The following is a 56,402-nucleotide window of genomic DNA, read 5'->3' on the forward strand; positions in this document are numbered from 1 at the left end:
GACATCGACGTCATCGAACTGAACGAAGCCTTCGCCGCCCAGGCGCTGGCGGTCACCCGCGCGCTGGGCCTGCCCGACGATTGCGAACGGGTGAACCCCAAGGGCGGCGCCATCGCGCTGGGCCACCCGCTGGGCATGAGCGGCAGCCGGCTGGTTTTGACCGCCGCCGCGCAGTTGCAGGCCAGCGGCAAGCGCTACGCGCTGTGCACCATGTGCGTGGGCGTCGGACAAGGCGCGGCGCTGATTCTGGAGCGGGTCTAGGCCGGACGAGGCGGCCATTATGGCCGCCGCCAAACCAAACGAGGGGGGAAACATGCATCAGCACGCCAATATCAAAAAAGCCATTCAGTTGAGCAACAGCTTCTGGGACATCACCACCCAGGCCGGCATGGCCAATATCGTCACCCGCAACCTGGGCGACGGCCGTCACGAGGCGGTGGCCAACGGCAAGCGCTTCGTCAATATGTCGTCCTATTCCTATCTGGGCCTGGACTCACACCCGGACATCCTGCAAGCGGCGGCGGACGCGGTGCAGAACACCGGCTCGCTGAACACCTCGATTTCGCGCATCCGCGTGCAGTTCGACATTCTGCAGCAGGCGGAGGACGCACTGGCGGAGCTGGTGGACGCGGAAACGCTGACCGTGCCGTCCTGCGCCGCCGCCGCCGCGGCCGCCCTGCCCCTGCTGGCCTCCGGCGCGCTGACCGAAGACGTGCCGCCCTTGATGGTGTTCGACAAGAACGCTCACTTCTGCCTGAACATGATGAAGCCGATCTGCGCCGACGAGGCCGAGATCCAGACCATACGCCACAACGATCTGAACGCACTGGAAGACCTGTGCAAAACCCATGCGCGCGTGGCCTACGTCGCCGACGGGGTCTATAGCACCGGCGGCATGGCCCCAGTGCCGGAGCTGCTGGCGTTGCAGGACAAATACGGTTTGTTCCTGTTCTTCGACGAAGCTCACGGCCTGTCCACGCTGGGCCGCCACGGCCGCGGCCTGGTGCTGGAAACCATGGGCGGCATCAATGAGCGCACCTTGATCGTCACCTCGCTGAACAAGGGCTTCGGCGCCTCCGGCGGCGCCATCTTCCTGGGCCCGCGCCACGATGCGGAACGCCGCAAGCTGGCCACCCGCTTCGGCGGGCCGGTGACCTGGTCGCAACGCATCAACACCGCCGGCCTGGGCGCCATCATCCAGTCCGCGGCCATTCATCGCTCCGAGGAGCTGCCGCGCCTGCAACAGCGCTTGCAGGACAATATCCGCTTGTTCGACCAACACGTGGCCTCGGACAATAGCGGCGAGCCGCTGCCCATCCGCTTCGTCTCCATCGGCTCGGAAGAAAACACCATCTTCTACGCCAAAAGCTTGCTGGAAGACGGTTTCTACACCTCGCCCATCTTCTTCCCGGTGATCGCCAAGGGCCGCGCCGGCCTGCGCATCATGATCCGCGCCAATATGAGCGCGCAGGAGATCGAACGCTTCGCCGCCTGCCTCAATCAGCTGCGAGCCGCCCATGAATGAGAAAACCCTGACCGCGCCGCCCGCGGCGCTGGCGCAGCCGGCCGGCCGGCTGATGGCGCTGGCCTGCCTGATCGTGTTCATGGCGCAGATGGCCACCACCGTGTATCTGCCCTCGCTGCCGGCGGTGATGCGGGAGTTGGCGATGAGCCAGAGCCTGGTGGAGATGTCGATTTCCGGCTATGTGGTGGGCGCGGCCTTGCCGGTGCTGTTCTGGGGCTCGGCGGCCGACCGCTGGGGCCGGCGCGGGCCGCTGCTGATTTCGCTGGCGCTGTTCGTGGTCTGCAGCCTGCTGCTCGCCTTCGTGTCCAACGCCGCGGAGCTGCTGACGCTGCGCGTGGCGCAGGGCATCGCCGGCGGCGGCGCGGCCATCATCGCCCGCATCATCGTGCGCGATCACTGGCGCGGCGACGATCTGGCGCGCAAATTGTCCGTGCTCTCCATCGCCTTCATCACCGCGCTGGGCGGCGGCCAGTTCATCGGCGGCCTGATCGGCAAATACAGTCATTGGGAAGCCGGCTTCGCCTTGATGGCGGTCACCGGCGCCGTGGCGGCGCTGCTGACCATGGGCCTGCCGCTGCAAGCCGGCCGTCCGGCCGCCGCGGCCTCCGGCCCCAGCCCGTACTGGGGCATTCTGCTCCGCCCCGGCTTTCTGTGGCCTGCCTGCGCCGGCGGCCTGGGCTTCGCCACCACGGTGACCTTGCAAGAGGTCAGCCCCTTCGTGTTTCAGGAGCACTTCGGCCTGGCGGTGGCCGGTTTCGGCAACGTCGGACTGTTAATCGGCCTGTCTTACTTCAGCGGCGCCATGGTGGTGAACCGTCTGGTGGCCCGCGTGGGCGGGTTGCGGCTGATGCGCGCCGGCTCGGCGCTGCTGGCCGCGGCCACGCTGGCCATGCTGCTGGGCTGGCATCTGGGCCTGCTGGAGCGTCAGCCCGGCCTGTGGCTGTTCATCGGCCTCTACTGCCTAACCATCTTCGGCCAGGCGGTACTGTTCCCCAACAGCATGGCCACCGCCGTCAGCGACGCCAAGGAACACGGCGCTCACGCGATGGCGCTGTGCGGCTTCCTGCAGCAAGGGCTGGCCGGCGTCGCCGCCACCGTCTCGGTGCTGCTGCATCACGACGGCGCCTGGACGCTGGCGGTCGCCGCCCTGGGCCTGTTGACCCTGTCCCAAGTGCTGTTCAAGGTGCGCGCGCGCGCGTCCTGAATCGAGAAAGCTTATTCATGTCCCGTATCGAATCCCGCGTTCCCGCCTCGGGCGAGGCGTTTGAACGCAATGCCGAAGCCTACCGCCAACTGCGCGAAGGCATCGCCGCCGCCCGCGACGCCGCCCTGCAAGGCGGCGGCCCGGAGGCGCGCTCCAAACAAGCGGCCAAGGGCAAGCTGTCCCCGCGCGAGCGCTTGTCGCTGCTGCTAGACCCCGGCACGCCCTTTCTGGAGATCGGCCAACTGGCCGCCCACGACGTTTATGACCACGCGGTGCCCTGCGCCGGCATCGTCACCGGCATCGGCATCGTCGCCGGCCACGCGGTGGCGGTGTTCGCCAACGACGCCTCGGTCAAGGGCGGCACTTATTACCCGCTGACGCTGCGCAAACATCTGCGCACCCAGCAGATCGCCCGCGAACAAGGCCTGCCCTGCCTCTATCTGGTGGATTCCGGCGGAGTCTACCTGCCCTTGCAAGAAGACATTTTCCCGGATGAGCAGCACTTCGGCCGCATCTTCCGCAATATCGCCGAAATGTCGGCGCTGGGCCTGCCGCAGATCTCGGCGGTGCTCGGCTCTTGCACCGCCGGCGGCGCCTACATCCCGGCGATGAGCGACGAAACCATCATCGTGCGCGGCAACGGCTCCATCTTTCTGGGCGGCCCGCAACTGGTGCGCGCCGCCACCGGGGTGATCGTGGACGCGGAAACCCTGGGCGGCGCCGATGTCCACACCCGCGACAGCGGGGTGGCGGATCACTACGCGCTCAGCGACGAACACGCGCTGCGACTGATGCGGGACATCGTCGCGCGCCGCGGCCGCGGCCGGCAGTACGCGCCGCCGCAAGCGCCGCAACCGCCGCGTTACGATCCGGCTGAGCTGGCCGGCATCGTCAGCGCCAACCCGCGCGAGCATATTCCGGCGCGGGAAATCCTGGCCCGGCTGCTGGACGACTCCGCCTTCGCCGAATACCGCGCCCGTTTCGGCGCCACCATTCTGTGCGGCACCGGCCACATCGGCGGCTATCCGGTGGGCGTGCTGATCAACGACGGCGTATTGTTCTCGGAAAGCGCGCAAAAAGCGGCCAACTTCATCGAACTCTGCGCCCAACGCGGCATTCCGCTTCTGTTCCTGCACAATATCAACGGCTTCATGGTGGGCGCGGAATACGAGGCCGGCGGCATCGCCAAGCACGGCGCCAAGATGGTCAACGCCGCCTCCTGCGCCCGCGTGCCCAAATTCAGCATCCTGATCGGCGGCAGCTACGGCGCCGGCAATCTGGCCATGTGCGGCCGCGCCATCGGCCCGCAGTTAATGGCGATGTGGCCCAACGCCAAGACCACGGTGGTGGGCGGCGAACAGGCGGCGACGGTGCTGGCGCTGATCCGTGCGGAGCAATTGGAGAAGCAGGGCAAGGCCTGGACGCCGGAAGAAGAGGAAAACTTCAAGCGGCCAATCCGCGATGCCTACGAACGCCAGGGCCAGGCGCTGTACGTGGCGGCCCGCATGTGGGTGGACGCCATCGTCGACCCGGCCCAGACCCGAGAATGGCTGGCGCTCAGCCTGGCGCTGGCCGCCGCCGCCCCGGTCCAAGACACCCGCTTCGGCGTATTCAGGATGTAAACACCATGTTCAAACGAATTTTGATCGCCAACCGCGGCGAGATCGCGCGCCGCATCGCCCGCAGCTGCCGGCGGCTCGGCATCGAGCATGTCGCCGTCTACTCCACGGCCGACGCCGGCGCGGCGCATCTGGAAGGCGCCGCGGAGCGGCGCTGGATAGGCGAGGCCCCGGCCAACGCCAGCTATCTGAACGGCGAGGCCATCATCGCCGCGGCGCTGGCCAGCGGCTGCGAGGCCATTCATCCCGGCTACGGTTTCCTCTCGGAAAACGCCAACTTCGCCCGCGCGGTGACCGCCGCCGGCCTGGTCTTCATCGGCCCCGACGCCGACACCATCGCCCAGATGGGCGACAAGGCGCGCGCGCGCCAATTGATGGCGGCGGCGGGCGTGCCGGTGACGCCGGGCTCGGTGGAGGCCACCGAATCCTACGGACTGATTATGGAGAGCTGCGCCGAGATCGGCTATCCGGTCATTCTCAAGCCGGTGGCCGGCGGCGGCGGCAAGGGCATGCAAGTGGTGTGGGAAGAAGCCGCGCTGCGCGAGGCGGTGGACGCCGCCGTGCGCGTCGGCCGCTCCAGCTTCGGCGACGGCCGGCTGCTGGTGGAGCGCTACATCGCGCGGCCGCGCCATCTGGAAGTCCAGGTGTTCGGCGATAGTCACGGCAATGTGGCGCATCTGTTCGAACGCGAGTGCTCCTTGCAGCGCCGCCACCAGAAAATCATCGAGGAGGCCCCGGCCTGCGCGATGCCCGCCGCCACCCGCGCCTCGCTGCTGGACACCGCGGTACGCGGCGCGGCGGCCATCGGCTACCAAAACGCCGGCACTTTTGAATTCATCCTGGCGCCGGACGGCCAGTTCTATTTCCTGGAGGTGAACACCCGCTTGCAGGTGGAGCACCCGGTCACCGAGGCCGTCACCGGCCTGGACCTGGTGGAATGGCAGCTGCGCGTGGCCGCCGGCGAAGCCTTGCCGCTGCGCCAGGAGGAAATCCGCGCCGACGGCCACGCCATCGAATGCCGGATCTACGCCGAAGACCCGCTGCGCGAATTCGCGCCCATGCCGGGCAAGGCGCTGCTGGCGCGCTGGCCGCAAGGCTGCCGAGTGGACGCGGCCTTCGACGACGGCGGCGGCGAAGTGCCGGCCTTCTACGATCCGATGCTGGCCAAGCTGATCGCCCACGGCGGCAACCGCGGCGCGGCGCTGGACGCGCTGCGGGCCGCCGCGCGCGACACCGCGCTGCCGGGCCTGAGCACCAATCTGGGCTTCATCGACCGGCTGCTGCGCGAACCGCGGGTGCGGGCCGGCCTGCTGGACACCCATCTGGTCGACCAGCTCGCCGCCGCGCCGGAAGCCGCGCCGCTGGCCGAAGCCGTCGCCTGCGCCGCCGCCGTCGAACTGACCCTGGCCTGCGTCGAATCGTCCTCGCCCTGGCAGGGCGGCATCGGCCCCCACGACCGCGCGGCGCTGGACCCGGACGCCCCCTTGGGCCGGCAGAACTATCGCATCGGCGCTTCGCGCTGGCAGGCCCGCCTGCTGGAACGCGCCGGCGCCCATGCCCGCGTGGCGGTGGGAGAGCATAGCCTTCGCGTGGAACTGAGCCGCGACGGCGAGCTGTGGCGCGGCAATGTGGACGGGCTGCGCTGGAGCGCCCTGCCCTGCGGCGACGACATGGAACTGACGGTGGGCGGCCATCGGCTACGCTTGCAGGCGGACCAGCCGGAAGCCGCCGAGGCGGATGCCGACGCCGGCCAACGGGTGGCCTCGCCGATGCCGGGCACGGTGGTGGCGCTGCCGGTGACCGTCGAGCAGCGGGTGGAAGCCAACCAGGTGCTGGCCATCGTCGAAGCGATGAAGATGGAAAACCGGATCTACGCGCCGCGCGCCGGCGTCGTCAGCGCGCTGCACTGCCGGGTGGGCGACATTGTCGCCGCCGACCAGGTGCTGGTCAGCGTCGCGGCCGACGACGTTTGATCGCGCTCTAGCCGCTCAGCCATGAAAAAAGCGCGGGCCACGGCCCGCGCTTTGTCTTGGCTTGCTGACGTTCAGGACTGCGCGGACGCGCTCAGGCCGGCCAGCTGTTGGCGTTCCGGCTGCCGGAAATCCACCGCCATCATCACCGACAGCGCGGTGATGGTGACGATGGAGAAGAAGAACACCTGACGCGCCCAGACGCGGTCGTCGGTGCTGCTCTTGTAGCCGGACAAGGCCATCTTCAGCCACCACAGGCTGGTGGCTCCGGCCACCGCCAGATAGCCGTAGCCGGCGTATCCGCCGAAAGCCAGCATCGCGGTGGCGGCGCCGAAGGCCAGGATGTAAAGCACGATCTGGCGCTTGGCGCTGGAAATGCCCTTGACCACCGGCAACACCGGAATCCCCGCCGCCTGGTAATCCTGCAGGCGGAAGATGGCGATGGCGTAGGAATGCGGCATCTGCCACAGACAGAACATCAGCAGCAGGATAGCCGCGCCGGCGTCGAAACGACCGGTCACCGCGCAGTAGCCGGCCACCGGCGGCACCGCGCCGGACAAGCTGCCCACCAGGGTGCCGTACACCGAATGGCGCTTCATATAGAGGCTGTACACCCCCACATAGATGACGAAGCCGAACAGCACGCAGCCGAAGGCCAGCGGATTGGTCCAGCGCCACAGCGCGTAGAAGCCGGCCAGGCCGAGCACCAGGCCGTGAGCCAGCGCCGCCCGGGTGCTCATCGCGCCGGTGACCAGCACCCGCTTGCGGGTACGGGCCATCTTGGCGTCGATGTCCTGGTCTATGCAGTTGTTGATCGCACAGCCGGACGCCACCACCAGCGAGAGGCCGGCCAGCGTGGCCAGCAGCAAGCTCCAGTCAACCCGGCCCTGGGCCGCCAGCAGAAAGCCGCCGACGGCCGAGATCAGGTTGCCGAAGATGATGCCCGGCTTGGTCACCTGCAAATAGCGCTTGAATTTCAAGGCGGTCTCTCTCAACGCCGTCTCAACGCATCATCAGCGCGTCGGCGGTGTAGATGATCCAGATCGACAGCCCGACCAGCAGCACGATCACCATGCCGGTGAACAGGAAGGAGAAGGTGTTGAGCTTGCCCTCCTTGCTGAAGTCCAGGTGCAGGAAATACTTCAGATGCACCACGATCTGCACCACCGCCAGCGCGAAGATGCCGATGGCCGTCGCCTGCGGCGTGAAGGCGCCGCCCATCACCATCCAGAACGGAATGGCGGTGAGCACCACCGACAGCAGGAAGCCGATCAGATAGCTTTTCACGCTGCCGTGCGCGGCGTGTTCATGTGCCTGGCTCATCCCATGGCTCCTTTCAGGTAGACGACGGTGAACACGCAGATCCACACGATGTCGAGGAAGTGCCAGAACAGCGACAGGCAGTTCAGGCGCGTCATCGCGCGGCCGGTCAGGCCGGTCTTGGCCACCTCCATCATCATCACCGCCATCCAGATCAGGCCGGCGGTCACGTGCAGGCCGTGCAGACCCACCAGGCCGAAGAAGGCCGACAGGAAGGCGCTGACCTGCGGTCCGTGGCCCTCGGAGATCAGGTGATGAAACTCGTTGATTTCCAGGCCGATGAAGGCGGCGCCAAACAGGAAGGTCATGCCCAGCCAGCCCAGCACTGCGGATTTATTGCCCTTCTGACCGGCGATCATCGCAAAGCCGTAGGTGATGGAGGACAGCAGCAGCGCCGCGGTTTCCACCAGCACGTATTGCAGATCGAAGATATCCTTGCCGGACACGCCTTCCGCCACATTGCGGAACAGCACGGCGTAAGCCGCGAACGCGCTGGCGAACAGGATGCAGTCGGTCATCAGGTAGAACCAGAAGCCCAGCACGGTTTGCGAACCGCTGTCGTGGTGCTCGTGGTCGTCGTGCGCTTCGTGCGCGTCTTTTACATAAGTCGTCATGTCGGATTCAACCTGTTACGCGGTGGTGGTCGGACGCGCCGCCTTGTGCGGCTGGGCCGGGTCGCGCTCGGTGTAGTTGTCCACATCGATGCCCAGTTTTTCGAAACGCTCGCGCTCGATGGCCTCCACTTCCTCCGGCTGCACGTAGTAGTCCAGATCGTTGTCGTAGGCGCGCGCCAGCATGCAGCCGACGATGCCCACCAGGCCGACGATGGCCAGCCACCAGATATGCCAGATCAGGGCGAAGCCCAACACCGTGGTGAAGCCGCCGATATAGACGCCCATCGCGGTGTTCTTAGGCATATGGATGGGCTCGTAGGACTTCGGCACCGCGTAGGCCACGCCTTTTTCCTTCATGTCGGTGAAGGCGTCGATGTCATGCACCACCGGCAACTTGGCGAAGTTGTAGAACGGCGCCGGCGACGAGGTGGACCACTCCAGGGTATGGCCGTTCCACGGGTCGCCGCTGACGTCGGCCAGCTTCTTGCGGTCGCGGATGCTGACCACGATCTGCAGCAACTGGCAGGCGATGCCGCAGGCGATCAGCACCGCGCCGAACAGCGCCAGATACAGCCACGGTTCCCATTCCGGATTGGTGGTGTAGTTCAGGCGGCGGGTCATGCCGAGGAAGCCCAGCACGTACAGCGGCATGAAGGCGAACATGAAGCCGATCTGCCAGAACCAGAACGAGGCCTTGCCCAGTTTCGGGTTCAGCTTGAAACCAAACACTTTCGGGAACCAGAAGGTCACGCCGGCCAGATAGCCGAACACAGCGCCGCCGATGATGGTGTTGTGGAAGTGGGCGATCAGGAACAGGCTGTTATGCAGCACGAAGTCCGCGCCCGGCACCGCCATCAACACGCCGGTCATGCCGCCGATGGAGAAGGTGACCATGAAGCCCAGCGTCCACAGGATGGGGGTTTCAAAACGCAGGCGGCCGCGGTAAATGGTGAACAGCCAGTTGAACAGCTTCACCCCGGTCGGGATCGAAATGATCATGGTAGCGATGCCGAAGAAAGCATTGACGCTGGCGCCGGAACCCATGGTGAAGAAGTGATGCAGCCACACCATGAAGCCCAGGATGGAGATCGCGCCGCTGGCGTAGATCATGGACTTGTGGCCGAACAGGCGCTTGCCGGTGAAGGTGGACACCACCTCGGAGAAAATGCCGAAGGCGGGCAGCACCAGGATGTACACCTCCGGATGGCCCCAGGCCCAGAACAGGTTCAGATACATCATCGCGTTGCCGCCGGCTTCCGCGGTGAAGAAATGGAAGTCCAGGTAGCGGTCCAGGCTCAACATGGCCAGCGCGCCGGTCAGGATGGGGAAGGAGCTGGCGATCAGCACATTGGCCCAGGTGCAGGTCCAGGTGAAGATGGGCATGTCCATCAGCTTCATGCCGGGAGCGCGCATCTTGATCACGGTGACCAGGAAGTTGATCGCCGTCAGCGTCGTCCCTATCCCTGATATCTGCAAGGCCCAGGTGTAGTAATCCACCCCCACGTCCGGACTGAAGGCGATGCCGGCCAAGGGCGGATAGGCCACCCAGCCGGTGCGGGCGAAGTTGCCCACGCCCAGCGACAGGTTGACCAGGATCACCGCCGCCACCAGCAGCCAGAAGCTCAGCGAGTTCAGGAAGGGAAAGGCCACGTCGCGCGCGCCGATCTGCAACGGCACCACGATGTTCATCAGGCCCGTCATGAACGGCATCGCCATGAAGATGATCATGATCACGCCGTGGGCGGTGAAGATCTGATCGTAGTGATCCGGGGGCAACACGCCGTGGCTGCCGCCGGTGGCGATGGCCAGTTGCGCGCGCATCATCAGCGCGTCGGCGAAGCCGCGCAGCAGCATGATCATGGCGACAATGATGTACATCACGCCGATCTTCTTGTGGTCGACCGAAGTCAGCCACTCATGCCACAGATAGCCCCATTTGCCCATTTTGGAGATCAGGGCCACCAGCATCAGCCCGATCAGGCCGACGCCGCCCAGCGCGCCCATCACAATGGGCTCGTGGAAGGGGATGGCGTCCAGCGTAAGTTTGCCTAACAGCATGTCTTGATTACTCCTTCACCGTCAGCGGTTCGCACAGGCTCTTGGCCAGCGCGGCCAGCTTCACGTCGGCCTCGGTGGCGGCCAGCGAGGTGCGGCCGGTCATGTATTTGTGCAGCACGCCCTGGAACAGATAGGGGGTGACAGCGCCGTAATAGGCCACCGGGTTCTTTTCGCTGGGCAGCACCAGGCCGCGATAGCCGTTCACGTCCAGCGTCTTGCCGGAGGCCTTGACCTTGGCGACCCAGGCTTCGAACTCCGCCGGCGTCTTGGTGGCGACGGCGTTGAACTTCATGCCGGAGAAACCGGCGCCGCTGTAGTTGGCGGAGAAGCCCTTGTACACGCCCGGCTCATGCGCCAGCAGATGCAACTGGGTCTGCATGCCGGCCATCGCGTAAATCTGGCCGCCCAGTTGCGGGATGAAGAAGGAGTTCATCGCCGCGTCGGAAGTGATCTTGAAGTTCACCGGCACATTGCTGGGGAAGGCCAGCTCGTTGATCGTGGCGATCTGCTGCTCCGGATAGATGAACAACCATTTCCAATTCAACGCCACCACCTGCACCTCGATCGGCTTCTGATCCGAATCCAGCGGGCGGTACGGATCCAGCTTGTGGGTGGTTTCCCAGGTCAGCACGGCGAGGAAGGCGATGATGATGCAGGGAATCAGCCAGACCACCAGCTCGATCTTGGTCGAGTGCGACCATTTCGGCTCGTAGACGGCGTCCTTGTTGCTGGCGCGGTACTTCCAGGCGAAGAACAGGGTCATCAGGATCACCGGGATGACCACCAGCAGCATCAGCGCGGTTGCCGTGATGATCAGGGACTTCTGCTCCGCCGCCACTGGGCCCTTGGGGTCAAGGATTCCGCCTTGACACCCGGCGAGCAGCAACGTCGAAGCAACAGCAAGTCCCCGCCACAGGCGTGAGGGTCTTTGGTTTCTCATCATTTACGACTTTACGGGTTGAACATTCTTGTTATCTCGCCCGGGCGCGAACGGCTGCGCGCCATCGGCCCCGGCGGCGGTAATCCAGGCCCGGCTCATGGCCGGACGGCAACAGCAAGCCCTTGCGCGGCCGACGGCCATGCAAATGCCAAAGTCATAATAAAAAGCAATGCGGAACTCGCAGCGCGAGCTGATCAAAATCGAAAGGTCGGCATGATCAATCGACAGGGGCGACGCGAATCGCTCCGAGTGGATGACGCGACAGGAGAGCGGCGACAGCCGGCCTTCTCCTGCTGGGACATCACAACGCTGACAGCCGGCGAACCCTCGGGCAGAGACGCGTCTTCCAGTAGGCAATCAGCCCTGGACGGCGCAGAAAGCGGCGGGAGCATCCCGGTTGTGAAGCCAGGCGGCGCTATTAAAAACAGTTCGCCCCCAACTTTCAAGGGCAAATTTGATCCAGGTTAACGGCCGCTCGCGGGGTAAATCCAGAGGGCTTGTTACAGATCAATGACGAAAATATCGCCCATGCTCAGACATGGCGTGATCTAGAACGAAAGCATGAAGTAAATACTCGAACATATACACAGTTTCAAACTGTTACAAAAAAGCCGGAACTCCCCCCTTTGCGGTGCACAAAAACAACGTGATTCAACACAAATCGCAACAAAAACATAAACCAAACCATATGGATTGACAGCCGCGGGAAAAGCGCTTCCCGCGTGGCTCAGGACTCAGGCAGGCATAGCAAGGCATTGCGCAGAAACGCTTCGAAGCTGCGGCTTTCCACCAGCCGGGCGCCGGCGCGCTGGCGCATGAAGGAAACGAACAATTCGTAGATCGCCATCGCTTCCTCGTACTCGGTCTTGCTGATCGCCAGCAGGAAAATCACCCTCGCCACGCCGCCCTCCCCCCAGGCGATGCCATGCGGCGCGATGATGGTGCACACCGTGGTCTTGCGCGCCAGCAAGCCCAGCGAGTGCGGCAAGGCGATGCCGTCGCCCAACATGGTGCTGAGAATGTCCTCGCGCTCGCGCACCGAAAGCAGGAAATCGGCGTCGACATAGCCCTCCTCGCGCAACTGCCCGCAAACACGCTCGAACAGCGCCTGCTGGCTCAGCCCCGCTTCCGCCACCCAGAAATGCTGGGCGGAAAAATAGCGCTCCAACATATAAGGCCGGGTGCGGTCCACCGCCACCAACCGCGCCAATTGCTCCAACTGGTAATCCGACGGAAACGGCGACAGCAGCGCCACCGGCTTGCGCTTGTCCTCCAAGCGCACCGTGGAGACCACGAAATCCGCGCTCACATGCTCCAGCGCCTCGTATTCCTGACAGGACAAGGAGGCGCATACCTCCAACTGCGGGAAACGGCGCCGCAGCACCGCTTCCAAGGTGCGCAGCGTGGCGTTGCCGCCGTCGCACACCAGCAGGGCCTGCGGCCGGCGCAGATAGCCGATCTGGTAATGGCGCTCCAAGCCCACGCCGATATGCAGCACCAGATAGCCGATCTCATTCTCCGAGATCCGGTACGGCGAGTGCTTGGCCCAGCTAGACACCGCCGCCAGCGTGAAATCGTAGGCCAGCGCGTAATGCTGCTTGATGTCGGCCAGCACCGGATTGGGCAGATTGATCTGGTAGCGCACCCGGGTGATCATGGTTTTGACGTGGGTGATCAGGTCCTCTCGCAATTGCCGGTCGGCGCGCAGATCGTAACGGTAATGGCGGTTGATGTAGTCGAGGATGTAGCAGACCAAGGCGTCGGCGTCGTCGGCGTTGATCGCGCTGGGCAACATGCCGGTCAGGCTGCGCGCGGCGATGTTGACGCAGAGAAAGGCCCGCTCGGCGACGGCGATTTCCACTCCGCTCATGCGCCTCAGCAAGCCGACGATATGCGTGGCGGCCTGATCCACCGCCGGCAGCGTCTCCTCGCCGCAAAAGTCCTGCAGAGGAAAACCATCAACGATGCGCTTGGCCGCCACCGCGCAATAAAAGGTCAGAAACTGAGCGCCGTCGTCGCTGAGACGGACGCCGGCGCGGCTCAAACAGCCCGGCAGGCCGGCGCGCACCGTAGCCAGCGCGTCGGCCAGAACCGGGTCCGCGCTCAACAGCGGATGCTCCGGCCGCTCCGCCGCCAGTTGCGCCAAGAGATCGCTGAGGCAGACGCGGATGGAGGACTCCGCGCCCAGCAGCTTCATGCCGTAATGCGGCTTGGCTTCTATGCTCAGCCCATAAGCCGCCAGACGCTCTCGCACCTCGGCCATATCCGTTTGCAAGGTGGCGCGGCTGACGCACCAGGCATCGGCCAGATCTTGCAGCTTCAAGGCGTAGGCGGAGCCTAGAAATTGAGCCAGCAGGTAGTGCACCCGCTCGACGGCCTGCCGCGGGATGGCGCGGCCGGAGCCGGCCTGCGGCCGCACCCGCTGGAAGCGTTCCGGGTCGTCGGCCTGCAGCCGGTAGCCCTCGCCGCGCTTGAGCACGAAGCGCGCGCCGTGCTCGGCCAGAATGGCGTTGAGCGCGTCGATGTCGTTGCGCACGGTGCGGGTGGACACCGCCAGCCGACGCGCCAGCTCTTCCTGCGGCAGCGCTTCCGCCTGCAGGGCGGCAAAGGCCTGGGCCAGCCGTTGATAGGGGAATTTGACCATGAGCCTCTTTCTTTAAACCCATCCGCGCCCGGCCTCCCCGGGCACGTCTACAACAAGGCTTTCACCATCGACAACAGCCGCTCCACATCGCCCGGCCGGGTTTCTCCGCTGGCGTCGATGATGGAACTGTACACATGCGGTATCACCTTGGGCACGCCGGCCTCCAGCGCCAGGCGGACGATCTCGCTGAAATTCTCCAGCGTGATGCCGCCGGTGGGCTCCAGCCAGAAATCATGCCGCGCGCAGGCCTCCGCCACCGCCAGGTATTCGTCACGGCAATCCAGCCCGCCCATGGGGAAGTACTTGATCGAACTGCCGCCCATATCCTTGAGCATGGCGATGGCGGTGTCCACCGGCGCGGCGCAGACCGGCGCGCCGGCGCTGAGCGGGCCGGTGGACACCTTGACCAGGCCCGGAATGCCGCTGGGCGAAACCAGGCCGTTGACCACGGTACGCGCCTGGCCCAGCAGCGCGCGGCTGGCGCCCACGCCGGTGAACACCTGATTGACGTGCTGCGGCTGCACTTGGCCGGCAATGGCGCTGACCATGTCGGACTGGCGCGGATCGCCGGCGCCCAGCCCCACCGACAAGGCGTTGTCTATCAAGGCCGCGTACTCGCGCATGTCCGCCACCGCGCTGTCCACGTCGGCGTAGTTCTTCGACAGCACGCCCACCAGCACATGGCCTTCCGCCGCCTGATGAATCTGACGGGCATTGTGCTTGCTTCCAGCCAGTACATTCAAGCAAACGCGGTCTTGATAAAAATGGGGTTCCAGTTTCATGCTTGTTCTCCCGTCAGCAAGCGGCGGATGCGCGCGCCGATCTGTTCCAGCTGGGCGGCGTCCACGCTGCGCGCGTCCACTTCCAGCTTGCCCTCGTTAGCCCGGTATTCCCGGAAATAAATGGCGATGTCGCCCTGTTTCAGCGCGGCGGCGGCGGCCTCCGCGCTGACGCCGGACACGGCGGCGTCAAAAGAGATCTCGGCGCGGGCGATGTCGCGGCCGGCGGCGTCCCAGACCAGGCGCGCGCTGAGGCCGGCCAGTTGGTTCAAACCCGCGATGAAGGGCCGCAGCCGCTCCGCCATCGCCGCCCCGCTTTCCTTGTCCTGTTTGAGATAGCGTTCAATCGCGCAGGCCAGGCCCAGAATGCCCTCCTTGCCCACCTTCATCGCCCGGCCTATGCCCTGGCTTTGCAGTTTGACCCATTCCACATACTGCCGGCGGCCCAAGACCAGGCCGCTGGTCGGCCCCTCTATCGCCTTGGCCCCGCTGTAGATCACCAGGTCCGCGCCCAGCCGGTAATACTCGCGCAAGTCCTCCTCCGCCGCCGCGTCGACGATCAGCGGCACCTTCCGGCGGCGCGCCACCTCGGCGGCCTCGGCCACGCCGAGCACGCTTTTCTGCAAGGCGTGGTGGGACTTGATATACAAAATAGCCGCTGTGCCGGGGCCGACCGCCGCCTCCAATTGCGCGGCCGAGCACTCATTGCCCCAGCCGGCCTCCACCACCTGGCCGCCGCCCAGCGCCACCATGGTGCCGACCGGCGCGCCGAAATTGACGTTGTGCCCCTTGGGCAGCACGATTTCACGCGGTCCGTTGACTGGCTGCGCGTGCAGGTTCACCAGCAGGCGCGGATCGTCGCGGACGATGACCGCGGCCACGGACTGAGCGATGCCGGCGGAGGCGCAGGACACCACGGTGGCGGCCTCCACCTCCAGCAAGCGGGCAATGTAGTCGCCGGTTTTGTCGACCAAATCCTTCATCTCGAAATACTGGCCCAGGCCCTGCGCCACCGCCGCCGTCACTTCCGGCGCCGGCGTGGACACGCCCAGCATGGTCATGCGGCCGGAGGCGTTGATCACCGGCCGCAGCTGGTACCGCTCATAGATCGAAGACATGACAAGCCTTTCCTTGTTCGGTGGGCAACAAGACGCCGCCCGCCACCGCCGCCAGCGGCGCCAGGTTACGCACGCAAGTCAGCGTGTCGCCGTCGCTGTCGCTCAGCGGCCGCGGCGCGGTTTCGATGTCGAAAATGGTGAGATCGGCGTCAGCGCCGACTTCCAGCCGCCCTTTGCCGCTGAGCCGCAGCGCCTCTGCCGGCCGCCGGGTCACGCAGTCCAGCACCCGATCCAGCGGCATGCCCAGGCTCAGGAATTTGGACATCACCACCGCCAGGCCGAACACCGGCCCGCTGACGCGGTTGCGGCAATAGATGTCCGAGCTGATAGTGTCCGGGTACACGCCCAGCGCCATGGCCTCGCGCGCTACGCGGAAACTGAAGCTGGCGCTGCCGTGGCCGACATCCAACAACACGCCGCGCTCGATCGCGGCCCGCACCGAGGCGCGCAGCGCGCCGGCGGCGTCCAGGATGCGGTTGGGCTTGCCGTTGAAGCAGTGGGTGACGATATCGCCCGGCTCCAGCCATTCTGCGATCTCGTCCAGCGACGGCGGAGTATTGCCGATGTGCACCATCAGCGGCAGCGGCCCAAAGCGGCGCTGGATCTCCTTGGCCCGCGCCAGCGGCGCGATCCCGTTGGCGCCGACCACGCTGCCGCTCAGCCGAGCCTTGATGCCGACGATGAAATCGCGATGAGCGCGGATCGCCGCGCCCGCCAACGCCACATCGACATCGTCCAGATTGGCCAACTCATGCTGAGTGGCGAGACCGATGCGCGAAATATTCAACAGCGCGCGCACATCGGTGCGGCAGCCGCCGGCCAACTCGCGGAAAGCGGCGACATCGTCGGCTCCGACGCTCCCCGCGTCCACTACCGTGGTGACGCCGCCGGCCACGCCCACCTGGTCCGGCTCATCGTGATAAATCGGCGAAGCCGGGTTGCAATGCACATGGCCGTCTATCCAGCCGGCGCTGAGCCGCCAACGGCCATCCAGCCGCACCGTGCGCCGGGCCGGTCCTTCCTGGCGCCCTAGCCCGGCGATCTTGCCGTGACGGATCGAGATGTCCAGCACCGAGCCATCGGCCAGCAAGGCATCCTTGATCAGCAAGTCATCCATCAGCGCCTCCTCAGGCAATCGCCACCGGGAACAGCGTGCCCAGCAGCATCGCGCCCAGGATGGCGCCGCCGGTGATGGGCTTGCCCCACAGATAGAAGACCAGCGCGCCCAGCAGCGAGCCGACGCCGATGGGGATCGACGCCGCCATCGCCGACAGGATGATCAGCGGGCCGAGGAAACGGCCGGAGGAGTTGCCCGCGCCCATCATCACGTCGGCGCCGTAAGTGGAATTGCCCTGATTGATGGTGAATTTGCGCGCGAAAATAATAACCGCGCCGATCAGCAAGCCAATCACCATCCCGGTGGCCAGCGCCGCGCCGAAGTTTTCCACCGGAAACAAAATCCCCGCGCCGAGGAACATCGCCGGAATACCCAGGCCGACGCCGGTCATAATGGCCCCGCCTATATCCAGAATGCCCACCAGCGAGCCTTCTATCACCCGGGCAAAGAGGAAGCTGGCGCCGAAGGCCGCCACCGCGCCGTAAACGCCGGTATCCATGCCCGCTCTCAGCATCGAGACGAAAGCCACCTCGTTGAAAGCACCGATGCCGTAGACGTAATACATATGAGTGCCGGCGAACACGCCGGCGGACAGCAGCCCCACCAAGAGCGGGAAAGACCAATCCGCCAGCCAGAAACCCCCGGTTTGTGCTTGTTCAGTCATCATTCTCTCCTTCAGCCTCAAGCGCCGCGCACGGCGGCGTGCAGCAGTTCCAGCCAGGACGGGGCGTTCAAGTGGAAGCTGCTGAGCAACTTCAGATCAAAGCCGCGGAAGAAGGCGCTGAGCGCGAACAAGGCCACGATAGCCGCCATCATCAACTTGGTGATCTTGTTCCAGCCGCCCTCGTCCACTCCCTTGCCGATCAGAATGCCCAACACCAGGCCCGGCACGGCATTGCCCATGATCAACTGGGCCAGACCGCCAAACACCGTGCCCCACAAACCGGAGCGACGGCCGGCCTCAATCGCCGCCAGCCAGAAAATCACCGGCATCACGGTATTGACCAGCAGATTGGCCGCGGGCACCAAGACCTTGACCGCGGTGATTTGCAGCGAAGCCGGCACCGCCGAAGCGGTGGTGTTCAGGAAGGCCACCAGTAGCATGCCTATCACCCCGCACACCAAGGCCATCTTGCGCGGGTTGTGCAGGGTCTCCGCCAGGTTGCGGTTGCGCGCCAACAGCGCCGCCGCCCCCCAATGCGGGATCACCCGGTGATCGATGTCCTGGGTGAAAGCCCCGGCAGCCACCGACGAGGCCCAGGCGTTGAAGAAGAAGCCCAGGCCGAAGGAAAAATGCGAGGCCGGATCGCCCTCGCAGGAATTGAGCTCGCCCAGGGTGCGGAAGGCGCCCATGCCCTGGGAAGTCGGCGCGTGGAACATGCGGGCCGCGCCAGCGCCCACCGCAACGCCGACCAGACCGCCTATCAACAGCGACTTGAGAAGAATGATCAGAAGCATGGCTTCCTCCTCTGGTATGAAACGACAGCCGGCGCCTAAGCTTGGCGCACAGTGAACGGCACGGCCTCGATATCCAGCACGGTCACGCTGACCTCCACCTCCAAGGTGACGGCATAGCTGAGCCGGTCCCGCGGCAGAAAGAAGAACAAAAAGCGCTCGCGACGGCGGACCTCCTCCGCCGCGACCACCGTCACCCGCAGGGGCTCAATGCGCAGCAGCACCTGATGGCCGGCCGCCGTCACCGCGCGTTGCACGCCGGACAAGGCATCGGCGCAAGCCTGCGCCTTGCTGTCGCCGCGGCCACTGACCGTCACGCTGGATTCGAAACGCCTTTGCATCGCTCAGCCGCCGTATTTCTTCAAATAGGCGGCCACCAGCCGCTGCCCCAGCTCTTCCTTGTCCATGAAACCGAACCCGAGCACGGTGTAGCCCTCCTCGATCGCGGTCACGCCCTCCTCCACCGAACGCATGCCGTATTTGGCCTTGTAGCCGTACTTGGTCTGCGCGGTGATAGCGCCGGCGCCGCCGCTACCGCAGAAGGAAATCCCCAGCTGCGCGCCCTCCGCCTGCATCACGTCGCCCAATTTCATGTCCGCGGCCATGCCCGGAACCACCACCGCGCGCGCGCCGGCGGCTTCCGCCCCCGCGCCCACTTTCTGTCCCTTGCCCAGGCGGTCGCCAATCACTACGGTTATCTGCGTCATGGTCTTCTCCTCTATCTCTCTAGCTTTGCACGGCGGACTTCAGGCCTTGTTCTTGGCCATCTCGAAATGAATGGACAGCAGCAGCGCTTCTTCTTCCGGCAGGTTGCCGAACAGGGCCACCACCGCGGCGGACAAACGCCGCGTAGTGTCCGAGATCTCGTCGAACAGGCTCTTGTCGAAATCCGGCAGGCCCTCTCCGGTCAAGGAACGGCGCGCCATCGCCTGCACATGCGAATCCAGCTTCTGCTGCTGAACCTCGGTCAAATATTTGCCGGCCGCGTCCAGCAAGGCGGGAACCTGCCCCAAGACCTGGTCCGCCAGACGGCGGATAGCGGCCTGGTCGACGGCGATGGGATGGACTTGATCGTTCATGGGGTTTCCTTTGCAAAACGGTTGGCGATGTCGAGAAACTGTAATCAAGCCGCCGCCAACTGTGGACCGGTGGATTTTCCGCTTCGAAACGGAAATCGCCTGCTCGCCGGGCGGAAACAAGCCGGTCCTGACCGTGCTTGCAGTTGAAGCGCGCGGCGGCTCGGGCGATACTTCGCGGATTGACCACTGAATAGATGGATGCAAGGCATGACCCACCGCATCGTGTTTGTAGAAGACGACGCCGACCTGGCCGAGCTGATCAGCGACTTTCTGTCCCGCCATGAAATGGACGTGGTGGTGGAACCACGCGGCGACGCCGCGCTGGACACCATCGCCCGCGAAGCGCCGGATCTGGTGCTACTGGACATCATGCTGCCCGGCAAGGACGGCCTCTCCATCTGCCGCGAGCTGCGTCCCAAATTCGACGGCCCCATCATCATGCTGACCTCGCTGGACAGCGATATGAACCAGATCCTGGGCCTGGAACTGGGCGCCAACGACTACATTCTGAAAACCACGCCGCCCTCGGTGCTGGTGGCGCGGCTGCGCGCCCAATTGCGCAACCTGCGGCCCGCTCAGGCCAACGCCGACGCCGCCGCGCCCAAGCCGGGCACCCGCAAAGTGGTGTTCGGTCAGTTGGCGATAGACCCGATCAGCCGCGACGTGACGCTGGCCAACGAGAAGATTCCGCTGTCCACCTCGGACTTCGATCTGCTGTGGTTGCTGGCCAGCCACGCCGGCGAAACCCTGAACCGCGACATCCTGCTCAAGGAAATGCGCGGCGTCAGCTACGACGGACTGGACCGCAGCATAGACGTGGCCATCTCGCGGCTGCGCAAAAAACTGGGCGACAACCCCAGCGAGCCGTTCCGCATCAAGACGGTGCGCAACCGAGGCTATCTGTTCTCCTTGTCCGGCTGGGAGTAAGCGCGCATGCGCCGATTGTTCATCCAGTTCTACCTGCTGCTGATGACCTGTTTCCTGGTGGCAGTGGTCTTGGTGGGCGCGGTCTACAAACAGGCGGTGGACGATGTGGGCGAGCGCTATCTGTCCGACCTGCTGCGTACCACGCTGTCGCTGATCGAGGCCGATCTGCGCGGCGTGCCGGAAGACCGCTGGAGCGAAACGCTGGCCAACTCCGACCACGGCTTCACCTTCCGCGTCAAAGTGGAAAAGATGAGCAGCTATCTGCTGGACGACGAATCCAAGCAGGCGCTGGACCGCGGCGAAATCGTGATGCTGGAAGACAAATACGTGTTCCTGCAAAAGCTGGAGGACAGCAACTACCTCTTGGTGGCCGGTCCGCTGCGCTATCTATTCTTCCTGCACCAGCTCAAATGGTTCGACTACGCGCTGCTGGGCTTCATCGGCCTGTCGCTGGCGATACCGGTGTTTCTATGGATGCGGCCGCACTGGCGCGACCTGGTGGCGCTGGAACAGACCGCCGGCAAGCTGGCCAGCGGCAACCTGTCCGCCCGCGTCGACCTGCCGCCTCGCTCCGGCGTCAGCCAGCTGGGCGTCGCCTTCAACCACATGGCCGACAATATCGCCGCGCTGATCAACAGCAAGAAAACGCTGACCAACGCCGTGGCCCATGAGCTGCGCACGCCGCTGGCGCGGCTGCGCTACCGGATGGCGTTGCTGGAAGGCGACGAAAGCAGCCCGGAGCGGCAGGCGATAGAGCGCGACCTGTCCGCTATCGACAAGCTGGTGGAGGAGCTGCTGCTGCACGCGCGGCTGGACCGGCCGGAAGCGCCTCTGAAGCTCAGCAGCTTCGACGCCATTCCCTGGGCCAAGGACCGCATCGCGGGCCAAGCCGCGTTGACGCAGGACATTCAATGGCTGGAGCCGGCCGGCGCCAGCCTGGCCATCACCGCCGACGAACACCTGCTGACCCGGGTGCTGGACAACTTCCTGTCCAACGCCCGCCGCCACGCCAACCGCCTGGTGCAAACCAGCATCATCGTCGAGCAGCGCCACTGCATCATCATGGTGGACGACGACGGCCCCGGCATCCCCGAACAGGACCGCAGCCGGGTATTCGACGCCTTTGTGCGGCTGGACGAAAGCCGCGGCCGCAAAACCGGCGGCCACGGCCTGGGCCTGGCCATCGTCGCCGGCATCGCCCGCGCCCACCGAGGCGAAGTCAAAGTGGAAAGCTCGCCGCTGGGCGGCGCGCGCTTCCTGTTCCGCTGGCCGATCTGAACCTCGCCGCCGCCCTGTATGTACATTCCGTAACATTGGGATACACAGAGAGCATAGACTCAGCCCCTTGTCATGGTTAGCATTTCGGCCTGAAAAGGACTATGTGTCCACTTTCATACCAATCCAAGAAACTTAGGAGTTTCATAAATGAAAAAGCTGGCTCTGCTTGCTCTGACCGCTGCTTTCAGCCTGGTGTCCGTTAACGGCTTCGCCGCTGAAAAAGCTGCCGCTTCCGCACCGGTTGCGATCCACAAGGCTAAAAAAGCCGAGAAAAAAGTAGCGAAGAAAGAAGCTTCCGCTGCTCAAAAAGCTCAGGCCGCCAAAGCCGAAGCGTCCGCTCCGAAGGCTAAAAAAGCCAAGAAGCACGTAGCTAAGAAAGAAGCTTCCGCCGCTCAGAAAGCTCAAGCCGCCAAAGCCGAAGCTTCCGCTCCGAAAGCTAAAAAAGCCAAGAAGCACGTAGCCAAGAAAGAAGCTTCCGCCGCTCAGAAAGCTCAAGCCGCCAAGGCCGACGCTTCCGCTCCGAAAGCTAAAAAAGCCAAGAAGCACGCCAAGAAAGAAGCTTCCGCGGCTCAGAAAGCCCAAGCCGCCAAGGCCGACGCTTCCGCTCCGAAAGCTAAAAAAGCCAAGAAGCACGTAGCTAAGAAAGAAGCTTCCGCCGCTCAGAAAGCCCAAGCCGCCAAGGCCGACGCTTCCGCTCCGAAAAAAGCCAAAAAAGCCAAAAAGCACGTAGCTAAAAAAGAAGCTTCCGCTGCTCAGAAAGCTCAAGCCGCTAAAGCCGACGCTTCCGCTCCGGCCAAAAAAGCCGCTAAAAAGCACAAAAAGCACGCTGCTAAGAAAGAAGCTTCCGCTGCTCAGAAAGCCCAGGCCGCTAAAGCCGACGCTTCCGCCCCGGCCAAAAAAGCCGCTAAAAAGCACAAAAAGCACGTAGCCAAGAAAGAGGCTTCCGCTGCTCAGAAAGCCCAAGCCGCTAAGAAAGAAGCTTCCGCTCCGGCCAAGAAAGCCGAGAAGAAAGCTTCCAAAAAAGCTGCTTCCGCTGCCAAGTAATCAGGTAGCGAGCATTGCCGGCACCTCCGGCAATCGCACATAATTCGGGGCGCTTCGGCGCCCCGTTTTCATTTGCAAGGCCACACTCGATGAAACTCCCCCTGCTTGTCCTCAGCCTGCTGCTGGCGCCGCTGGCTTCCGCCGCCCCCAAGATCTCCGCGGAACACAAAATCCTGTTCTTCGGCCAGGACGATCGCGTCCGCACCCGCCCCGACCATCAACCCTGGCTTGCGGTAGGGCAATTGCAAACTCGCTCCCGCACCATTTGCACCGGCGCGCTGGTGGCCCGCGACGTGGTGCTGACCGCAGGCCATTGCTTTGTTGACGAGAAAGGCCGTTTCGATCCGGCGGTCAGCTTCACCGTCGGCCTGTGGGGCGACGAATACACCGCCCGCAGCAAAATCCTGGAAGTTCAAGTGGACAAGAGCTTCCTCAAAGGCCTGGACCGCCGCGCCGACGGCCTCTACATCCCGCCGCGCATCGCGCCGCGCGACTTCGCCTTCGTCCGCCTGGCCACCCCCTTGGGCGACACCCAGGGCGTGCTGCCCGTCTTCAGCGGCAACGCCAAGCAGTTGCGCGAATTGCTGAACCAGCGGAGCTGGACGCTGACCCAGGGCGGCTACCCCATCGATGATCAGAAACACCTGCTGGTGCACAACGCCTGCAAGGCGACCAAGCTGCGCCCGGACGGCCGCCTGACCCACCGCTGCGACACCCTGGAGGGCAATAGCGGCTCACCGGTCTTCGTGATGGGACCGGGACAGCCGGTCATCGTCGCGGTGCAAAGCTCCGCCCCCGCCGCCGCGCGACGCAAACAAGAAGACAATATGAGCGTCAGCGCGCCGATGTTCTACGATGCGCTGCAGCAGTTCATACGCAAGAGCGCCAAGCCATGAAAAAAGCCCCATTTCCGGGGCTTTTTTATTGAACAGAGCTTAAGTCTTCACTCCGCCAGCACCTGGCGCTGCAAAGCCACCAGTTCGCCGATTCCGGCTCGCGCCAGGCCCAACATCGCCTGCAACTCTTGATCGCCAAACGGTTCGCCTTCAGCCGTGCCCTGCACTTCGACGAAACGGCCATCGCCGGTCATCACCACATTCATATCGGTGTCGCAGTTGGAGTCTTCCGCGTAATCCAGATCCAAGACCGGCACGCCCTGGTACAGCCCTACCGAAATGGCGGCTACCTGGTCGCGCAGCGGGTTCTCGCTCAGCTTGCCCTCGCGCAGCAGCAGGCCGATCGCGTCGGCCAAGGCCACATAAGCGCCGGTGATGCTGGCGGTGCGGGTGCCGCCGTCGGCCTGGATCACATCGCAATCAATCTGGATCTGGCGCTCCCCCAGCTTCTCCAGATCCACCACCGCGCGCAGCGAACGGCCGATCAGGCGCTGGATCTCCTGAGTGCGACCGGACTGCTTGCCGGCGGAAGACTCGCGCCGCATGCGGGAGCCGGTGGAACGCGGCAGCATGCCGTACTCGGCCGTTACCCAGCCGCGGCCCTTGCCCTTCAGGAAGCCCGGCACGCCGTCGTCCACGCTGGCAGTGCAAATCACCTTGGTATCGCCGAACTCGATCAACACCGAGCCTTCGGCGTGCTTGAGGTAATGGCGGCTGATCCGCACCGTGCGCAGAGCATCGGCGGGGCGTTGGGAAGGTCGCATCATGTCATCGTCCAGAACGGTAAATGCCGACGATTATATCAGTCGTCACCGACGACGGCGCTTAGTCGCGCTTACCCGCCACCCGGCTGGCCAGAATCTCCTGATGCATGGTCTCCAGATTGGAATCCAGAATCATCCGCCCCATCTGGCGCGGCGTCGCCGTTTCCGTGTCCAGCACGTCCTCGCGCTCGCCGTAATCCTGCGTCTCGTCCAGCAGGGTGACCGCCGCCGCGGACAGATTGTCCCCGCCGGCGCCGGCGCGGCGCTCCGCCACATTCATCAGCGCCGGCAACACCTGGCTGACATTGCGGCGGACAAACACTTTTTCTAGCTCCGGGTCCATGACTTGCGACCACAGGCCGTCTGAACACAGCAGGATGGAGCAACCCGCGCCCACGCTCTGTTTCTCGCCGACGTCGATGTCCGGATCACTAGCCGCGCCCAGACAGTTGTAGATCTTGTGGCGCTCCGGATGCACCTTGGCGGCGTCCTCGCTCAACTGGCCCTGATCGATCAGGCGCTGCACCTGGGAGTGGTCTCGCGAACGCAGCCGCAGGCCCTTATCATCCAACAGATAGAGCCGGGAATCGCCGACATGACACCAGTACAACTGGCCTTGCTGGATGATGGCGGCCACCACCGTGGTGCTCGGCACCTCCGGCAGCCGGTGGTCGGCGGCGTAATCGAGAATGACTTGATGCGCGGTGCTGACCGCGTTGACGAGAAAGCGATTGGGATGCGTCAGCGTCGGCGTGGCTTGCTGGTAGAACAGCTCGCTGAGCAGGTCCACCGTGATCTGCGCCGCCACTTCGCCGCGCAAATGCCCGCCCATGCCGTCCGCCACCGCCAGCATCACGGCGTCGCGAGAGTGCGCGATCACCAGCCTGTCCTGGTTGTACGCTCGCCCGCCGATTCGGCTTTCCTGATAGATGGATAGTTTCATGCCGATCCCCTCATCATGAGCGTCCGCCAGTCAGGTTTTTTATCCATCCCACCCACTTGCTGCCCGCCAGTTCTTCCGGCGGACTGTACTCTTCCGCCATCAGACGCTTTTGCAGCCCCGGCACGGTGGCTGGCCTCTCTTCCGGAGACAGCGCCAGGCACTGGTCGGTCAACTCCAGCAACTCGCGGGAATACAAATGACGAAACGCCTTGCTCGCCGGCGTCAGCCTGTCGCTTTCCTTGCGCTCCTTGGAAATCTGCGGCGTACCGCCGCCCATGCAGGCGTAAAGACAGGCGCCCAAGGCGTAGATGTCGGTCCAGGGCCCGAGCGGCGCGTCTTTCTCATACTGCTCGGGCGCGGCGAAACCGGGGGTGTACATCGAGGCGAAATGTTTGTCGCGGCGAGACAAAGTCTGCCTGGCCGCGCCAAAATCCAGCAATAGCGGCGCGCCGTTGCGGCGCAAATAGATATTGGCCGGCTTGATGTCCAGGTGCAGCAGGCGCTGCAGATGAACTTCGCGCAGCCCGGACAAGAGCGCGGCGAACCATTTGCGCAAACGCCGCTCGTCCAACCGGCCGCCGGCCAGCTCCAGCTCGCGCACCAGCGAACGACCGTCGGCGTACTCCATCACCATATAAACCGTCTGATTCGCACGGAAGAAATTGATGACGCGCACCACGGTGGGGTGGGAAATGCCGGAAAGAATCCGTCCTTCCTCGAAGAAACACTTCAAGCCCAGATTGAAAGCCTCCCGATCCAGCTCGTGCGGCACCGTCACATGGCCATCCTCGTCCCGCAGCGCCAGATTGCGCGGCAAGTACTCCTTGATCGCAAACTTATTGTCCTGATCGTCCAAGGCCAGATAGACAACGCTGAATCCGCCCACTGAGAGTTGGCGGACAATCGTGTACTCCCCCAGCCGGGAGCCGGCCGGCAGAGCTGTCTGCTGGTTCGATTGAGTCATGAGGTGTCAGTTGTTATAGTGTCCGCAGGCCTTGGATTGAGCTTAGCAAAGCAATTCGGGCCCAGCCTTGAGAATGTAAACAATCCGCTCATCTAAGGGGGTGTCTGATGATTTTAAGTATGACAGGCTTTGCCGCAAGCAGCAGGGAATTTCCCGGCGGCTTGCTTAGCCTAGAAATTCGCTCGGTCAACCACCGTTACCTTGATCTGCAAATGCGCTTGCCGGAAGAATTGCGCGTGATCGAGCCGCAATTGCGCGAACTGATTTCCGCCAAAGTCAGCCGCGGCAAGCTGGAATGCCGCGTCGGCATCAATCAGGTGGACAGCGCCGCTCCTACCCTGGAACTGAACCAGCCCATGCTGCAGCGGCTGATCGAAGTGTCGCAGCAAGTGCGCGAGCAGACCGGCGAAAGCCGCGGCCTGTCCGTGGGCGAACTGATGCGCTGGCCCGGCGTGATGAAAACCAACGAACTGGCGCCGGAAGTGCTGCAGCAACTGTGCACGGAAAGCCTGGCGGTGGCGCTGAAGGACTTCAACGCCTCGCGCGGCCGCGAAGGCGAAAAACTCAAGGTGGTGCTGGAAGAACGCATCACCGGCATGGAAGCCATCGTCGTCGCCATCAAACCCAAGCTGCCGGCCATTCTGGACGCCCATATGTCCAAACTGTCCAGCCGCCTGCAAGAAGCGCTGGGCAATGTCGACGAAGACCGGCTGAAGCAGGAATTCGCGCTGTTCGCTCAGAAAATAGACGTCGATGAAGAACTGGCCCGCCTCAGCACCCATCTCAGCGAAGTGCGCCGCATCCTGAAGGCCGGCGGCCAATCCGGCAAACGCCTAGACTTCCTGATGCAGGAACTGAACCGCGAAGCCAACACGCTGGGGTCCAAATCGGTGTCCACCGAAACCACCCAAGCCTCGGTGGAGCTGAAAGTCCTGATTGAACAGATGCGCGAGCAGATCCAGAATATCGAGTAAGCACGACGCCGGCGGCCAAAGCCGCCGCGGCAAGCGTTCCTAGACCTTAGGGAAAGACCAAGACATGACCAAAGCAGAACTGATCGCGGCATTGGCGGAAACATCCGGCCTGAGCAAGGCCGACGTGCTCCGCGTATTGGGCGCATTTGACGAAGTGCTGCAAAACGCGCTGGCCAACGGCGATGAAATCACCACCGTGGTGGGTAAATACAAAGTCAAGGAAAGCGCCGCACGAACCGGCCGCAACCCCAAGACCGGCGAAACCATCGAGATCGCCGCCAAGCGTAAAGTGGTGTTTCTGCCCAGCAAGCAGTTGAAGGACAAAGTCGCCTGAGCCCCCTCCGGCTCTTCTACTAAAACGGCGAGGCTCAGCCTCGCCGTTTTCTTACCGGCCGGCTCAGTTCTGCCGCCAGATCAGCCGGGCGATCGCCGACGAATCCAACTCGCCCTCGCCCTCTGCCACTAACTGATCGATCAGGCCCGACACCCGTTCGGCCTCCGGCAAACGTATGCCCTGCTCGCGCGCCGTCTCCAGCACGATGCGCATGTCCTTGGCGTGCAGCTTGGCCTTGAAGCCCGGCGCGTAGTTGTCATCTATCATCCGTTGACCGTGGATATCCAGCACCTTGCTCTGCGCAAACCCTCCCAGCAAAGCCGCCCGCACCGGCGCAGGATCGACATTGCAGGCCTGGGCCAGTTTCATGATCTCCGCCACCGCGGCGACCCCGACGCCGACCGCGATCTGATTGCAGGCCTTGGCCACCTGGCCGGCGCCGCTGGCGCCGATATGGGTAATGGTCTGCCCCATGGCCTGCAAGGCCGGGCGCGCCCGCTCCAGGGCTTCCGCCTTGCCGCCGACCATGATGGTCAGCGTGCCGTTGACGGCGCCCACCTCGCCCCCGGAAACCGGACAGTCCAGGAAGTCCACGCCGAAAGACCCCAACTTCTCCGCAATGCGGCGCGCGCCATTGGGCGCGATGGTGCTCATATCGGCGCATACCAGGCCCACGCCTGCGCCGTGAACCGCGCCTTCCTCGCCCAGCAACACCTGCTCAACGTCCGCGGTGTCCGACACATTGGTGATCAGCAGCTCAACCTGGCCTGCCAGCGCAGCCGGGCTCTCCGCCCAGCTGGCGCCGGCTTGCAACAAATCCTCCGCCCGTTCGCGGCTGCGCGCCCACACCGCCACCTGGTGGCCCGCCTTCAACAGATTCAATACGCAGGGACGGCCCATGATGCCCAGACCGATATAACCGACTTTCATTTGCGACTCCACGATGAAAACGACGACATTCATCGAGGATAAGGGGAAGCGCACCGCAACGCCAGCACGCGACGGAGGGAAATCAGGGCTCGGGCAAGGGCGCCGGCTTGCGTCCGCCCAGCCAGGCCTCGAACTCATAATCCTTGCCCGAGGCGTGATGCTCCAGAAAATAGACGAAGGCCAGCACCTCGGCCACCGCGCGGTAGAGTTCCGGCGGGATGTTCTTGTCCAGGTCCACCTGCATCAGCAAGGACACCAGCTCCGGGGAATCATGGACGAACACGCCGGCTTCCCGCGCGCGGTCGATGATACGCTCGGCCAACTCGCCGTAGCCCTTGGCGACGACCTTGGGGGAACGGTGTCCCTCCTGGTAAGACAAAGCCACCGCCGAGCGGCGCTTGTCCTCACTCGGCGGCCGAGCCATCGTCCTTCACCACCAAGCTGGCCAGAGCCAGGCCGGCCGAGGCCAAGCCCGCCTCCAGCCGGCTGGCGTTTTGGGTGATCAGCTGTCCCGCTTGCTCGTCTTCGGCGGCAAAAGACACCTGCACCATCTGGCCCACCAAGCGGATGCGCGCCGCCATGCCGCCCAAGGCCGGCAGGTTCAAGGATAGGTTGGTGGACCAGGCCTGCATCTCCTGCTGGCCATTGCCCTCGCGGTCGGCCTCGGTCTTTTCCTGCTCGATCACCATCTGCATGGGCTGGCCGGGCCAGGCCATGCCTTGAAACTGCAGTTGCTGGTTTTCCAGGCCGTTGAGCTGCCTTTGCACCAGATTGCCCAACTCCTGGGCTTGAGCCTGCGCCTGCGGCCGCGCGCTGGCCGCCGCGTGCTCGGTATTGGCCAGCGCCTGGCTCATCTTGGCCTGCGGCTCCTGCTTGATCTCGGCCAGGCTGGTGCGGCCATCGGCGAAGTCCTTCAGATGAGACTCATAAAACAGCCCGCTCTTGGCCACCCCCTGCTGCAAATCCTCCGCCACCTTGGGCGGCAGCTGCTGCGCCGCGTTGACCAGCACCGGCTTACCCGTGTCGCTGGTCTGGGTGGACAACAGGTGCGTCAGATACTTGGAAGCCGGACTCAAAGCCACCTGCACCGAGCTGGCCTTGTTCTGCTCCGCGCTTTCCTTGCTGCCGTCCTGCAACAGAAAAGTCAGCGCCGGCTGCAAGGACGCCACCTTCAATTGCAAGGTATCCCCGCTTACCGTCGCGCCCTGAGGCAGGTTCAGAGTAAACAGCGCATTCTTGATTAATACCGCCAGCTGGTTATTGTCCAGCCGATCCGCCACGCGCGCGGTCACCTGCTCGCCCAGCAACAGCGTCGGCAAGCGACTGGGCAGCGTCGCGGTTTCCAGCAACAGCTTGGCCCCCTCGCCCAACAACTGCGAGGGATTGATCTGCTGCGCCGGCAAGACGCCGGTATTGATCGACGGAATCATGAGGTGGGACTATTTCGGTACAGGGAAACGATCAACTCGGCCTCGCTGCGGGAAATACCGCATCGGGAAGCCACTTCGGAAGCCGTCAAGCCCTGGCGTATCATCTCGATAGCCTGGTTGTAAGGGCTGAGTCCGACATCCCCGTGCGCCTGCTGCTCCACGCGGGACAATAAGCGCGACATATCCCGCTGCATAGCACTGATCTGCTGCTGCTGCTGGTCAAGATACATGGTGGTCAAGCTGTCGCGTTTGGTTTCCAGGCGCAGCACGCGCCAGTAGACATACGCTACCGCCATGGCCAGCATCAGCCAGAGCACGACCATCAGGTATGGGAAGAAGGTGCCGGACATCTTGGTTCCCCATGGAAGAGTTTCCGCCGTGACTTAATTTTATGGCGAAACCTCCAACAACCCAAGGCCAACCCGCCATCAAATCAACCCCGCCGTCCTGGCCGGGCAATCACGGCGGCTTGCGGTCAACGATAGTGCTTCAGCACCCGGGAATTCTGATTGATCAGCACCAGTTCCGAGCGGAGCGTTTCTGACCACTGTACCAGATCGGCCTGGATTTCCTCCCGTCGCCGCACCAGTTCACGCAGCCTGTCGCGCTGAGTGTCTTCCAGGCCCGACAGCGCCTCCTGGGTCAGCGAAGCCAACAGCCGCGACATCAGCTTTTCCTGCTGCACCTGCAAAGCGCTGAAACGCTCGTAGTCCTTGGCGGACACCGCGGCGGACACCTGAGGCGTCAAGGCCTCCAGTTCCGCCACCAACTCGACCAAGGCCGTCGCGCGCGTCGCCGCCGTCATGCGCCCGCCGCCGCGCTGGCTGCGGGCTGGCTGCGGTCAACCTGCTGCCAGGCGGGAAGAATGGTTTCCAACAACCCGCGTACCTCAGCCAGGATTTCCAGATCGTTCTTGAGGCTGGCCCGCCCCAAACGCGTCTTCATATAGAGGTATAACTCGTTCAGATTGACGGCGGCCTCGCTGCCGGCCTCGACATCCAAAGCAATGCGCAGACCTTCGATGATGTCCATCGCCTTCGAAATCATGCGCGCTTTTTCGTCAAAGCGCTGGGCCTCGATCGCGATGCCAGCGGTCATGATCGCCTTGATCGCGCCTTCGTACAACATGACCACGATCCCAATCGGGCTAGCGCCGTATACCGCGGCCTTCAAGGCGTCGTTTTCATAAGCCTTGTTGAATTGCTTCAACATTCTGGAGTTCAGCATAGTGTTACCACCGGCAATGCCGGGTCGGCGGGCAGTACAGCCCTATCCGGCCACAGCGTAAAATCATGACGAAAAACCAAACTCATACCTGAGACATCAGGCCGCTCAAATTATTGGTCGAAGCCTGCATTTTAGCCAGCGTCGAGTTCAACGCGGTGTATTGCTGGATGTATTGTTTCTGCCGCGCGGTCAGTCGAGCGGTCAACGCATCCTGCGAAGCTTTCTCGGTGCTGATACGCGAGTTGATCGAACTCTTACTGCTTTCCACAACGCCACTGGGTCCCAACAGGCTATTGATCTCTTTGTTCAACAACTGGGCAATCCCATTGCTACTGGTATTCCCGAACAGGTTTTTCACCGCGGTCGGGTCTTTTTTCAAGGCATCGTTGAACTTGGTCTGATCCAGCTTGAGAGTGCCGTCCTTTTGAATCGCGATCCCAATCTGAGACAGGTAGGCAAAGGAGTTGACCGGGTCGACGCCGGGAATGGATTTGGTCAACACATCCTGCAGCTTTTGCTGAATCGACAAAACCGAGGCATTGCCTTTCATGCTGCCGCCGCGAGCATCCTTGATCGCGCTTAGGACTTGATTATACGCGTCGACAAAACCTTGCAGATTCTTGCCGATGCCGGCGGAGTCCTGATTCAGCGTCACCGTGGTGGAAACGCCGGTTCCGCCCTTGTACAAGTCCAACTCAACGCCAGGAATCGCGCCGCTGACTTTATTGCTGCCGGAGGTCACCTGCACGCCGTTCACAGTCAACTCGGCGTTGACCGCGTCCTTGGACTCGCCGTTGGCGGTTGGACTTTGCGTCAAGCCAGCCAGCGTCGAACCGCTGATTCCGCCGGAGTCGGTGCCGCCTGCGCTGATGGAGAACTTATTGTCGGTGCCGGAGGCGGTCGACGCCACCACCAGCTTGTAGTTGTCGCCGTTTTTAACGACAGAGGCGTTGATGCCCATGCCTTCGGCGTTGATCTTGTCGGAAATGGACTGCAAGGTGACTTTGTCGCCAGGATTATCCCTCAGCTTGACCGTCTGTTCCTTGCCATTGATGGTGAACTTCAGTTCATTGGGCGCGCCGGTGATTTCCGTTTGAGCGCTTTTGATGTCGGTGCCGTTGAACTGGTCGAACACCAGTTGCCGAGAGGTCGCCAGCTTGGCGACGTTGACGACATAAGTGCCGTTGACGCCGCCGGAAGTGGTGCTGACCCCTGCTACGGAAGTGTCGCTGGAGGACACCTTGAACGCTTGCAAGAACGATCCCGACGACAAGCTGGTGATCGCGCTTTGCAGCGCGGACAGCGCGGAACCGATCTTGCCAAGATCGCTCAACTGGGTGTTGTAGCCGTCCAGTTTCTTCTGACTGGCGACCAATGGCCGGGAATCGATCGCCATCAACTGGCTTACGATGGTTTGGACGTCGATCGCGCCGACTGATGTGGTTATCCCTGCCATGTTCATCACCCCTTAATGTGTATTTGTTGAGCCGCTCCCGGGACTCAAGCCTTGTCCTTCAGCAGCATGCCCTTGAAGTCGCCGATCGCCTTGGCGATCCGGATTGCATCCTCGGAAGGTATCTGCCGGATTACCTTCTGAGTTTCCTTGTCCACGACTTTCACCACCTGCAGATCGGTGTCCTTGTCCACTGAGAACTCCAGCTGGTTATTGTACAGCGAGGCCACGCTGTTCAGTTGCTTGAGCGAAGACTGCAACTGCTCGGTAACCGATGGTTTTTCCTTGGCCGCGGTATTTTGCGCCTGCTGCTGCTGCGCCTGTCCAGCCGCGGCAACGGCCTGGGCATTGTCCGGCAAAGCGGAAGCGGCCTTATCAGCCCCCTGCCCGCTTTGCGCCAGCTCCACCGTTTGCTGCCGCGGCGCGGATGCGCCCGCATTGGCAATCGGCAGCGATTGTAAAGAAGGTATTTGCATGACAACTCTCCTGACGCGCGCAGCTCCGGTTGCCCAACCAACCGGAGCCGCCGCTGGCTCATACCATCATTCTAGACTTATTGCAGCAGGGTCAGTGCCGACTGCGGCAGCGAGTTGGCGTTCTTCAGAATCGAAGTGCCGGCCTGTTGCAGAATCTGGTTCTTGGTCAGGGTAGCAGTTTCCGCGGCGAAGTCCACATCCACGATACGGCTGTTGGCTGCGGTCAGGTTTTCCACGTAGTTCTGCAGGTTGGCCACCACCGCGTCGAACCGGTTTTGCACCGCACCGAAGGTCGAACGGATGTTCGAAATCTGGGCGATGTCGGCATCCAGCGAAGACAGCGCACCCGACGCGCCACCTTGAGTCGTAACGCTCACGGTGCCGGTGTTGGTCAGGCTCGAGTTGTAGCTGTTCAAAATCCCCGCGGAGGTCAGGTCGGTCGACGAGATCGAAACCTGGTTGGTCGCCGCGCCGGACGAGCCCACCTGGAAGGTCAGTACCGAACCGCCGGACAACAGGCTGGTGCCGTTGAACTGGGTGGTTTGAACGATACGAGAAATTTCCTGGGTCAGCTGGTCCACTTCGCTTTGCAACTGCGAACGGTTGGTATTGCTGACCGAACCGTTGGACGCTTGCACCGCGATTTCACGGATACGCTGCAGGTTGTTGGCGATCTGGCCCAAGGCGCCTTCCGCCGTCTGGCCCACGGAAATACCGTCGTTGGCGTTCTTGATCGCTTGGTTGTTACCGCGAATGGCGGCGCTCAAGGTCTGCGAAATCGCCAGACCGGCGGCGTCGTCCTTGGCGCTGTTGACTCGCAAGCCGGAAGACAGACGTTGCAGCGAAACTTGCAACGAGTTATTGGAGTTGCTGAGGTTGCGCTGCGCGTTCAGCGAAGCAATGTTGGTGTTGACGGTAATAGCCATGGTGATTCTCCTGATGTTCAGTTGGGCAAAGCGACTTGCTTACTCACCATATCGTCAGGGCTTCTATAAACTTTACGGCCAAAACGTGAATTTTGCCAAAAACCTCACTCAAACCATGCCATTTCCCATCCAAGCACCAGAAAAGAGCGGAGCTTTGCCCGATAGGACAACGCTCCTTCCCTCATTACTGCAGCAGCGTCAACGCGGATTGCGGCAACGAGTTGGCGTTCTTCAGGATAGAAGTGCCGGCCTGTTGCAGAATCTGGTTCTTAGTCAGGGTCGCTGTTTCCGCGGCGAAGTCCACATCCACGATGCGGCTGTTGGCCGCCGTCAGGTTCTCAGTATAGTTCTGCAGGTTGGAGACCACTGCGTCAAAACGGTTCTGCACCGCGCCGAAAGTCGAACGGATGTTCGAGATCTGGGCGATGTCGGCGTCCAGAGAAGACAAGGCGCCGGATGCGCCAGCCTGCGTGGTCACGCTGATCGTGCCGGTATTGGTCAGGCTGGAGTTATAGGCGTTCAACGTGCCCGCCGAGGTCAGGTCGGTGGAGGAAATCGACACTTGGTTGGTCGCCGCGCCGGACGAACCCACCTGGAAGGTCAGGACCGAGCCGCCGGACAACAGGCTGGTGCCGTTGAACTGGGTGGTTTGCACAATACGCGAGATTTCCTGAGTCAGCTGGTCCACTTCGCTTTGCAGTTGCGAGCGGTTGGTGTTGCTGACCGAGCCGTTGGACGCCTGTACCGCGATTTCGCGGATACGTTGCATATTGTTGGCGATCTGCCCCAGCGCGCCTTCAGCGGTCTGACCGACGGAGATACCGTCGTTGGCGTTCTTGATCGCCTGATTGTTACCGCGGATGGCGGAGGTCAGGGTCTGGGAAATAGCGAGGCCCGCGGCATCGTCTTTGGCGCTGTTGACGCGCATGCCGGAAGACAGGCGTTGCAGCGAAACCTGCAGCGAGTTGCTGGATTGGTTGAGATTGCGCTGAGCGTTCAGCGACGCAATATTGGTGTTTACTGTAATAGCCATGTGATTCCCCTTGAGATCAAGACTGCGTCAACCGGAGCGCCCGTATTCCGCAGCACAGCCATTAGATCGTCCAAAGGTTAATAAACTTGACCAAAATGGTATTTTTACCAATTAACGCGCTTCAAGCCGATCATTAAAAAGCCGCTTTGGATCTCAATGATCGCAAAGCGGCTCCCCTACCACCCCCTAGACTCAACCACGCAAGACTTTGGCCCAGTCCTCGTGATGGTCTTCCAACCAATAGTCGCGCTCTACCCAGGCACGCAGAAGGTCTCCCTCCCGCTCCGCCTGATCCAGGTCATGCGCGCGGCTGCGAATGGCGTCGACCCAGACGGAGACATCATTCGGCACGCGGCAAACGGGCGCGCCGTTGGTCTGATACGGATAGATGTCGGTACACACCACCGGCCATCCCATCGCGCCGTACTCCAGCAAGCGCAGATTGCTCTTCGCCTCATTGAACGCGTTCATCTCCAAGGGCGCCACCGCCAGGTCCAGATTCAGGGTTGCGACCTTTTCCGGGTATTCGCTGAAGGGCACGCCTTGATACGCCTCGGCCACATATGGCCGGAACTGGGGCAGGCACATGCCCATGAACACCCAATCGACCTCCTGGTGAGTCTGTTTGATCACCTCGAACAGCAGTTCAAGGTCGCCACGGTGTTGCGACGCGCCCACCCAACCCACTCTGGGCTTGGCTCCGACTCGCCGCTTGGCTTGCAACTCGCCCCAGATGCTGCGACGCAAACGGTTGGGGATCACCGCAACCTCGCCAACCATGCCCTGCGTGAACTCACGCAACGGTTCCGTCGACACGACCAGGGCATCGGACATGTTCAACGCCCGACGCAGACGCTGCTTGGCATCGGGATAGTGGCGTCGCCAATGGTCGTACAAGTCGCTCTTCAACGGCGTGCCGCCCACCAGGTCGTCAATGCCCAAGATGGTTCGAATGCCAGGGAAGTAGGACCGGTATTGCCCCAAAGCGTCCAAAACGCCATCGTTCACCGCGGTATGCAGCAATAAGACATCCGGCGCCATGCGCGCCATTTCCACCAGAGAGGGCAAGCCATGCACCGGCTGCAGAATCTCCCCGTCCAGCAGGCCGTGCTCTTGCAATACCGATAAGGGCTGACTCAGCCGGTACTCGCCGCTGCCGCCAGGCACCGGCACGCCCAATACCCGCTGCCGTCCGCCCAGGCTCGGGTCCCAAGATACGTGCCGTTCAGTTTCCAGTTCCATTCTGCGCTTGCGCAGGGATAGGTGCCGGTTGAAGCCAGGGTCTCGTTTCAACACCGGCATCCAGGCATGGAGGAAGTTCTCCATTTCCCCGCGCTCGCGAACCGCGGCCTGCAACGCTATACGCGGATCGGAAGTGGTGCGCCCTATGCTCTTGGCGTGATGGTGGTACATCACGGCAAACGGATTGTAAACATTGCGCCAACCCGCCGCCTGAACCTTCAAGCACAGATCGACGTCGTTAAAGCACACCTGGAATTTTTCTTCATCCATGCCTCCCACATCCAGGTAAGTGGACTTGGCTACCATCAGGCAAGCGCCGGTAACGGCGGAATAGTTCTGCATGGTCACGGCACGGTTCATATAACCGGGCAGATTCATATCCTGCGGCTCGAACACATGATCCGCCACCGAGTGCATGCCTCCCGGCAAACCCAACACAATGCCAGCATGCTGAATTTGTCCGACTTCCGGGTACAGCAGGCGGGCTCCTACCACACCCACTCCCGGTTGCTGGGCAGTCGCCAGCATGCGTTCCAACCAGCTTTCCAGTGCCAGTTCGGTATCGTTGTTCAAAAGCAGCAAGTAGTCGCCGCGCGCATGCGCTGCGCCAAGGTTGCACTGGGCGGAGAAATTGAACGGCTGGTCATAGGCCACGATCTGGACCCGCCCGGGATAGCTCGCCTGCAACGCTTGGTAATACTCCTGGGTTTCCGGCTGCTCCGAACGGTTGTCCACGATGATTAACTCAAAGTGTTGGTAGGCGGTGCGCTGCAGCACGCTGTCTATGCACGGCTCCAGATATTCAAGCTTATCCCGCGTCGGAATAATGATGGAAACCAGAGGGCTGCCCTGGACCTGATACTCAAAATGGAAGGACCCGTCCACCAGCCCCGGCCCCACGCTGGCAGACTGGTCGCAGCGCTTGGCATGCTCTTCCAACGCGACTTGGCAGGACGCCAGGCATAACGGCTGTTGATCCGGATGCCGCCACGGCAAGGAAAGCAACATGTCGTCGACATGGCCGATGACATGTGAGCCTTGCAGCTCGAACAAGCGCAGCAAGGCGTCGAAGTTGTAGGCGCCGGGATAGGGCTGGAAACCGCCCAGCATCGACAGCGCGGTTGTGGAGAAGGCGACCGCGTCGCCGATGTAGTCCATCGAGCGCAGATATTCGGGCGAGAAGTCTGGCCGGAAGGCCGGCAGGAAACGCTCCCCCATCGGCGACACGACGTCGCTGTCGCAATACACGGCTTTCCAGTCCGGATGCTGATGGATGGCCTCGCCAAAACGCAGCAAGGCCTGCGGTTGTAGACGGAAGCCTGCGGGCAACAACCACGTCCAATCGGATGCCACTTCGGAGATCACGCCGTTGATGGTCGCGGCCACCGCCTCAAAGTCGCTCAGATCATCCAACTGGACCCAACCCAGTTGATCGCTGCTGTTGAACACCGGATCCGGCACCGCGCTGTCGGACAGCACGATCAATCGCCAATTAGGGTAAAGCTGGTTTTCCAAGGCCGCCAGACTCTCCGCCAGACGAGTCAGCCGGGTTTGCGGCGCCAATACGATCAGATTGAACCAAGGCCGGCTTTGCCAGGCAGTGCACATCGACTCCGCCAATTGCTCCGCGTGGATCTCTCGTAGATTATGGTTTCCCAGCCAGCGCCGGTAGTCCCGCAACGCAAACTGTTCGGGCTCGGAAAAGGCGTAAGTGGTGACCTTTCCCATTTCGCTGATGCCGTTTGGCCGCAAGTTCTTGGGCAGCAGCTGGCGCCATTGATCAAACAATAAAGGCACGGCGTCTTCCAGTACCCTACGCTCCTTGATGTAATGCTGGGACAGCGCAATACGCCGCTCTCTGAGATCCGCGTCCTCAACCAAGGCCGCCAAGGCCTCGAACCATGCCTGCTCCGTGTTCTCCACCACGCTGGCCATGCCGCTATCCTTGAGCCAGGCGTAGGCCGGCGTATCGGACAAAACCGTCGCCGCGCCGACCACGGAGTACTCCAGCCATTTCAAATCGGACTTGCTGTCGTTGAATGCGCCGTGAGCCAAAGGAGCGATGCCGATATCCAGCCGCAGGTCCGCAAGATCGGTCAGAAACTTGCTGTAATTCACAAACGTGGTGACTTGCCGGACATCCTTCATCCCCACCATGGATTTGGGGACTTCTCCCCAGAATACGAACTTCACCAAACCAGCGTATTCTCGATAAATACGCATCAGCGCCGGCTCTATCGCCGCCATTTCCTTGCCGCGGGACGTGGTGCCGGCAAAGCCGATGGTGACTTTGTCATTGCGCGGCCTAGGCGTTACGAAGCGGTCCCGGGCCAGGGTGTTGGTGAAAACAAAAACCTTATCGTTGAAGGGGCGCACTTTCTCCGCCAACGGCTCGGTGGTCACTGTGACCAATGCGCATTTGGGCAGCAGCCATTTGATCTGCTCAAAAGAGGATTCGCACTCTTTGTACATCAGGTGCGACTCAGGCATTTCCGGCAACCAGTCGTCCACTTCGTAAACGATGGGCTTGCCGGATTCGACCAGCTTTTCAAGCAGGGCCTTACTCTCCGGCCTTGGGAACAGGCGCTGCACCAGGAAGATATCCATTTCCCTGACGAAATCGTCATCGCTGCCGAATGGATACACCCCGTCATATAGGTAGGCGGCCGAATGCTTGTAGTAATAGTGGTCGAACTCTTTTTCCACCAACTGCAAGGCATCTCCCAAACGCAGACGATAACAAGCCTCGTCCAGGGCATCTCGGGTCAAGACGCCGATTCTCGGCTTGCGGCGCGGCGCCTCGGGAGAGGCAAGCACAGGATTCGCCGGCCCTGAAATATCCTGTCTGCTCTCGTTCTGCAAACGGTTGGCCTTGCCCCAGGAGAACGGCAATGGAATGTTTTGCAGCAGGCGGCTGCGCCACTGTTGATTCGGCACCTCTTGCAGCATGCCGGTGGCGGCGGTCAGCACCGACTCCACCGTCAGCATATCCATGCAATACGCGTGTCCTCTACGACACAGCGGCGCGGCTTCCGCCGGCAGCTCTGCGAGACACCCCTTGCACTCGATATCGGCAATCAGGCCCCGCGATGCGCCGCGCAACGGCAGGCGCTGGGCAGGCTCAGCCATACCGAACAAGCCAAGCACCGGCGTGCCGACCGCATGGGCGATGTGGATCAGGCCGGAGTCCGGAGCGATCAGCATGTCGGCAACCGAAATCGCCGCCGCAGTTTCGGCCAGACGCAGCTCATTGACCAGGGACACCACGCCCGCTCTGGCCGCCTCGGGCAGGTTTTCCAGCGTAAAATCCTTGCCGCTTCCCAACAACACAAGCCCGATATCGCGGGCGGCCAGCACCGGCAACAATTCTCCCCAACGCGCCGCCGGCCAGATGCGGTCCGGCGAACTTGCCGCCATATGGATGGCCACCAAGTGCTCCGGCTTTTTAGCCGCCAGCCAGCCCGAGGCCACGATCTTGTTGGCCAATGGCCGATAATCCTGCATCAGCCGTGGCAACGAAGGGGCACCCGGCGCAACCCCGCTGCGTCGCGCATAAGCCTCAATGATATGCAAGTCCCTTGCATTCTCGTAAGCCCCGTCCAGATCAATAAAAATATCGTCCGGCCGCTGCAGCAGCGACATGCAGCCGACGATATCGGCCTCCTCAATGGCCTGAAAAGCCTCAACCACCTGGGTTCTGACCAGCAATTGCCGATCAGGATACTTCCGGCGCAGAGCGGGCAATACCGAGCTGGCCAAGAGCGCATCACCCATGGCAAAACGTCTTTGAACGACCACCCGCTTGGCCAACGACCGCGGTCTTGGCTGTTCCAGTACCAGCAGGAAGCCTTCATCTTCGCCAGACTCGGCACAGTTCTGGTGCAGCAGCCCGGACTGGAAGGTCTCAGGGGAGACCAGCGACAACCGCAAACGATGCAAGTCCACCTTTTCGAATACGCGCGAGCACAAACGGCGCACTCTGGACTCCGTCCAGTTGGTCCAATGCGTCGGGTTCAGGTGAGAGCCGGCCCAGCGCTCGGTGGGCAAACTCAGCAGCAAGCGGCCGCCCGCGGCGATGCGTTCGGAGAGCTCCCACAGGAACAGCTCCGGATCATCCGTGTGCTCTATGGTTTCAAACGAGATCACCGTATCGTAGGCGGCAAGCGGCAGCGTATTCAGCAAACGCGCCTCAAATCGGCAATTCTCGGCGTCGCCGGGGATGAAACGCTGGGAAAAACGGATTGCGTCGGCGTTGAGGTCAATGCCGGTGTAATCGGCCATGCTGCCCGCGTCCGCCAGAATATGCCAGCCGTAGCCGGCCCCCGACGCACAGTCCAGCACCCGGCCCAGAGGCCCAAGATCGGCAGCCGCCCGGTAACGCAAAGCGTGCTGGACCAAGGTCGCATACCCTTCCAGCCCGGGCAGAAAACGCCCGGCGCCGCTCTTCTCAATCTCGCGCGCCAGGGCCGCATCGCGGACCTGGGCATGGTTGGGCTGAATCCCTTTCGCGCCATCCTGCAATAGCTCAGACAGGCGATTCAAGGCATCCTCCGGCCACGAGGCGAGCAAAGACGGCAGCACCCAGCGGCCATCTCCGTCCCGATAGAGCGCCATCAACTGCATGAACTGCCCATCCGGGTCTTGCAAGGTCGCATCAAAACACTCCACACCCAGCAAACGGTCCAGACGGACCCATTCATGACGGATGGTCGCCAGCGTCATCGCTCCGGCTTGCGCTGCGAACGATTCCGCATAGGCGAAACTGGCCACCTGAATTCGGTCTATCTGCGCTTCCGCCATGACTCGCCAGCCTACGCCCTCCAATAGCGGGCTTCTCAGCAGCGGCGCCTGAGGATATTGCTGGCGAAACACGCTGGACAATTGGCCAACCAAGTTGTCGGCCGCGCCTCGGTCGGTCAGCAGCCATGGTCGGTTCAGCGGCAGCAAAGCTTGCAAGGCCAAGCGCACCAGCAATTCATCCGCATAGACGTCGCACAACAATTCAAGCCAGCCCACGAGTTCACGCTGCAACCACAGGATTCGCTCTTCCTCTCCTTTAGCCAACGCATCGATATGCGTGGCCGCGGCCTGGGGCGCATGAGTCAAGACAACGGTTTCGCCCCCCGCGAACGCCTGCCGTAAACGACGATGTAGCCATTGATGCGGCGATAAACGACGAGCGCCTGCGGCCAATTGCAAGAGCCAGCTTTTACGTAGCCAGCCGTTGGCTTGCTGCGCCAATAGCCAACTCGGTTCCCCGCATTGCTGCAGATGAGCGGCGAAGTCCTCCACGCCGCTCAATTGGAAGCGGCCATAATCGCCTTCGCTCTGCCGCGCTCGCTCTCGACGCAAAGGCACTCCGCCCGGCAAACAAGCCCAACTATCGCTCACGCGCCAATGAGCCCCGTCGTCGGCGACCGGAGCGGTATCGACCGGCAAGCCCAAGCCGCTGGCAAAACCCACCCACTCTCCGCCGGCTGCAGCCAGATTATGCGCATCCAACATGGGTAGGCCATTCACGAATGGAACCAAACACACCTTGGAACGGGCTTGTAGCGCCGATAATGCCGGCGACATCAACTGGGCGTTAATCACCGGTACCAACTCAAACTGCTTGGGATCATGAACGGCAAGATAGGCCTGGACTTGCTCCAACTCCGCTTGAGTTTCGACAGTGAGAAAAAGTGAGTTCATCTTCTTGGTTTCCTGAATGGCGACAGCACAGCCCGCCAGGCTAAGACGGCAGGTTAAAATTCGGGTTGCCATATATTACTGAGAAACGTCATGGGCAACAGCCCAAATCATGCCGAAATCCTCGGAATCAAAGGGGGCCGCAGCGCCTCAGCGACACGATGTCCGCATGAATGGCCGCCCGCGACGCGAAAGACCGGCCTTTCCGAAGAATAGCCGGCGAACGCGGACAAGATACAGGACGCTCAGATACAAGCCCATGTCATCTTCGTACAGGAGCTAGGCAGCAAGCCCGAAGCGAGGTAGTCCCCCACCACACCGGCTCAAACCATGAAACCCGTCCCTCCCAAAGGAGATTCGGCCCGCATTCATGAAAATGTCATCATTGGTACGATTACCGCATACAAGCCAGACCTGCCGCCAGCGTCTCTGATTGGGATGGGACTATAATGCAGCAGCCCCGGACGCTGACACGATAAGGCCTGGACATGGCCCAAAGGCTTGATTTGCGCAATGCGCGCCTTAAGTTGAACGCGGACACCCAAACATGGCGGCTCGCATCACATCATGCCCAGCTTAACGGAATCGCGTTTATCGCCGCCCAAAGAGGGCGCCGCCGCCAAGCCCGGCCTTTGAATCCCCATGCCGCCGCCTTGGCAAGGGACTACCGGCCCCTACCCCGCCTGGGTAGAATAAGCGCGCAGCCAATCGCGCCGCTTGCGACCGCAATGCGCAAGACTTCCCGGGCCGCTGTTTACAGTCGCCGATCTTCATCGGCCTTGGCTAGAATGCAGGCAGCAGCAACGACTTCCAATCTTTACAAGGTAGAACAATGACTATTCCAAAAGTAAGCATCGGCATGCCCGTCTACCGGGAGGCAAGATATCTGGACATGACTTTGCAATCGTTGCTGGGGCAGACTTACGGCGATTTTGAACTGATCATCTCCGACAACCATTCCGACGACGGCACTTATGAACTACTGCAAAGTTATGCCGCGGTAGATTCCCGCATCACTTTGCTGCGCACGGAAGAAACGGTTGCCGCGCCGCAGAACTTCTACCGGATTTTCGACCGCTGCCGCGGCGAATACATGATGTTCGCCGCCGGCCACGATCTGTATCACAAACAATACATTGAGCGCTGCGTCGCCCAACTCGACAACCAGCCCGATGTGGTCCTGGCGGTGACGGCATCCGCTTTTTTCAATGAAAGCGGCGTGGGCAGCCAGATCGGTGGCATTTTCGACACCCGCGGCATGGACACCTTCTCGCGCATGCATGTCGTGGCCTGGGGCCTGGTCTACGCCTACCAGGCCTACGGCATGAACCGCATGTCGGCCTTCCGCAAAGTCCAATACCGCAATGTGGCGATGCCCATCGTCGGCATCGACCATGTGCTGTTGTTCGAGATGGCCGCCCAAGGCGCATTCGCTTACGACCCTGAAATCCTGTTCTTCATGCGCCAGGCTCACGACTACGGCGATCAGGAAGCCTATAAGCGCAAGCTGATGCTGGATGGTCTGGATGGCTTCGCCAGCTATGAAAACCAGATCAACGCCTATATAGACGTCATCCGGCGCAATCTGCCCGCCGGGCAGGAACGGGACATGATGATCAACAGCATAAGCAACTGCTGCCTGCTCAAGTACCGCAACACCCTGGCCTGCTATGGCTTGTCCTTCCCCCAGATCAGCGAAGAAACCTCCCCCATCCTGACCGAATACATCAAGGCCCAGGCCTCGGCCGCCAATTTCATGGATGTGTTGCTGCACGAGCGTTACGGCAGCATTCGTTGATTAACGCCATGGAAACTTGCAGATGAAAGCCGTGATCCTGGCCGGCGGACTCGGCACCCGGATATCAGAAGAAAGCCACCTCAAACCCAAGCCGATGATCAGCGTGGGAGGCCGGCCCATTCTGTGGCACATCATGAAGATCTTTTCCGCGCACGGCATCAATGACTTCATCATTTGCTTGGGCTACAAGGGCTATGTAATCAAGGAATATTTCGCCAATTATTTCCTGCACATGTCCGATGTGACATTTGATTTCACCCAGAATCAAATGAAGGTGCATCGCCGGCATGCGGAGCCCTGGCATGTGACTCTGGTCAATACCGGAGAGCACACGATGACCGGAGGCCGGCTCAAACGCGTGGCCCCTTACCTGCCGGCCGGCGAAGCGTTCTGCTTCACTTATGGCGACGGGCTGGCCGACATCGATCTGACCGCGGAGATCGCCTTTCACCGTGAGCACGGCAAACTGGCCACGGTGGCGGCGGTGCAAGCTCCAGGCCGGTTTGGCGCCTTGGTGTGCAAAGGCAGCCGCGTCACAGGCTTCAAGGAAAAACCGCCGGGCGACGGCGGCTGGATCAATGGCGGCTTTTTCGTGCTGCAGCCCGAAGTGATCGCCTTGATCGAAGGCGACCACTCCAGCTGGGAGGGCGAGCCGATGGCGAAGCTGGCCGCCATGGGTCAGCTGACGGCCTTCCAACATGCTGGCTTCTGGCAGCCGATGGATACGCTGCGCGAAAAAATCCAGCTGGACGAGCTGTGGGAAAGCGGCCGGGCGCCGTGGAGGGTCTGGCAGCCCGAGCTGTCCTGATGGCTCAGGCGATACGCTTCAGATAACCGTCCGGCGCAACGGTGATCAGCAATTTATGGTGAATATCGGCGTCGATCTCGAATTCGGGATGGTCGGCCAGGTATTCGCGCACCGCGGTTTTGGGATTGTTGCCCGGCCCCCACGGTCGATCCGTCGATAGTTCCGCCGGCATATCATCAACAATGGTGTCGAAAACCACGCAGTAGCTGCCCGCCGTCACCAGGGGCGCATACGCCTTCAGCTCGGCCAGCACATGCTCATGAGTATGGTTGGAATCCAGGCTCACCAAGATGCGCCGATGCCCTTTGGCAATGTCCTTGACCTTGGCTACCGTCTCTGGCGCCACGCTGGAACCCTCTATCATCTGAATCCAGTTGGCCATCGGATGGCTCTCAATCGCCGCGCGGTTGTGCGAGCGGATGTCGATGTCCAGACCCAGGACCTTGCGCCGGGTGCTTTTGGGATCGCACGCCACCCCGTTTTCCACCGCCTCGCTCATGTCCAGCATAGCCAGCAAGGACGCGTAATACACCAGCGAACCGCCATGAGCGATGCCAGCCTCGATGATGAGATCCGGCTTCACCTGCCAAATCAATTCCTGCATCGCCCAGGCGTCGTTGGGAAACTGGATCGCCGGCCGTCCCATCCAGGCGAAATTATAGGACCACTTATGCCGGGCCACGTCGCGGGTCCAGCTGCGCGACAGTTGCTGGAGTGCTTGGTCTCCCGCCAGGCCTTGAATATTCTGCTCGACTTCCTGGGCAAACTTTTGAATCTCGTCCATTGGGTGCTTCCTTAGCATGGAATCCGGCGGCGGGCCTGCGAAGCAGCCCCGGCGTCGGAGGAAATCATCACTCGGGCTGTTCGATCACAAGCCGGAAACAATAGCGCTCATCCGGGCTGGATTCGTCTGACGCGCCCATCTCCCAGCGCGTTTCTCCGTTCTTGACGCGTTTGATCAGGGGATGACGCAGCCAGCCGGTGAAACCTATCTGCTTGTTCATCATCACCGAGGCCACGTTCTCCGTCATTACATAGGCATGGACGCGCCGCACCGCGGCCTCTTGCAATAACCAGGCGACCAACCGCCTTCCGGCGTAGACGAATAGTTTAGGATGCCCCAGGCGCTCGCCTCGCATCGCATTGTCGAGCAGAACCTCGTCCCGGCTCAGGTCCTTGAAGCCGAAATGCCCAACCACCTGGCCATCCGCACATACCAGGAACAGCAGCTGCCCTGGCGTTTTGAACAGCACCTCACTCATCCAGCGCCGGGTTCGCTCAGGCGTCGTGACAAAATGGCTGAGAAAATTCGCCATATTCTGATTCCGCCATTCGGTGAGCTTGCGGATGATGTCGTCGTCGTCGAGGTCGGCCCGCGTCAGCGGCCGCAACACGCCGCAAGCCTGGCCCTCATCGTCCAGGATGTCGAGCTCCAGCGTCTGCCGGCCTGCGATCACATCGTCCAGCCGGGGCTGGATGGCATTAAGCGTCGTCACGTTCAATGTCCCATTTTCACCTTAAGTGGAGGCCGGCTCATGGTCCGCCAGCAACGCCCACGTCAGCACCGTCTCAGCGCCCAAATCCTGTTTGAGCGTTCGCCCAAGCACCACGGCCAACTGCGATGGCGCAATGCCGTCGCCGGGGCGCTTGGCGTCTAAATCGGCCTCGGTCAATACATGGCCGGCGGGCAAAGCGCGTCGGGTGACGATGCTGCGGCGCATTTTCAATGCTTGCGCCCGCTCTTCTTCGCTCAGCACGCGCCCCGCGCCGCCCATGGCCTCCTGCACCCGGTGACAGGCGCGTATCATCGCCCGCATCTCTTCGGGCTCCGTCGCCATCTGATTGTCCATGCCGATGCGCGAGCTATCCAAAGTGAAGTGTTTCTCGATCAGGCAGGCCCCCAGCGCCACCGCGGCGGCGGGTATCTCAATGCCCTGGCTGTGATCGGAATAGCCGATGGGGAAGGCGGGAAACTCGCTGCGCAAGCCGGCGATGTTCTGCAGACGGATCAGCTGCGGAGGAGACGGGTAAATAGAAGTGCAGTGCAAGATGATCAGCTGGCGGTTCCCGCTCGCCTCGATCGCGCGCACGGCCTCGCGGATTTCCTCGAACGAGCCCATGCCCGTGGATAGCACCAGCGGTGCGCCCAGGCGCCCCAGTTGCTCCAGATAGGGCAGATTGTTTAGCTCCATCGAGGCGATCTTGATGAAGGGCGCCTTGCACTCCGACAGCAGAAATTCAGCCTCCTGGATAGAGTAAGGCGTAGAAGCGAAATCGATGCCCTGCGCGGCGGCGTACTCGGCCAGCTCCTTGAGCTGGGCGCCGTCCAGAGCGAATTTCTTGACGATGCGCTTGGCGATGGCGTTGGCCTGGTAATAGCTGTCGCAATAAAGCGTCTCCGCGCTCCAGGACTGAAACTTCACGCAATCGCAGCCGGCGGCCTTGGCCTCGTCTATCATCGCGCGCGCAATGCCCAGATCCCCGAAATGACTGGTATTGAGTTCGGCCACCACATAGGGCTTTAGGTAATCCCCGACTTGGCGTCCATTGCCTAGGGTAATCACTGACATGCAAGGTCTCCGGCTTACTGGTCGATGGGCTCGACTATCATTTCTCGCAAGAACAACTCGCGATCAAGAAAAGGCTGTTGGTCTTCCAATGGACGACGCACAAAGCGGCGGTCCGCCTCGCTGCGGGCATGGCCCAACTCGATATAGCCCTGGTCGACTCGCCCCATGATTTCGCACAGCACTGGCCCGTCTTGAGCCAGCATGGCGGTCAAACCGGCATCCAGTTCGGATGTACGCTCAATCCTCTGGTAGTGGAAACCGAAACACTGGGCCAATTGGGCGAAGTCGGGACAACTGACGCCGTTGTCCGGATCCGTGCCGATGGTCCGCTTGCGGAACAGATCCCGCTGCCGCCGCCGGATGATGGAGTAGACATTGTTGTTGATGACCACCACCTTGATCGGCAAGCGCTGGTAGCGGATGCTCTCCAGCTCCTGCAGATTCATCATGATGGAACCGTCGCCGATAACGGCGACCACCGACTGCGCGCGGCCATGCCATGCTCCTATGGCCGCGGGCAAGGCAAAACCCATCGAGCCTTGGGAAACCGGATGGACACAGTTGATTCCGGAGGAAAAGCGCATATTGGTCGGCAGAATCACTTCGGCCAGACCCGAGTCCGTCACCAACGTGGCCGGCGCGGGCAGCAGCCGTCCCAGGGACTCGGCCAACTGATAAAGATCGACGGCGGCGTCGGAGGCGAACGCAGGTTCTACCGCGCCGAACAGCGCTTTCCAATACCGACACTTGTCGGCCCATGGCGCCGGAGCCGTCGGCGTATTCTCGCTCAACAGCGCGCTGAGGAAGGCATGGACGTCGGCTTGCACCAATTGGTCGATGCGGACGCCGTCCTTGCTGTGTTCAACTGGATCAATGTCCACGACGACGGTATGCGCGCCGCGCGCGAATTTGCAGAAGTCAGGACCGGTGGTGAGCGAAGACAGCCGCGAGCCCAACACCAGCACGAAGTCAGCGTTCTGCACCGCGAAATTGCCGGCGCGCGAGCAGCCCATGGACCCAACCGAGCCTATGGACAAATCATGGGCCGCGCCATAGCTGTCCGGCGCGGCGCTGGTATAGGTCAGCGGAATATTGCAGCGCTCGACCAGGGTCTTGAGCAAATCCTCCGCGCCCGCGGCGCGCACGCCGCTGCCAATCAGCAATACCGGTCGTTTCGCATCGCGCAGGCGAGCGCGCACCTCAGCCACGTCTTGCGGCGCCGGCTGCGGCGCTTCCACCGGATACGCAGCGGGACGTTCGATCGGTTCCGGATCGATCAACGCGCTTTGCAGATCCAGCGGGATGTCCAGCCAGACCGGGCCTTTACGGCCGGACATGGCTTGCCGCAACGCCTCTTCCATCGCCGGGACGATTTCCTCTGGAGTGGAGATCATGCGCGCGAACTTGCTTATCGGGCTCACCAGGGCAACGATGTCGGCTTCTTGCTGCCCGTAAGTGCGCAAGGGAACGCCGGTATGGCGGCTGGTTTCGCGCAGGGTATTCTGGCCCGAGATGAAAATGCACGGCACCGCGTCCTGCCAGGCGCAGAGCACACCGGTCAAGGTATTGGTGGATGCGCAGCCGGTAGACACCAGGCAAGCGCCCAAGCCCCCTCTTTGCTCTGCATAGGCCAAGGCGGCGAACGCGCAGGACTGCTCATGATGCAAGGACACCGGCCGCAAAGCCGCATGCTTGGCCAAGGCGTCGTTCAGAAACAAGGAGCCGCGCCCGGTCACCTGGAACACATGTTCCACACCGGCTTGTGCCAGTCGCTGCATGATGTAGTCCGCAACCCGCATCATCATGCTTCCCTCGGCGCCTTGGGCTTGAACTGATCAAGGATGTCCGGCACCGCCACCACGAATTCGGCGCTGCACGCCGGCTCGTCATCCACAAAGCTTTCGGCCGAGCCGATGGCGATGCCGCGCTTGAAGGACTTCAGGCTGGCTTCGATGCGCAGGGTGTCGCCCGGCACGATCTTGCGTTTGAACCGGATATTGTTGATTGAGACGAAGTTGGTCTTCATTCCCTTGTATTCCTCCTTGCACAAGAAGGTGAGGATGAAGGTCTGAACCAGGGTTTCGATCTGAACGAAACCGGGCACATTGGGCTCATCATCGAAATGGCCGGGGAAGAACCATTCGTTGTAAGTAAACCGTTTGATGCCGGTCGCCCGTTCTCCGGGCTGCAACTCAACAATCTTGTCGATCAACAGCACCGGATAGCGGTTGCGCTGACACTGGATGATGTCCTTGATGTCGAGGGCCGCCGGTCCGTTCACCATGCTCATGCCGCCGGCTCGATGACGACCTTGTACTTGGCCAAAATAGCCTGGCCCGCCACATAGCTGGAAAACTCGATGATGTCGTCGATATCCATCTCGATGTCGAACGCCTCTTCCAACGCCGCCATCAAGGCCATATGCCCCACACTGTCCCAAGCCGCGATGTCTTGATATTTCAGCGTAGCCAAATCCTTTTGCTCCACCATGAAGGTTTCCATGAAAGCCTGGTCGTATTTTTCAAGATGACTCATCGCTTAATCCGTCGAAAGTTGAAAACCTTAGTTTACCGGTCGCTGATCACTCTAGATAGCGTGCCGACCAAGTCGTAACCGTCCCAAATCACGCCGATATCCAATGCTTTGCCCACCGGAACCACCCGGTCTATGCCAATCAGGCCTTCGGCCACAACAAACTGGATCAATTGCTGCCTGTCCACGCCGAAACAACTCAGGGTTTGATAACGCTCGCCCACTATCCGCTTCAGGCAATTCAGATCGGCGCAGGCATATTCAAAAAAGAAACCATGGCTCCCGCGATGAATATCGATATCCTCAGGCAGTTCCGCCAAACGCACGCGATAAATATCGTTGGCGTGCCGGCTCGAAGAAACGGCCGCATCCAAATGAATGGCCGTGCGGCACAAATGCGTGAACTTCTCGATAGCGTGCAGCGCCGGCGTCGCGCCCTTGCTCGCCAGCAAGCGCTGCATCGCCGGCCAGAAACGAAGCATCGCCGCTTCCGCTTGCTCTTGGCCGCCCAGCCATAAAATCAGATGCGGCGACGAGCAAGCGTTCTGATCCAGGAAAAACACATCGTTGTAAAACCCTTCGGTCAGCCCCCTCAGTTGCGGCTCGGAAGCCGTTAGCACCGCCTCCGCCGCCATCACGCACAGCGAGTAACGGTCGGCAAAAGCGACATCCACGCAACGCGCCTGCGTCGGCATCGCCCGTAAATGGGCAATGGTGCCGTCTCCGCCCCACAGCACGCGCGCATGGCAGGCGCGGGACAGCGCCGCCGTGACCTCGTCGTTGCGCGGGTAACGGATCAAGGCGTTCATCGCCGCGATGTCCGCGTGTTCCGGCAGGGCAAACAGGCGCTCGATCTCCTCGCAGATCACCGCCACTTGCGGATGAGCCGCGCCGGGAACGCGCACGATATTGGCGTTGCCCGCCAGCAATCCGAAGGCGAACGAGAAAGCAAAATTGACTGGCACATTGGATGGCGCGATATGCAAGGCCAGGCCGCGGCCAAGCCTATGCCCAGCCGAGCCAAAGGCGCCGGCCAGCCGCCTCAGGTTGGCTTTGCGGCACCAGAAGGCAAACGCGGCGATATCGGGATAGCGCCGCAGTTCCGGACGCGACAACAAGGCCTTGGAAAGATCCGCCAAAAACGCGATGGAGCTAGGCGAGTAAGGCGGCAACGGCCGGCAGGCGATCCGCTCCGGGCTAGCGCCGGCCAGAATCTCTACGGGGATATCAGACATGCGCTTCATAAGCATAGGTATCGCTGCAACCACGCGCTTCGGCCCGCGCCACGCGGCCGGACACTTTGAAATACTTGCCCAGCCGACCGCAAGGACAATCGTCCTCGCCCAGCACGGCGCCCAGGTCCTCGGTCAACAGCGCATGGCCGGGGTAGCTGCGCGGCGCCAGCGACAAGACCTCGATCAAGCCCTCCTCTCCCACGTCCGCAAGGCTGAAATCGCCGGGCCGGCGAACCAAGACATCGGAATAGATGGAAGCATGCAAATGGCCTTGCTCGCACTCCAGAAAGATGGAGCCGGTCTGCTCGACCATGCCGTAATAATTCACCACCTGCTCAACGCCGGCGCACTCCTGAAGCGCGCGGCGGAAATCCTCATTGCCCACGGCCAGATCCTGCAACTTTTTCCAGCCTCCGCCATGCAGCACAATGCCGCCGGCGATAGCCAGGCGTTGATTCATTTTCCGCAGCGGCAGCACCAAATGCTGCCAGATCATGAAGGTAAAACCGAAGATGAAGATAGGCTTCCCCGCATGCCGCTCCAGAAAGGCCTGCACCAGGCCCAGATCCAGTTCCATTCTCTCATTCAGCGCGTACGTCACATCCTGTCCGAACAGGGAGAAGCCCAGTATGCCGGCTCCCCGCGCGGAAAACGCCGCCCGGTCCCGCAGCACGCTTGGCGAATCGATCACCAGCATCGGCAATCTCTTCTTGCCCAGCACCGTTCCCATCAGCCGAGTCAGGATCTTGGTTTGCCAGGCCGCCGTCTCCTTATCCAGATAAATGCGCGACACTTGCTGACCAGAGGTGCCCGACGAAGTCATGGTCTTGAACACCTGGCTGCGCTCCACGCTGAGCAGATCAAACTCCTTGAACAAGCGGACAGGCAGGTATGGAACCCCCGCCAGCCCAACGGCCGACGCGTCTTCCGCGCCCTGCAATGCCAGGATTCGCGCATACTCCGGGCACTGGCCGGCATGCCATTGCGTCAGTTCCCGCAAAGCGGCGGAGAGCGCGGCGGATTTGGCCGCCGCATCCAACGAATACGCTCCCCACTCCAGCCATGGCGTGAAATCCGGCGCGCTCATGCCTGAGCTCCCCAAGCTTGCGGCGTCAATTCCGAATACAGGATCTTTCCCGAAGCATTGCGCGGCAAATCGCCTCCCGTCATCACCTTGACCGACTGCGGCGTCACCGTCAGATAGCGCGCCAGCATGATCTTGATCTCCTTGGCCAGGGCCGCGTCGCCCTGCGGCACATAGACCTCGAGCCTGTCGTCGACGCCGGCGCAAGCGGCGACATGGCCGGCGTCAAGCAGATACTGCTCCACTTCCTGCAAATTGATTCGATGGCCGAACAGCTTCAAAAAACGTTTCAACCGCCCAACAATGTAGTAATCGCCGTCGCTGTCCCGATGCGCGACGTCCCCGGTTCTCAGCACGCCCTGGCGCTCGTCGCCCGAGGCAAGATCGCCGAATCCGCAAGCATAGCCCATAGAGACATTGGGGCCTTGATACACCAGTTCCCCTTCCGCCTCCGCGCCGTCGAGCCGCTCGCCGCGCTCATCCTCCAGCCAGAACTCGCCGCCCGGCACCGCCGCGCCTATGCTGCCCGCCTTGAGCGCCGCCTTGTCCGCCGACAAATAAGACATCCTGGCCGTGGCTTCGGTCTGACCATACATGGTGAAAAACCGCATGCCGCGGCTCTGGCAATGCAATGCGAACTCGCGGCTGAGCTCCGGCGCCATTCGCCCTCCGGCCTGGGTCAGCGTGCGCAAGCTGGGCAGCTCCATGCCGGTGAAGCGCAACTTCCTCAGCATCTCGTAATGGTAGGGAACGCCGCCGAAACTGCTCGCGCGAACGGCTTGCAGGAAGCCCCAAAAACCACGCTCGAGAAACGTTTTCCGGCTCACCGCGATCTTGCTTCCCGCCAAGGCATGGCTGTGCAGGATCGACAGTCCGTAGGTATAACTGGGCGCCAAAGTGGTAATCGGCACTTCGTCGGCATCCAGCTCCAAATACTGGGCGATGGCCATGGCGTTGCTCAACACATTGCGCTGCGACAGGCGCACAAACTTGGGACTGCCGGTGCTGCCCGAGGTGCTCAGCAGCAAGGCCAGCTCGTCATGAACGCGATAGTCGGCCTCCTCTTGCGCAATCAAGCAGTAATCGCGGTAGGCAAACAGAGCCGTCGCCTCTGGAAACTCCGCGCGCCTCGCGGCAGGCAGCCAGATGAACGCGGGCCGATACGCGTCCAGCAAGGGCTGCAATTGCTGACTGGGCAGATTGGCGGCCAGCATCAAAGGCACCGCGTTGACGCTTAGCAGATGGAAATAACCGGCCAAACCGCCTATATCGTTGTCGCAAAGACAGAACACCAGCCGCCGCGCCAACTCGCTTCCCAGCGACGGCGGCGCCAGCGCCAGCACCTCGCCATATGAGACGACCTCGCCTTGCTCCGACTCGAACAGCGGACGCGCGCCATGCTCCGCGAACGCGCCGGTCATGGCTTCCATCAGGCTAAGCGCCCTCATCGCAGAATGCTTCATCCGCTCAGCGGCCTTGCAGCACATCGCGCACCACGCCCGCGATGCGCTCGATGTCATCCGGCGTCATATCGTGAAAGCTGGGCAGATTGATGGCGCAGGCCGGCAAGGCCCAGGCATTGCGGTTTTCTGGCTTGGCGTCAAACATCGGCAAGCCCGACAAAGGCCAAAAGAACACCCGCGCATCGGCGTTTTCCTCAGCGAACGCAGCCTGCAGCACCTCGCGCGTAACCCCGGTCTCAGGCGAAAACACCGCGGTAGGCATCCAGGCGCCATTGACGACGCCCTCGGGTTCCGGATTCATCCTCACGCCGGAGAACGGCTGCAACCGTTGGCGATAAGCGTCGAATATCTCACGCTTGCGCTGGATCAGTTCCTCGATGCGCTCCATCTGAGCGCAGCCCAGCGCGGCTTGGATATTCGACATCTTGTATTTGAAGCCCACCAAGTCCGGCCAGAACTGCTTGCTCTGACCGCTGGCGCGGCCATGATTGCTGAAGGTCAGCACGCGCTGATAGAGCTCGGCGTCATTGGTGACGAACATCCCGCCTTCGCCGGTGGTCAAGGTTTTGGTGCCGTGAAAGGAAAATGCGCCGAATCGCCCCATAGAACCGGCCCGCTTGCCGCGATACTCGGAGCCGATCGCCTCGGCGGCGTCCTCGATGACGGGAATCCCGTGACGTTGCCCTATCGCCAGCAAAGCGTCCATATCGCAGACATTGCCGTACAGATGCACGGCCACGATGGCCTTGGTCCGCGGCGTGATGGCCGCCTCCACTTGGGCCGGGTCGAGGCACCAGGAGTCGGGCAGGATATCGACGAACACCGGCTCGGCGCCGAGATGGACGATGGGAGAAGCCGTTGCAATCCAATTGGTGTCGGCCAGGATCACTTCATCGCCGGGACCGATGCCAAGCGCGGCCATCCCCATATGCAAGGCCCCGGTGCAGCTGGAGGTCGCAATCGCATAGCCCACTCCCAGATGGTTTTTGAACGCGGCCTCGAACTTGACGATGTAGTCGTAGCAGTGCTCGCCCCAGCCGTTGCGGGCGGCATCGGTCGCGTATTCGACCTCCAGATCGGTGATGGACGGCTTGGTGTAATGGATACGCGGTTTCATCTAATCTCCAGCGCGGGAGCCGCGGTGGCGAAGCGGCCGCCCCACTCCCGGATATAGTGAAGCTGTTGCATGACTTCGGCAGCGATATTCCAGGGCAGGATCAGCACGATGTCGGGTTTTTCCTGCTCCATCCTTGCCGGCGCGAAAATAGGCACATGGCTGCCCGGCAGGTATTTGCCCTGTTTCGATGGCGCGGCGTCGCAGACGAAAGGCAGCAGATCTGGCTTCACCCCGGCGTAGTTGAGCAAAGTATTGCCCTTGGCCGCAGCGCCGTAGGCGGCCACTTTCTTACCGGTCCGCTTTTGTTCCAGCAGGAAAGTCAGCAAGCCATCCTTCACCTCGTCCACCCGCTGCTGGAAGGCCGCATAGACCGCCAGCTGACGCAGCCCGGCCGCGGCCTCCGCGGCCAACACGGCGGCGATGGCGGTACCATCGGCTCTCTCGTCGTCAATGTGGCAGGCGAACACGCGCAGGCTGCCGCCATGGGTCGGTAGTTCTTCCACATCGAACACGCGCAGGCCGGCGGCGGCCAAAATGCGGGAAACGGTATACAACGACAAATAGGAGAAATGCTCGTGGTAGACCGTATCGAATTGGACATGCTCGATCAGACGCATCAGATGCGGAAACTCCAGCGTGATGGTTCCCCCGGGCTTGAGCGCCGCTTTCAGACCACGGCTGAAATCGTTGATGTCCGGGATATGGGCAAACACATTATTGCCGACGATCAAATCCGCTTGTCGTCCTTCCCGCGCCAGACGCCGCCCCAAGTCCTCTCCAAAGAACTCGCGCAACACCGGAATGCCCAAGCGCTCCGCAACCGCGGCGGTGCTGGCGGTCGGCTCAATGCCCAGGCAAGGAATGCCGGCGGCCAGCACATTCTTCAACAGATAACCGTCGTTGGCGGCAACCTCGACGACAAAGCTGTCCGCGCCCAGTCCCAAGCGCCCAAGCATCTCGTCGACATAGCGCGCCGCGTGAGCCAGCCAGCTGCTGGATGTCGAGGAGAAATACGCGTAGTCCTTGGAAAAGAGCAGATCCGCCTTCGCGTAATCCTCGGTCTGAACCAGCCAGCAATTGCCGCAAACTTTCAGCTTGAGCGGGAAATAAGTTTCCGGCGCGCTCAGCTCCGCCTCGCTCAGATAAGCGTTGGACGGCGGCGCGAAGCCTAGATCGAGAAAGGTGTGCTGCAACGGCTCTGCGCAATGTCGGCAATTCATGGTTCAAACCCGGTGAAATCAGAGGACAACAAGGGATGGTTTTGGTCCCGCGTGGAAAGATCGCGGACCGGCAGCGGCCAGCGGACGCCCACCCGCGGCTCATCGTAACGCAAGCCTCCTTCGGCGGCGGGCTGATAGAACGCCGTATGCAGATACAACAGCTCGCTGTCCGGCTCCAGCACCTGGAAACCATGCGCGCAGCCCTCGGGAATGATCAGCATGCGTCCCGTGTCGGGGCTCAGCTCTTCCGCATGCCAATGCAGGAAAGAGGGAGAACCCGCTCGCAGATCCACCAACACATCCCACACCCGGCCGCGAATGCAGCGCACCATTTTCATCTCAGCATGCGGCGAGTGCTGAAAATGCATGCCGCGCACCGCGCCAAGCGCCTGGGTCCGCGAGTGATTGATCTGAACGATGCGTCGGCCGCCCAGCAAGCCGGCCAGCTCCTGCTCGCAAAACAAACGGGAAAACGCGCCACGGTGATCGGCATAAGGCGCAGTCTCCGCAAGCGCGGCGCCGTCTATGCTGGTTTGTCGAATACGCATCAGGACACCCAAACCGCGTTTGCCGCGCGAGCGGACTCGATATAGCTCGCAAG

55 protein-coding genes (2 of these 55 only partly in view) are annotated in these 56,402 nt (G+C 62.1%); 14 read left to right on the plus strand and 41 right to left on the minus strand.

Annotated elements, in window-relative coordinates; translation table 11 throughout:
* The 5 genes in view from pcaF to B0T39_RS07045 are tightly spaced (at most 52 nt apart) and all read left to right on the plus strand, a layout consistent with a single transcriptional unit that may run on beyond the window.
* Positions 1-261, plus strand: the 3' portion of a protein-coding gene (gene pcaF / locus B0T39_RS07025; protein WP_081545435.1) for a 3-oxoadipyl-CoA thiolase. The gene continues 942 nt to the left of window position 1, outside the view; only the last 261 of its 1,203 coding nucleotides appear in the window; the start codon falls outside the window, past its left edge; it ends in the stop codon at positions 259-261.
* Between the two features lie 52 nt (positions 262-313).
* Complete coding sequence (locus tag B0T39_RS07030; protein ID WP_081545436.1) at positions 314-1,525, plus strand: 8-amino-7-oxononanoate synthase family protein; 1,212 nt, start codon at positions 314-316, stop codon at positions 1,523-1,525.
* Positions 1,518-2,729 (plus strand): MFS transporter, encoded by a 1,212-nt coding sequence (locus tag B0T39_RS07035; RefSeq protein ID WP_217806205.1) that lies wholly within the window; start codon positions 1,518-1,520, stop codon positions 2,727-2,729. Before B0T39_RS07030 ends, B0T39_RS07035 begins: the two co-directional genes overlap by 8 nt.
* Before the next feature lie 17 nt (positions 2,730-2,746).
* Positions 2,747-4,351, plus strand: a complete 1,605-nt coding sequence (locus B0T39_RS07040; RefSeq protein WP_081545437.1) for a carboxyl transferase domain-containing protein — start codon at positions 2,747-2,749, stop codon at positions 4,349-4,351.
* A 5-nt stretch (positions 4,352-4,356) separates the two neighbouring features.
* Entirely contained in the window at positions 4,357-6,321 is a 1,965-nt protein-coding gene (locus tag B0T39_RS07045; protein WP_081545438.1) for an acetyl/propionyl/methylcrotonyl-CoA carboxylase subunit alpha, read from the plus strand.
* Positions 6,322-6,392: 71 nt separating this feature from the next.
* Here B0T39_RS07045 and cyoE read toward each other — a convergent pair whose 3' ends face one another.
* From cyoE to B0T39_RS07115, 14 genes are all read right to left on the minus strand, one after another.
* On the minus strand, positions 6,393-7,298 hold the full coding sequence (gene cyoE / locus B0T39_RS07050; RefSeq protein ID WP_217806206.1) for a heme o synthase: 906 nt from the start codon (positions 7,296-7,298) through the stop codon (positions 6,393-6,395).
* A gap of 22 nt (positions 7,299-7,320) precedes the next feature.
* Positions 7,321-7,641, minus strand: a complete 321-nt coding sequence (gene cyoD, locus B0T39_RS07055; RefSeq protein ID WP_081545440.1) for a cytochrome o ubiquinol oxidase subunit IV — start codon at positions 7,639-7,641, stop codon at positions 7,321-7,323.
* Positions 7,638-8,252 (minus strand): cytochrome o ubiquinol oxidase subunit III, encoded by a 615-nt coding sequence (gene cyoC / locus B0T39_RS07060; protein ID WP_081545441.1) that lies wholly within the window; start codon positions 8,250-8,252, stop codon positions 7,638-7,640. The genes cyoD and cyoC overlap by 4 nt, the downstream gene beginning before the upstream one ends.
* Before the next feature lie 15 nt (positions 8,253-8,267).
* Positions 8,268-10,310: a cytochrome o ubiquinol oxidase subunit I gene (gene cyoB / locus B0T39_RS07065; protein WP_081545442.1), complete on the minus strand. Its 2,043-nt coding sequence runs from the start codon at positions 10,308-10,310 to the stop codon at positions 8,268-8,270.
* A gap of 7 nt (positions 10,311-10,317) precedes the next feature.
* Positions 10,318-11,253 (minus strand): ubiquinol oxidase subunit II, encoded by a 936-nt coding sequence (cyoA, locus tag B0T39_RS07070; RefSeq protein ID WP_368651272.1) that lies wholly within the window; start codon positions 11,251-11,253, stop codon positions 10,318-10,320.
* A gap of 724 nt (positions 11,254-11,977) precedes the next feature.
* A complete protein-coding gene (locus tag B0T39_RS07075) occupies positions 11,978-13,894 on the minus strand; it encodes a BglG family transcription antiterminator (protein WP_081545443.1) in 1,917 nt (638 codons plus the stop codon).
* Positions 13,895-13,941: 47 nt separating this feature from the next.
* Positions 13,942-14,676 carry a 2-dehydro-3-deoxy-phosphogluconate aldolase gene (dagF, locus tag B0T39_RS07080; RefSeq protein ID WP_081545444.1) on the minus strand — a complete coding sequence of 245 codons (735 nt, stop codon included), beginning with the start codon at positions 14,674-14,676 and terminating at the stop codon, positions 13,942-13,944.
* Positions 14,673-15,791: a DgaE family pyridoxal phosphate-dependent ammonia lyase gene (locus B0T39_RS07085; RefSeq protein WP_081545445.1), complete on the minus strand. Its 1,119-nt coding sequence runs from the start codon at positions 15,789-15,791 to the stop codon at positions 14,673-14,675. The genes dagF and B0T39_RS07085 overlap by 4 nt, the downstream gene beginning before the upstream one ends.
* Complete coding sequence (locus tag B0T39_RS07090; protein WP_081545446.1) at positions 15,775-16,908, minus strand: amidohydrolase/deacetylase family metallohydrolase; 1,134 nt, start codon at positions 16,906-16,908, stop codon at positions 15,775-15,777. The genes B0T39_RS07085 and B0T39_RS07090 overlap by 17 nt, the downstream gene beginning before the upstream one ends.
* Positions 16,909-16,918: 10 nt before the next feature.
* Positions 16,919-17,572 carry a DUF4310 family protein gene (locus tag B0T39_RS07095; RefSeq protein ID WP_019101591.1) on the minus strand — a complete coding sequence of 218 codons (654 nt, stop codon included), beginning with the start codon at positions 17,570-17,572 and terminating at the stop codon, positions 16,919-16,921.
* A 17-nt stretch (positions 17,573-17,589) separates the two neighbouring features.
* Entirely contained in the window at positions 17,590-18,366 is a 777-nt protein-coding gene (locus tag B0T39_RS07100; protein WP_019101592.1) for a DUF4311 domain-containing protein, read from the minus strand.
* A gap of 35 nt (positions 18,367-18,401) precedes the next feature.
* Entirely contained in the window at positions 18,402-18,704 is a 303-nt protein-coding gene (locus B0T39_RS07105) for a DUF4312 family protein (RefSeq protein ID WP_019101593.1), read from the minus strand.
* A 3-nt stretch (positions 18,705-18,707) separates the two neighbouring features.
* Positions 18,708-19,070 carry an SFCGS family glycine-rich protein gene (locus B0T39_RS07110; RefSeq protein ID WP_043642128.1) on the minus strand — a complete coding sequence of 121 codons (363 nt, stop codon included), beginning with the start codon at positions 19,068-19,070 and terminating at the stop codon, positions 18,708-18,710.
* A gap of 39 nt (positions 19,071-19,109) precedes the next feature.
* On the minus strand, positions 19,110-19,442 hold the full coding sequence (locus tag B0T39_RS07115) for a hypothetical protein (protein WP_019101595.1): 333 nt from the start codon (positions 19,440-19,442) through the stop codon (positions 19,110-19,112).
* Between B0T39_RS07115 and B0T39_RS24885 the strand changes: the two genes are divergently transcribed.
* The 5 genes from B0T39_RS24885 to B0T39_RS07135 all read left to right on the plus strand — a co-directional run bounded on the left by B0T39_RS24885 (position 19,441) and on the right by B0T39_RS07135 (position 23,587).
* A complete protein-coding gene (locus B0T39_RS24885) occupies positions 19,441-19,632 on the plus strand; it encodes a hypothetical protein (RefSeq protein ID WP_141111113.1) in 192 nt (63 codons plus the stop codon). The genes B0T39_RS07115 and B0T39_RS24885 overlap by 2 nt on opposite strands.
* Before the next feature lie 17 nt (positions 19,633-19,649).
* Positions 19,650-20,369, plus strand: coding sequence for a two-component system response regulator RstA (rstA, locus tag B0T39_RS07120; protein WP_081545493.1), 720 nt, complete (start codon positions 19,650-19,652; stop codon positions 20,367-20,369).
* 6 nt (positions 20,370-20,375) lie between these two features.
* The gene (gene rstB, locus B0T39_RS07125) at positions 20,376-21,647 is read left to right on the plus strand and encodes a two-component system sensor histidine kinase RstB (protein ID WP_019101597.1); all 1,272 of its coding nucleotides are present in this window, start codon (positions 20,376-20,378) and stop codon (positions 21,645-21,647) included.
* Positions 21,648-21,794: 147 nt separating this feature from the next.
* A complete protein-coding gene (locus B0T39_RS07130) occupies positions 21,795-22,691 on the plus strand; it encodes a hypothetical protein (RefSeq protein ID WP_052052010.1) in 897 nt (298 codons plus the stop codon).
* 89 nt (positions 22,692-22,780) lie between these two features.
* The gene (locus tag B0T39_RS07135; protein WP_081545447.1) at positions 22,781-23,587 is read left to right on the plus strand and encodes a trypsin-like serine peptidase; all 807 of its coding nucleotides are present in this window, start codon (positions 22,781-22,783) and stop codon (positions 23,585-23,587) included.
* A 47-nt stretch (positions 23,588-23,634) separates the two neighbouring features.
* Here the strand turns inward: B0T39_RS07135 and rph are convergent, their stop codons facing one another.
* From rph to B0T39_RS07150, 3 genes are all read right to left on the minus strand, one after another.
* Positions 23,635-24,351, minus strand: coding sequence for a ribonuclease PH (gene rph, locus B0T39_RS07140; RefSeq protein WP_081545494.1), 717 nt, complete (start codon positions 24,349-24,351; stop codon positions 23,635-23,637).
* 61 nt (positions 24,352-24,412) lie between these two features.
* On the minus strand, positions 24,413-25,294 hold the full coding sequence (locus B0T39_RS07145; RefSeq protein ID WP_081545448.1) for a PP2C family protein-serine/threonine phosphatase: 882 nt from the start codon (positions 25,292-25,294) through the stop codon (positions 24,413-24,415).
* Positions 25,295-25,307: 13 nt separating this feature from the next.
* The gene (locus B0T39_RS07150) at positions 25,308-26,258 is read right to left on the minus strand and encodes a serine/threonine protein kinase (protein WP_081545449.1); all 951 of its coding nucleotides are present in this window, start codon (positions 26,256-26,258) and stop codon (positions 25,308-25,310) included.
* Positions 26,259-26,365: 107 nt separating this feature from the next.
* Between B0T39_RS07150 and B0T39_RS07155 the strand changes: the two genes are divergently transcribed.
* Both B0T39_RS07155 and B0T39_RS07160 read left to right on the plus strand, forming a co-directional pair.
* Entirely contained in the window at positions 26,366-27,232 is an 867-nt protein-coding gene (locus B0T39_RS07155) for a YicC/YloC family endoribonuclease (RefSeq protein WP_081545450.1), read from the plus strand.
* Positions 27,233-27,296: 64 nt separating this feature from the next.
* Positions 27,297-27,566 carry an HU family DNA-binding protein gene (locus B0T39_RS07160; RefSeq protein WP_048414328.1) on the plus strand — a complete coding sequence of 90 codons (270 nt, stop codon included), beginning with the start codon at positions 27,297-27,299 and terminating at the stop codon, positions 27,564-27,566.
* Between the two features lie 63 nt (positions 27,567-27,629).
* Here B0T39_RS07160 and B0T39_RS07165 read toward each other — a convergent pair whose 3' ends face one another.
* The 11 genes from B0T39_RS07165 to B0T39_RS07215 all read right to left on the minus strand — a co-directional run bounded on the left by B0T39_RS07165 (position 27,630) and on the right by B0T39_RS07215 (position 41,977).
* A complete protein-coding gene (locus tag B0T39_RS07165; protein ID WP_081545451.1) occupies positions 27,630-28,496 on the minus strand; it encodes an NAD(P)-dependent oxidoreductase in 867 nt (288 codons plus the stop codon).
* Positions 28,497-28,578: 82 nt separating this feature from the next.
* Positions 28,579-28,920, minus strand: coding sequence for an EscU/YscU/HrcU family type III secretion system export apparatus switch protein (locus tag B0T39_RS07170; RefSeq protein ID WP_019103813.1), 342 nt, complete (start codon positions 28,918-28,920; stop codon positions 28,579-28,581).
* On the minus strand, positions 28,901-29,926 hold the full coding sequence (gene fliK / locus B0T39_RS07175) for a flagellar hook-length control protein FliK (protein WP_081545452.1): 1,026 nt from the start codon (positions 29,924-29,926) through the stop codon (positions 28,901-28,903). The genes B0T39_RS07170 and fliK overlap by 20 nt, the downstream gene beginning before the upstream one ends.
* On the minus strand, positions 29,923-30,276 hold the full coding sequence (locus tag B0T39_RS07180) for a DUF2802 domain-containing protein (RefSeq protein WP_081545453.1): 354 nt from the start codon (positions 30,274-30,276) through the stop codon (positions 29,923-29,925). The genes fliK and B0T39_RS07180 overlap by 4 nt, the downstream gene beginning before the upstream one ends.
* Before the next feature lie 125 nt (positions 30,277-30,401).
* Positions 30,402-30,731, minus strand: a complete 330-nt coding sequence (locus tag B0T39_RS07185; RefSeq protein ID WP_081545454.1) for a hypothetical protein — start codon at positions 30,729-30,731, stop codon at positions 30,402-30,404.
* Entirely contained in the window at positions 30,728-31,138 is a 411-nt protein-coding gene (gene fliS / locus B0T39_RS07190; RefSeq protein ID WP_254894506.1) for a flagellar export chaperone FliS, read from the minus strand. Before fliS ends, B0T39_RS07185 begins: the two co-directional genes overlap by 4 nt.
* A 97-nt stretch (positions 31,139-31,235) precedes the next feature.
* Positions 31,236-32,609 carry a flagellar filament capping protein FliD gene (gene fliD, locus B0T39_RS07195; protein WP_081545456.1) on the minus strand — a complete coding sequence of 458 codons (1,374 nt, stop codon included), beginning with the start codon at positions 32,607-32,609 and terminating at the stop codon, positions 31,236-31,238.
* A 44-nt stretch (positions 32,610-32,653) separates the two neighbouring features.
* The gene (locus tag B0T39_RS07200; protein WP_043642102.1) at positions 32,654-33,082 is read right to left on the minus strand and encodes a flagellar protein FlaG; all 429 of its coding nucleotides are present in this window, start codon (positions 33,080-33,082) and stop codon (positions 32,654-32,656) included.
* 77 nt (positions 33,083-33,159) lie between these two features.
* Positions 33,160-34,008 (minus strand): flagellin N-terminal helical domain-containing protein, encoded by an 849-nt coding sequence (locus B0T39_RS07205; protein WP_048414322.1) that lies wholly within the window; start codon positions 34,006-34,008, stop codon positions 33,160-33,162.
* Between the two features lie 184 nt (positions 34,009-34,192).
* Positions 34,193-35,041, minus strand: a complete 849-nt coding sequence (locus B0T39_RS07210; RefSeq protein WP_081545457.1) for a flagellin N-terminal helical domain-containing protein — start codon at positions 35,039-35,041, stop codon at positions 34,193-34,195.
* Positions 35,042-35,233: 192 nt separating this feature from the next.
* Entirely contained in the window at positions 35,234-41,977 is a 6,744-nt protein-coding gene (locus B0T39_RS07215; RefSeq protein ID WP_176219502.1) for a glycosyltransferase, read from the minus strand.
* 829 nt (positions 41,978-42,806) lie between these two features.
* Here B0T39_RS07215 and B0T39_RS07220 point away from each other — a divergent pair.
* Together B0T39_RS07220 and rfbF are read left to right on the plus strand one after the other, a co-directional pair.
* Complete coding sequence (locus B0T39_RS07220) at positions 42,807-43,772, plus strand: glycosyltransferase family 2 protein (RefSeq protein ID WP_081545459.1); 966 nt, start codon at positions 42,807-42,809, stop codon at positions 43,770-43,772.
* A 22-nt stretch (positions 43,773-43,794) separates the two neighbouring features.
* Complete coding sequence (gene rfbF, locus B0T39_RS07225) at positions 43,795-44,580, plus strand: glucose-1-phosphate cytidylyltransferase (protein WP_081545460.1); 786 nt, start codon at positions 43,795-43,797, stop codon at positions 44,578-44,580.
* 4 nt (positions 44,581-44,584) lie between these two features.
* On the opposite strand, the gene B0T39_RS07230 is transcribed toward rfbF, so the two are convergent.
* The 13 genes from B0T39_RS07230 to rfbG form a co-directional block, all read right to left on the minus strand.
* The gene (locus B0T39_RS07230; RefSeq protein ID WP_081545461.1) at positions 44,585-45,364 is read right to left on the minus strand and encodes a cephalosporin hydroxylase family protein; all 780 of its coding nucleotides are present in this window, start codon (positions 45,362-45,364) and stop codon (positions 44,585-44,587) included.
* Between the two features lie 67 nt (positions 45,365-45,431).
* Complete coding sequence (locus tag B0T39_RS07235; protein WP_176219503.1) at positions 45,432-46,076, minus strand: GNAT family N-acetyltransferase; 645 nt, start codon at positions 46,074-46,076, stop codon at positions 45,432-45,434.
* A gap of 21 nt (positions 46,077-46,097) precedes the next feature.
* Complete coding sequence (locus tag B0T39_RS07240) at positions 46,098-47,150, minus strand: N-acetylneuraminate synthase family protein (protein ID WP_081545463.1); 1,053 nt, start codon at positions 47,148-47,150, stop codon at positions 46,098-46,100.
* A gap of 14 nt (positions 47,151-47,164) precedes the next feature.
* A complete protein-coding gene (locus B0T39_RS07245) occupies positions 47,165-48,955 on the minus strand; it encodes a thiamine pyrophosphate-binding protein (protein ID WP_368651273.1) in 1,791 nt (596 codons plus the stop codon).
* Positions 48,952-49,440 (minus strand): 3-hydroxyacyl-ACP dehydratase FabZ, encoded by a 489-nt coding sequence (gene fabZ, locus B0T39_RS07250; protein WP_081545465.1) that lies wholly within the window; start codon positions 49,438-49,440, stop codon positions 48,952-48,954. Before fabZ ends, B0T39_RS07245 begins: the two co-directional genes overlap by 4 nt.
* Entirely contained in the window at positions 49,437-49,685 is a 249-nt protein-coding gene (locus tag B0T39_RS07255; protein ID WP_081545466.1) for an acyl carrier protein, read from the minus strand. The genes fabZ and B0T39_RS07255 overlap by 4 nt, the downstream gene beginning before the upstream one ends.
* Before the next feature lie 32 nt (positions 49,686-49,717).
* Positions 49,718-50,917 (minus strand): acyl-CoA reductase, encoded by a 1,200-nt coding sequence (locus B0T39_RS07260; protein ID WP_176219504.1) that lies wholly within the window; start codon positions 50,915-50,917, stop codon positions 49,718-49,720.
* Positions 50,910-52,004 (minus strand): LuxE/PaaK family acyltransferase, encoded by a 1,095-nt coding sequence (locus tag B0T39_RS07265; protein ID WP_081545468.1) that lies wholly within the window; start codon positions 52,002-52,004, stop codon positions 50,910-50,912. Before B0T39_RS07265 ends, B0T39_RS07260 begins: the two co-directional genes overlap by 8 nt.
* Complete coding sequence (locus tag B0T39_RS07270; RefSeq protein WP_176219505.1) at positions 52,001-53,449, minus strand: AMP-binding protein; 1,449 nt, start codon at positions 53,447-53,449, stop codon at positions 52,001-52,003. The genes B0T39_RS07265 and B0T39_RS07270 overlap by 4 nt, the downstream gene beginning before the upstream one ends.
* 19 nt (positions 53,450-53,468) lie before the next feature.
* Positions 53,469-54,581 carry a DegT/DnrJ/EryC1/StrS family aminotransferase gene (locus B0T39_RS07275; RefSeq protein ID WP_081545470.1) on the minus strand — a complete coding sequence of 371 codons (1,113 nt, stop codon included), beginning with the start codon at positions 54,579-54,581 and terminating at the stop codon, positions 53,469-53,471.
* Positions 54,578-55,801: a class I SAM-dependent methyltransferase gene (locus B0T39_RS07280; RefSeq protein ID WP_081545471.1), complete on the minus strand. Its 1,224-nt coding sequence runs from the start codon at positions 55,799-55,801 to the stop codon at positions 54,578-54,580. The genes B0T39_RS07275 and B0T39_RS07280 overlap by 4 nt, the downstream gene beginning before the upstream one ends.
* Entirely contained in the window at positions 55,798-56,349 is a 552-nt protein-coding gene (locus tag B0T39_RS07285; RefSeq protein WP_081545472.1) for a dTDP-4-dehydrorhamnose 3,5-epimerase family protein, read from the minus strand. Before B0T39_RS07285 ends, B0T39_RS07280 begins: the two co-directional genes overlap by 4 nt.
* Positions 56,349-56,402, minus strand: the final stretch of a protein-coding gene (rfbG, locus tag B0T39_RS07290) for a CDP-glucose 4,6-dehydratase (RefSeq protein ID WP_176219506.1). Its footprint extends 1,038 nt past the window's final position; only the last 54 of its 1,092 coding nucleotides appear in the window; the start codon falls outside the window, past its right edge — the gene reads right to left on this strand; it ends in the stop codon at positions 56,349-56,351. The genes B0T39_RS07285 and rfbG overlap by 1 nt, the downstream gene beginning before the upstream one ends.

Source organism: Chromobacterium haemolyticum (assembly GCF_002081825.1).
GTDB lineage: Bacteria > Pseudomonadota > Gammaproteobacteria > Burkholderiales > Chromobacteriaceae > Chromobacterium > Chromobacterium fluminis.

Bases quoted from the DNA above. Each gene is read 5' to 3' on its own strand.
- B0T39_RS07260 (WP_176219504.1), bottom strand. From the start codon at position 50,917: ATGTCTGATATCCCCGTAGAGATTCTGGCCGGCGCTAGCCCGGAGCGG.
- cyoA (WP_368651272.1), bottom strand. From the start codon at position 11,253: ATGATGAGAAACCAAAGACCCTCACGCCTGTGGCGGGGACTTGCTGTT.
- B0T39_RS07135 (WP_081545447.1), top strand. From the start codon at position 22,781: ATGAAACTCCCCCTGCTTGTCCTCAGCCTGCTGCTGGCGCCGCTGGCT.
- cyoB (WP_081545442.1), bottom strand. From the start codon at position 10,310: ATGCTGTTAGGCAAACTTACGCTGGACGCCATCCCCTTCCACGAGCCC.
- dagF (WP_081545444.1), bottom strand. From the start codon at position 14,676: ATGAAACTGGAACCCCATTTTTATCAAGACCGCGTTTGCTTGAATGTA.
- B0T39_RS07095 (WP_019101591.1), bottom strand. From the start codon at position 17,572: ATGACTGAACAAGCACAAACCGGGGGTTTCTGGCTGGCGGATTGGTCT.
- B0T39_RS07090 (WP_081545446.1), bottom strand. From the start codon at position 16,908: ATGGATGACTTGCTGATCAAGGATGCCTTGCTGGCCGATGGCTCGGTG.
- B0T39_RS07130 (WP_052052010.1), top strand. From the start codon at position 21,795: ATGAAAAAGCTGGCTCTGCTTGCTCTGACCGCTGCTTTCAGCCTGGTG.
- B0T39_RS07285 (WP_081545472.1), bottom strand. From the start codon at position 56,349: ATGCGTATTCGACAAACCAGCATAGACGGCGCCGCGCTTGCGGAGACT.
- B0T39_RS07110 (WP_043642128.1), bottom strand. From the start codon at position 19,070: ATGACGCAGATAACCGTAGTGATTGGCGACCGCCTGGGCAAGGGACAG.
- B0T39_RS07245 (WP_368651273.1), bottom strand. From the start codon at position 48,955: ATGATGATGCGGGTTGCGGACTACATCATGCAGCGACTGGCACAAGCC.
- B0T39_RS07265 (WP_081545468.1), bottom strand. From the start codon at position 52,004: ATGAGCGCGCCGGATTTCACGCCATGGCTGGAGTGGGGAGCGTATTCG.
- B0T39_RS07085 (WP_081545445.1), bottom strand. From the start codon at position 15,791: ATGTCTTCGATCTATGAGCGGTACCAGCTGCGGCCGGTGATCAACGCC.
- B0T39_RS07280 (WP_081545471.1), bottom strand. From the start codon at position 55,801: ATGAATTGCCGACATTGCGCAGAGCCGTTGCAGCACACCTTTCTCGAT.
- B0T39_RS07045 (WP_081545438.1), top strand. From the start codon at position 4,357: ATGTTCAAACGAATTTTGATCGCCAACCGCGGCGAGATCGCGCGCCGC.
- B0T39_RS07230 (WP_081545461.1), bottom strand. From the start codon at position 45,364: ATGGACGAGATTCAAAAGTTTGCCCAGGAAGTCGAGCAGAATATTCAA.
- B0T39_RS07155 (WP_081545450.1), top strand. From the start codon at position 26,366: ATGATTTTAAGTATGACAGGCTTTGCCGCAAGCAGCAGGGAATTTCCC.
- B0T39_RS07145 (WP_081545448.1), bottom strand. From the start codon at position 25,294: ATGAAACTATCCATCTATCAGGAAAGCCGAATCGGCGGGCGAGCGTAC.
- fliS (WP_254894506.1), bottom strand. From the start codon at position 31,138: ATGTTGAAGCAATTCAACAAGGCTTATGAAAACGACGCCTTGAAGGCC.
- B0T39_RS07115 (WP_019101595.1), bottom strand. From the start codon at position 19,442: ATGAACGATCAAGTCCATCCCATCGCCGTCGACCAGGCCGCTATCCGC.
- B0T39_RS07160 (WP_048414328.1), top strand. From the start codon at position 27,297: ATGACCAAAGCAGAACTGATCGCGGCATTGGCGGAAACATCCGGCCTG.
- B0T39_RS07035 (WP_217806205.1), top strand. From the start codon at position 1,518: ATGAATGAGAAAACCCTGACCGCGCCGCCCGCGGCGCTGGCGCAGCCG.
- B0T39_RS07205 (WP_048414322.1), bottom strand. From the start codon at position 34,008: ATGGCTATTACCGTCAACACCAACATTGCTTCGCTGAACGCGCAGCGC.
- B0T39_RS07150 (WP_081545449.1), bottom strand. From the start codon at position 26,258: ATGACTCAATCGAACCAGCAGACAGCTCTGCCGGCCGGCTCCCGGCTG.
- B0T39_RS07270 (WP_176219505.1), bottom strand. From the start codon at position 53,449: ATGAGGGCGCTTAGCCTGATGGAAGCCATGACCGGCGCGTTCGCGGAG.
- cyoD (WP_081545440.1), bottom strand. From the start codon at position 7,641: ATGAGCCAGGCACATGAACACGCCGCGCACGGCAGCGTGAAAAGCTAT.
- B0T39_RS07030 (WP_081545436.1), top strand. From the start codon at position 314: ATGCATCAGCACGCCAATATCAAAAAAGCCATTCAGTTGAGCAACAGC.
- B0T39_RS07210 (WP_081545457.1), bottom strand. From the start codon at position 35,041: ATGGCTATTACAGTAAACACCAATATTGCGTCGCTGAACGCTCAGCGC.
- fliD (WP_081545456.1), bottom strand. From the start codon at position 32,609: ATGGCAGGGATAACCACATCAGTCGGCGCGATCGACGTCCAAACCATC.
- B0T39_RS07215 (WP_176219502.1), bottom strand. From the start codon at position 41,977: ATGAACTCACTTTTTCTCACTGTCGAAACTCAAGCGGAGTTGGAGCAA.
- B0T39_RS24885 (WP_141111113.1), top strand. From the start codon at position 19,441: ATGGGGTTTCCTTTGCAAAACGGTTGGCGATGTCGAGAAACTGTAATC.
- B0T39_RS07170 (WP_019103813.1), bottom strand. From the start codon at position 28,920: ATGGCTCGGCCGCCGAGTGAGGACAAGCGCCGCTCGGCGGTGGCTTTG.
- rph (WP_081545494.1), bottom strand. From the start codon at position 24,351: ATGCGACCTTCCCAACGCCCCGCCGATGCTCTGCGCACGGTGCGGATC.
- cyoC (WP_081545441.1), bottom strand. From the start codon at position 8,252: ATGACGACTTATGTAAAAGACGCGCACGAAGCGCACGACGACCACGAG.
- B0T39_RS07165 (WP_081545451.1), bottom strand. From the start codon at position 28,496: ATGAAAGTCGGTTATATCGGTCTGGGCATCATGGGCCGTCCCTGCGTA.
- rstB (WP_019101597.1), top strand. From the start codon at position 20,376: ATGCGCCGATTGTTCATCCAGTTCTACCTGCTGCTGATGACCTGTTTC.
- rstA (WP_081545493.1), top strand. From the start codon at position 19,650: ATGACCCACCGCATCGTGTTTGTAGAAGACGACGCCGACCTGGCCGAG.
- fabZ (WP_081545465.1), bottom strand. From the start codon at position 49,440: ATGAGCATGGTGAACGGACCGGCGGCCCTCGACATCAAGGACATCATC.
- B0T39_RS07220 (WP_081545459.1), top strand. From the start codon at position 42,807: ATGACTATTCCAAAAGTAAGCATCGGCATGCCCGTCTACCGGGAGGCA.
- B0T39_RS07040 (WP_081545437.1), top strand. From the start codon at position 2,747: ATGTCCCGTATCGAATCCCGCGTTCCCGCCTCGGGCGAGGCGTTTGAA.
- B0T39_RS07105 (WP_019101593.1), bottom strand. From the start codon at position 18,704: ATGCAAAGGCGTTTCGAATCCAGCGTGACGGTCAGTGGCCGCGGCGAC.
- B0T39_RS07240 (WP_081545463.1), bottom strand. From the start codon at position 47,150: ATGTCAGTGATTACCCTAGGCAATGGACGCCAAGTCGGGGATTACCTA.
- B0T39_RS07255 (WP_081545466.1), bottom strand. From the start codon at position 49,685: ATGAGTCATCTTGAAAAATACGACCAGGCTTTCATGGAAACCTTCATG.
- rfbF (WP_081545460.1), top strand. From the start codon at position 43,795: ATGAAAGCCGTGATCCTGGCCGGCGGACTCGGCACCCGGATATCAGAA.
- B0T39_RS07185 (WP_081545454.1), bottom strand. From the start codon at position 30,731: ATGACGGCGGCGACGCGCGCGACGGCCTTGGTCGAGTTGGTGGCGGAA.
- B0T39_RS07275 (WP_081545470.1), bottom strand. From the start codon at position 54,581: ATGAAACCGCGTATCCATTACACCAAGCCGTCCATCACCGATCTGGAG.
- B0T39_RS07180 (WP_081545453.1), bottom strand. From the start codon at position 30,276: ATGTCCGGCACCTTCTTCCCATACCTGATGGTCGTGCTCTGGCTGATG.
- B0T39_RS07075 (WP_081545443.1), bottom strand. From the start codon at position 13,894: ATGGTCAAATTCCCCTATCAACGGCTGGCCCAGGCCTTTGCCGCCCTG.
- B0T39_RS07200 (WP_043642102.1), bottom strand. From the start codon at position 33,082: ATGCAAATACCTTCTTTACAATCGCTGCCGATTGCCAATGCGGGCGCA.
- B0T39_RS07100 (WP_019101592.1), bottom strand. From the start codon at position 18,366: ATGCTTCTGATCATTCTTCTCAAGTCGCTGTTGATAGGCGGTCTGGTC.
- fliK (WP_081545452.1), bottom strand. From the start codon at position 29,926: ATGATTCCGTCGATCAATACCGGCGTCTTGCCGGCGCAGCAGATCAAT.